The following is a 57131-nucleotide window of genomic DNA, read 5'->3' on the forward strand; positions in this document are numbered from 1 at the left end:
CCAGCACCCGGTCCGTGGCAGTGACCTCCCCTTCCAGCATGTGCAGCCGGCCGAAGGACTTGACCACCCGGACCGACACGAGCAGGCGATCGCCGGCAGCGGCCGGGGCAACGAATTCGGCATGGTCGATGGCGGCCAGGAATCCACCCTCACCCTCTTCGTGCCCGGCAGCAATCCCCCCCAGCTGGGCCATGGCCTCGACGAGCAGGACGTTCGGGAAATGGCGGGTGCCGGCGGTCACCTCGATGATGGCCGCTGCCCGCTGGCCGGCATGCAGCTCGACCAGCCGGTCCAGGAGCAGGAAGGGGCGCCGGTGGGGAAGGTATGCGGCGGGATCGGGGTTAAACAGGAGAGCCTCCGCGAACCTGGATGGCGACATAGGGGCCTTCCGGCGATGCGGCCAGGTGGAGCCCCTGCTCTCCCTCCCGGAGGGTGAGGAACAGGGCGACCAGGGCAAGCCCCCCCATGGCCAGCGAACGGCCGGTGATGCGGTGCAGCTCGATACGCCCGGACTCGGGCAGCCGCTGCACAAGGGGGGGACAGAGGTCTGCGGTCCCGGAGAGGGAGATCGGACAAGGGGTGATCTCCTGCGGGAGCAACCGGCCAAGCCCCTCTTCCTCCTCGCCCGGCAGGAGCAGCCCCAGAGACCTGACGTCGTCGATGCTCCCCTTCGTGCTTGCCCCCCGCAGGGCCGCTGCATCGCGCCGCTCCAGGACCAGCAGGCCACACCCTTCGCCGAAGCCCGAGGCAAAACGCTTTAGCTGCCCTGCGGCCCGGAAACCCTCGATCATCAAGGGGGTCAGCTCGTCCACGCCGCCGGTGATCATCACGTCGGCCCGCCCCTCTTGGAGGAAACGGCAGGCGATCTCCAGGGCTGTCTCGGCAGAGGAGAAGCGCTGGACAATGGTGATGTTGGGGCCTTTAAACCCCTGCTCGATGGAGGCGTTGCTGGCAGCGGCATTGGCCACCGTGTTGGGGAAGAGCATCGGTGCCAGCCCCTCGACGCCAGCAGAGAAATAGCCGGCCAGGAATTCCGCCGAATTGGCGATCCCGCCGAAACCGCAGCCGAGCACGATGCCGATCCGCTCCGCATTGTGGGTTTTGGGGTCGATACCGGCGTCGCGCAGCGCCATCCCTGCTGCGGCAACGGCCATCAGGCTGCAGCGGTCGAACTTGCGTGCCTTGAGGGGAGGCATGAAGTCGTTGGCCCGGAAACCGTCGGCAATGCCCCAGAGCAGGGAGGGATCGTCGACTGCCGGCAGCGGGCGGAGACAGCTTCTCCCCTCCTGCACCGCCAGGGCGAGCGGTTCGAGCCCGACCCCGGCCGCCGAGACGGCAGCGAGTCCGGTGACGACAATATCGAGGGAAGCTGTTCTCATCGGGAAAAGACCACCGAGGTGATGTTGCCGCCAAAGGCAAAGGAGTTGGACATGGCAATGGCCGACGACCCGGGGCGGGGGCCGTCGTGGCAGTAGTCGAGATCGCATTCCGGGTCGCGCCCCCGGAAATGGAGGGTCCGGGGGATGATCCCGCGGCCGAGGGCGATGACGGTTGACACCGCTTCGATGGCGCCGGCAGCCCCGAGGCAGTGGCCAGTGACCGCCTTGGTGGAGACCAGCGGCACCTCCCCCACCCGGTCGCCGAAGACCAGCTTCATCGCCTTGGATTCCACCACGTCGTTCAGCGGGGTGCCGGTGCCGTGGGCATTGACCCAGCCGATCTCCGCCGGGTCGACCCCGGCGGTCCGGAGGGCGCTGTTCATCACCCGTGCCGCTGCCATGCCGGAGGGTTCGGGAGCGGTCATGTGGTAGGCCTCACCCTCGGCGGCATACCCGAGCACATAACCATGAATTTGCGCCCCGCGCCGGCTGGCCGCCTCGGCATCCTCAAGGACCATGAATGCGGCCCCTTCGCCCAGCGATATCCCCTGGCGGCCCAGGCTGAACGGGGCACAGGGCTCGGGATCTACCACCTTGAGCGAATTGAAGCCGGCAAAGGTGAGGAGCGAAAGGGTGTCGGCACCCCCGCAGACCACCCCCTGCAGGCGGCCGGTGGCCACCAGGTCGGCGCCCCAGCCGATGGCGGTTGCCGACGACGAGCAGGCCGTGGTGATGGTCCCCTGGTAACCGCCCAGGCGATAGGTCTCGGCAATCACCGTGGTGGTTTTGTCGGGCAGGATGCCCCGCAGCAGGTTCGGATGCCCTTTTCTCCCCGCCAGATGCTCTTTCAGCCATTGCTCGCTCTGGAACATGCCGGCGGCACCGGCTCCCACCACCACCCCCAGGTCGTAGGGGCCGGCCTGGCCGAGGATGCCGCTCGACCGGAGCGCCTCTCCGGCGGCGATGACGCCGAACTGGTCGGCACGGGAGAGCCTGGCAGCGGTTTTGCGGGCGAAATGGTCGAGAGGGTCGAAGTCCTTCACCTGGGCGCCGATCTGCGCGGGAAACGGCGAGACGTCGAACAGGTCAAGCGGGGCAATGCCGCTCTTCCCGCCCAGCAGGGCATCGGCAAAGGCCGGGATATCCTTGCCGGCGCCACAGAAGATGCCGAGCCCGGTTATGGCGATCCGTTTTCCGGTCATAGGTCTCGCAGCCCGCAATCTCTCATGTTCAGAGGATCCCGCCATCCACGACCAGGCATTGCCCGGTGATGTAGGAGGCGCGGTCGGAGGCGAGGAACATGACGGCCCCGGCGACTTCCTCCACCGTGCCGAGCCTGCCCAGCGACGCGCCGGCCACGATCCGGTCGACCATCTCCTGCCTCATGCCGGCAATCATCTCGGTCCGGATGAGCCCCGGGACCACGGCATTGACGCGGATACCCATCGGTCCCACCTCGCGGGAAAGGGCCTTGGTGAAGCTGATGATCCCCCCCTTGCTGGCGGCGTAGTTGGCCTGTCCTGCCGTGCCGCTGATCCCGGAGATGGAGGAGATGTTGACGATGGCGCCGCTGCGGTTGGCCAGCATCTTGCGCACCCCCCACTTGCAGCAGTGGAACAGGGGGTAGAGGTTGCCGCGGATGACCGCGTCCCAGTCGTCGTCGGCCATCATGGCAAGGAAACCGTCGCGGATGATGCCGGCATTGTTGACCAGAATATGCAGCCCGCCTGCCGCTGCCGCGCTGTCGATCAGCCGGGTCGCCCCCTCCTGGGTGCTGACGTCGGCCTGCAGGGTGACGATGCTGCCTGCCATGCCGGCTGCCTCGGTCATCAGCTCCTGCGCAGCGGATTCGTCCTGGCGGTAGGCAGCGAAGACCGTTGCCCCGGCACGGGCGAACCCGAGGGAAACGGCACGGCCGATCCCCCTGGTTCCTCCGGTAACGGCAACGGTTTTACCCGCGAATTCCATGGTAGCTCCAGGTGATGGGGATGTGGAAGGCGCCCATTTTACCGTCGCAGGGGGGAAATGTCCAGCATGAAGCGGTAGACAACGGCGGGATCAGGAGGGGGAGGGCCTGCAGGGGTTAAAAGGCGCCGTGCGCCGACGGTTGAACCGTTTCAGCATCTTCCAGAGCGGTCCGGTAACGGCAAAGTGGCGCAGCGCTTCGAGCATGGCCTCGTTGGCCGTGATCTCCAGGCCGGGAACCACCCAGTTGGTCCGTTTCACCGCCTCGCTTCTCACCAGGTCGCACAGGATCGGGGCGACCTCCGGAGACAGGTAGAAGACCGGCTCCAGGAGGTTGGTCTCCGGGGTGATGATCCCCTCGGCCAGGGCCTGGCCATGGATGGCGGTGCCGGGAAAGATCCGGATGCCGGTCATGGCGATGACCGCGGTGGGGGCAAGCTCGTCCATCAGGATAAAGCTCTCCGTCACGGTCGCTGCCGTCTCTCCCGGCCCGCCGAAGAGGATGTAGTGGGCAAAATCGACCTCGCTCTCCCGGCAGAGCCGTGACGCCTCCCGCACCTGGTCGACATCGAACGATTTCGAGAGGTTCTTCAACATGGCCGGGGAGCCGGAATCGGTGCCGAACTCCAGGGCATCACAACCGGCCGCCAGCATGGCATCCAGGAGCCTGGGCGTGAAGAAGTCGGGATTGATGAAGGCTGACCAGGATACCGGCAGTTTTGCCCCGGCCATGGCCAGGCAAAGTTCATGGGCAAACTCCGGGGGGTAGTTGAAGATATCGTCCACGAAATAGAGGTAGCTCACCCCGCCATCGACCAGGCTCCTGATCTCGGCCACGATCTCCCCCACCGGCCGAAGCCGCATCCCTCTCCCCTCCAGCAGGGGATAGGTGCAGTAGATGCACGAGAACGGGCAGCCCCGCTTGGTCTGGAGATTGGCCATGCCGCCGTCCCGGTGGTAGCGGGCCACATCGAACAGGGACCGGTCGGGGGTGCCGATGCCAAGGACCGGCTGCGGCGGCAGGAAATCGCCGGCACCGCGCCGGACCACGCCGGGGAGGAGTGACGGGTCGCCATCCCCTGCAAGGGCTGCCAGCAGCAGGGGAAGGACCTCCTCACCCTCGCCGACCACGCCGTAGTCCACATCCAGAAAGTCGAGAATCTCCCGCGGCATGAGGGAAAAGCCGGACCCGCCGACAATGGTGACGCCGTGGCCGCTGGTTGCGCCGACCACGTCGCGGACCCCGTCCAGATAGGAGCGGGAGCCGGGATAGGTCACGTTGTCGATATTCCTGAGGGAGACGACCGTGGCATCGGGGGCGAATGCCGCCACCGCATGGCGGGTGGCTGCCACCGGGTCGGGGGTAAAGCAGAGATCGAGGACGGAAAGCTCGTGGCCGGCTTCCTTGAGCGACCCGGCCAGGTAGGCGAGCCCCAGGGGAAAGACCGGATAGGGCGCGTGCTCGCGGTTTGCCGACAGGAGCAGGACCTTCATTTCCCCTCCTGCCACGCCAGCATCCGCTCCATCCGCTGGGCAATGGCCGGCGGGAGCTGGTATTGCAGTACCCCGTCCAGGTCGGTCAGGACATGGAGCGTGCTCCCCTTTGCCCGGACCTTTCCGTCCGTGCCGACGATGGTGCAGCGGAATTCCAGGGTGGCGGCCTCCCCCCTGCGCAGGGTGGTCCGCACTGTCAGGACCTCGCCGAACCGCGCCGGCTGCAGATATTTGAGTTCCAGGCTCACCACCGGGCCGAGGTAGCCGGCAGCGGCCAGGCTCTCCACGTCCAGGCCGAAGCGGGCGGCCAGTTCGTTGCGACCGACCTCCATCCAGGCAACGTAGTGGCCGTGCCAGGCCACGCGGTAGGCGTCGATCTCGTTGAAACGTACCGTTATCTCTGTTTCGTGACAGCGCATGCCACCCCGCCCCGTTTGTCGATGAATGTCGAACCCGCAGCCATCCGGCTCACCGCAGTTCGCTGGAGATCCAGCGGTTGTATTTTTTCAGCGAATCCCCGACCCCGGCCTCGACGAAACGGGTCACGCCGGCTGCGCAGAGGGCCTGGTAGGTCCGTTCCCAGTAAACCGGCAGGGCCAGCTCCCGGACGAGGAAATCGGGAAGGTCGGCGGCCGCGAGAAAATCCTGGTCGATGTGGTTCATGAGCGGCAGGAGCGGCTCGGCCAGCCGGTAATCTCCGACGATCCGCCGCAATTCGGGGGCAACCTCCTCCATTAGCGGCGTATGGAGCGGCGCATCGCACGGAAAGCTGCGGGCCGTGAAGGCGCCGCACTGGAGCGCCTCGGCCACCGCCTCCTCCACCTCCCGGCGCGTGCCGGAGATGAGGAAATGGCGCGAGGTGTTGAAATTGGCGGGATAGACGTTGTTGTTCTCGGCCAGGGCCATCAGTGGCGCAGCGGGCAGGCCGGTGATGCAGCCGAGGGCATACTCTGCGCGCTTCCCCATAGCGGCAAGACAAGCACCGATCCGCAGGGTCATCTCCAGTGCGTCGCCGGCATCGATGGCACCCGCAACGGCCATGGCCGGATAGATCCCCATGCTGTGCTCGGCGACCATGGCGGGATTGATGCCGGCGGCGCGGCTCATACGGGCACGGTAAAGACTCATGGCCACGCCATAGACCTGCAACCGCACCTGGTCCGACTCAGCGGCACCCTGCCAGGCCAGGGTTGCCAGATCGAGGCCGGTCCGCTGCAGGGTCAGGGCGGCCACCTCCAGGAAATCCCGGTCCGCTGGGGGTGCAGTATCGAAACCCAGCGGCTGGCCGGGGAACATAAAACAGATCAAGAGTCCCTCCTCTTGCGACGAATGGCGCTGCGGAAGCCGAAGTTCATCGGGGCGAAGACCTGGACCGAGCGGTGCGCCTTGAAGATCCTCCGGTACATGGAGGGAAAGGAGTAGAAGGAACGGTTCAGCCAGTCATACCCCTGTTGCAGCTCCTCCACCGTCATGCCGGCGGGGCGGAAGGTGACATGCTCCATGTCGTAGTCGGCCCAGGCGTTGGAGATGATCCGCCCCTCCGCTTCCAGGCGGCGACGGACCTGGGTGCCGGGATAGGGGGTGAGGATCGGGAAGATGGCCGCCTCCAGGCGCGCCTCCTCGCAGAAGCGGAGCAGGGCGGGGAAGACGTCGGGGGTATCGCCATCGCAGCCGAGGACAAAGGAGCCGAGGATGCCGATCCCGTTGTCGCGAAACGCCTGGGCATCCCGGAGATAGGAACGGGCGGTATTGGTGACCTTGCCCATGGCGGCCAGGGCATCCTGGTTGAGCGACTCGAAACCGACGAACATGCCGACGCACCCTGCCTCGCCGGCCCGGCGCAGAAACTCGGTATCGTGGGCAAAGTCGATGGGGGCATGGGAGAGCCACTTGAACCCCATCCCCTTCATGCCGTCGAACAGGGAGAGGGCATACTCCCGGTCGGCCACCAGGTTGTCGTCGACGAAAAAGGCGAAGGAATTCCGCTTCCTGAGCGTCTCCAGCTCGGCCAGCACCCGGTCCACCGGGCGTTTCCGGTAGCGCCTGCCGTAGAAGGCGGTGACCGAACAGAATTCGCAGTCAAAGGGGCAGCCGCGGGTGGTCTGGAGGGTATTGGTGAAGAGATAGCGCTTGCCGCCGAAAATGTCGCGACGGGCCTGCGGGATGGCGGTCATGTCGAGGAGGGCGGACGAACGGTAGAGCCGCTGCAGGGTTCCGGCTGCAAGATCGGCCAGAAGCTGCGGCCAGACGACCTCCCCCTCCCCCACCACCACGCTGTCCACGTGGGCGAGTGCCTCGTCGGGGAGGTTGCTGGCATGGAAGCCCCCCATGACCACGCGCTGCCCCTGCTCCCTGAAGCGGGCGGCAATCTCGTAGGCCCGTGGAGCCTGGGGGGTCATGGCGGTGATGGCAACCACGTCGGCATCGGTGTCCGTGGCGAGCGGCTCGATGTTCTCGTCGCACAGCGCCACCTCCCATTCGGGAGGGGTGACCGCTGCCAGGGATGCCAGCGACAGGGACGGGAACTTGAAACCGAGTTCACCCCAGAGCCTCCCCCGCGGCCAGCCGGGAGAGACGAACAGAACCTTCATGCGCGGTGTTCCGCGATATAGGCAGCCATGGTGCGGACCGACTGGAAGACCTTGGTGCCGGTGGCGGCGTCGGGGACCACCACGCCATACTGTTTCTCCATGGCCACCACCAGCTGCAGCGCGTCGATGGAGTCGAGGCCGAGGCCGTCGCCGAAGAGGGGGGCGTCGGTCTCGATCTCGGCAGGGGCCATCCCTTCGATCCTGAGGGCGTCGATGATCAGCTGCTTGACCTGTTCAATCAGTTCTTCTGCCATGCGCTGTCCTTTTCTGTGTGCGAGGTGTCATCCCAGTACGGGAAAAAATTATACCATTGGTCAGGGTATTTCCTGATGTATTTTTCGAATACTGCCACCAGCTGTTCGATGCCAGCGCGGATGACGGCGGCATGGTCATGGTGGCCCCCCCGGAACCGGATCGGCTCCTCCATGATGGTGGCATACCGCCCCCCTTCCAGGGGGACGAAGACCGGGATCACCGGGGCGCCGCTGGCCAGGGAGAGATAGGCAGCCCCCAGGGGGATGCGCGCCGGACGGCCGAAAAACTCCACCTCCAGGGTATGGGACGACCCGTCCCGCTCCCCCAAAAGCGCCACCACCTCGTTGCGGCGCAGGGCGTTGACCGCTTCGATAATCGCCAGGGGGGAGGTGTCGTGGCGATCCACGTAGATGAAGCCGATCCCCCGCTCGGAGCGGACCTTTTCCCGCAGTTCGTTGACCTTTTCGTCCGGCTCCCGGAAGGTGAGGACATTGACCTTGTAGCCCAAGTCCGCAAGTCCGAGCCCTCCCAGCTCCCAGTTCCCCAGGTGGGGCGAGATGAGGATGGCGCCGGTGCCGGCGGCCAGCGCCTCGTCCAGGGGAGCGCTGCTGCTCTTCCGGCCGATGAGGGAAAAGAGCTTTTCCCCCTTGAGGCGCATCATCAGCATGACATCGGTCCAGTTGCGGCCGTACTTGTAGAAGGTGCTTAAGAGCAGCCCCTCCACCCCCCTCCGCCCGGTCACTACGCGCAGGTTGGCCCTGACGCCGCGCCGCTGCGCCCCTGCCAGAAGATAGATGATCGCTGCCGTCACCAGGGCGAAGGGGGGGAACAGCCACCGCGGCACCAGGCGGGTCAGCAGGTTGATCAGAAAGATATTGAGACTGCTGTAGTACGTCACCGCTTGCGGGAATTCACTTTCCCGGCGGCGCGGCCGGTATCAACGAACTCCCGCTCCCAGGAGGGATCGGCGAGCTCGGCATACTCGACGGCATAGTCGTCCACCTGGGGCGCAAGGCCGGTGAAGATGTCTGCCGCCCCCTCATGGGTCGGATAGGCCCCTTCCGAGCCGAACATCTCGCGGCCGACCTCCGGGTGATCGATGAGCATGCAGGGCCGGAGCAGGTTCTCGTGCTCCCCCTGCCGCTCCCTGATCCGCTGGAAGAGTGGCGACCTGAGCGCCTCCCGGATGGTGGTGTGGCGGATATTGTCCACAGCGAAGTGGCAGAAGACGCACGGTTCGATGTCGCCGTTGGCATTGACGTGGAAGTATTTCCGGCCGCCGGCGATGCAGCCGCTGATGATCGGGCCGTCGTTCCAGAAGTCGACGAAGAGCATCGGCTTGGTTTCGCGGAACTCGGCCACTTTCAGGCGGAGCTGTTCCCGCTGTTCGGGAGAGGCCATCAGCTCCAGGTTCGGCTCACGCCCCACCGGCACGTAGGTGAAGAGCCAGAGGGCGTAGACCCCCTTTGCCAGCAGCATGTCCATGTATCTGCCGTCGGTGATGATCTCGGTGTTTCGACTGGTCTGGGTGAAGGAGCCACAGAAGGTGAGGCCAGCTTCGCGCAACAGATCCATGGCCCGCATCACCCGCTGGTAGTGCCCGGCCCCGCGGCGTTCGTCAGTCTCCTGCTCGTACCCTTCCAGGGAGAAGGCGGGCATGACGTTGCCGACCTCGATCAGCCGCTCCACCATCGCCTCGTCGATCAGCCCGCCATGGGTAAAGACCAGGAAGGCCATATCCGAATGCTTGCGGAAGATCTCGAAGATATCCTGCTTGAAAAAGGGCTCTCCCCCGGAGATGACGGCAAAGTAGACCCCCATCTCCTTCATCTGCATGAGAACCGAGTCGATCTCCTCCAGGGAGAGTTCCAGGCTCTTGCCGTAATCGCCGGCATAACAGCCATAGCAGGAGAGGTTGCACTTCATGGTGGGGCTGATGACCACGGTGGAGGGGGGATAGTATCCCTCCCGGTCGGCCCACGCCTTCCGCTTGTTGGTCCCGGACAAAAGGTGGTTGATCGCCAGGTTGGTGATCCATTTTTCCCGCTGGTTGGGATGGATGTCGCGCAGGATCCGGCGGGGAAACTCGATGCTCGGATGGTTGTCGCGGATCAGCTGCCTGATCCACCTGATCCGTTCCTTGTAGTAATCCTTTTTCGGGATCAGTTCCATCAGGTGGGTCATCCGGGCCAGGGTCTCGTTGGAGGAGTTGGTGGCCAGTGACAACAGGAGCGAAACGATCTTTTCCGAGGAATAGTTTTTGATGCTCTGCAGCATAGGTGCGGTCTCTCTCCGTAATAGTCGAGGTTACCTGTCCGGGCGGTTACATGTGCCGCAGGAAGGTCATGCAGATGTTCCAGGTATCGCGCACCGGCCGGAAATGGCTGGTCGAGCGGCCATCGGCCACGCGAGCGGCAACCGGGACCGTTCCGATGACGAACCCGGAGTGCCAGGCCTTCATCAGCACCTCCATCTCCAGGTCATAGCCATCCTTTTCCAGGGTAACCGCTCGGAGCATCCGGGAGCTGTAGTAGCGAAACCCGGACTGGCTGTCGTCGATGGCAAAGCCGGTTCGCTTCTTCATACACCAGGCGCCGAACCGGTTCCAGTGCCGCCGCAGGCCCGCCATTTCCTGAAACTGGGCATAGCGTGACGCAACGAGGATATCATACCCTTCCCCGGCGCCCTTTTCCACCAGGAAATGGATCGCCGTCGGATCGTGCTGCCCATCGGAATCCAGGGTGACAACCCCGCTGAAGCCATGCCCGAGCGCCCAGGCGAATCCGGTCCGCAGTGCTGCCCCTTTCCCCCGGTTGGCGGGGTGACTGAGCATGTTCACCGGCAGGCCGGCACAGCGGGCAGCCGTGCCGTCGGTGGAACCGTCATCGACGACCAGGAGCGGATACCCTTGCTGCAGGGTCTCCCTGACCACGGATTCGATGGTTGCTGCGGCATTATATGCCGGTATGACTACGCAGAATCCCACTGTTCCACCAGATTGCCCAGGGTCGTGAAGCGGAAGCGCCCGAGCAGGGGGCGCAGGCGTTCCATGATATCGGTTCTCGGCCCATAGGCGACAAATTCCCTGAACAGCGACAATCGGAGCCGCGGCCCGGCCGGATCAAGTTCCCGCGGATGGAGAAAGAGCACTGCCGGAACCCCTTGTCCGTTGCAGATTCGCATGGTCCGCTCGATCAGGGCAAGAGGGAAAAAGCGGAAGCCCCAGCCACCGCCGGTCGGCAGGTTCCCCAGCAGGGAGGGGGTCACCAGGGGGGGCACCTCCCAGAGGCTCTTTCCCTTGATATCCATCCTGAACGGGCTGCGCGAGCCGGACCGCTCACCGATAAACGGCAGCGGCGTGCAGCTGGCATCGTAGCGGAACCCCTCCTCGACCAGGATCTCGAATGCCCAGGGGGTTCGTTGCCGGGAGAGCGACCACTGGGGGGCGCGAAAGCCGATCGGGCACCTGCCCGACTGCCGGGCCAGGGTCTCCCCGGTCCGGCACACCTCATCCCTGAATGCAGCCGGCCCCAGGGCAGTGACCAGCGTATGGGAAAAGCCGTGGGATGCGATCTCGTGACCGGCGCCCGCTATGGCGGGCACCAGCTCCGGCAGTTCCCGGGCAAGCGCACCGAGGACGAAAAAGGTGGCCTTGACCCCATGGGCATCGAGTTCCGCGAGTAGCCGGTCCAGGTTCTGCCGGACCCGCCATTCAGGGGGACCACTCGCCCCAACCTCGGCACCGCAGATGTGAAACCATTCCTCCAGATCCACAGTAAGGGCATTGTCGCAGCGTATGCATTCATCCTTGTCAATGTTCATTAACTTATGAAAAATAACAGCTCCTCAGCGATAATGTCAAGAACTGCATATGAAATCCGCAGGGATAGGTCAGAACGGCACTGTACGGTTAACCATTGACCAACCCTGAAAAATATTTATAATGAATGATATTTTATACACCTGATGTCATGGAGTTTTCTTTGCGTCTCAGCCTCATCACCAAGCTCGCCATCGTCACCTCTCTGGTGCTTCTCTCGTGCATGACCCTCTTTGCCTACGTCAATATCCAGACCATGGAACGGCTCATGATCGAGGAGGCAGTTGCCGACGCCGACAAGCTCTCGGAAACGATCATCAACACGACCCATTACCAGATGCTGGAAAACAACCAGCTCCGCGTCTACCAGATGATCCAGGAAGTCGGGCGGCAGACCGGCATCAAGCATATACGGATGGTCAACAAGAAGGGGCGGATCATCTTCTCCACCCAGGAGAGCGAGATCGGCCTGATGCTGGACAAGAAGGCAGAGGCATGCAACATGTGCCACGCCAGCAAGACACCGCAGGTCCATGCATCGAGCATGAACCGGAGCCGCATCTTCAAGGACCGAGAAGGCGAACAGGTGCTCGGCCTGGCCAAGGCGATCTACAACGAGGAGAGCTGCTACGTGGCGAGCTGCCACTTCCACCCCAAGGAATCCCGTATCGTCGGAGTGCTTGACGTCATCATCTCCCTCGATACGATGCGGACCCTGATCGCTTCCTACCGTTACAAGCTGGGCGCCATGACCTTCCTTATCCTGGTCCTGCTCTGCGCCAGCCTTACCCTCTTCATGCAGCTCATGGTGAACCGGCCGGTACGCCAGCTGGTCAAACATACCAAGCACCTGGCCATGGGGGAACTGGACAGCACGGTCCGCCCCTTTTCCAGTTATGAACTGGGCGAACTCTCGGATTCGTTCAACAGCATGACCCTGAATCTGAAAAAGGCCCGTGACGAACTGCAGGAGTGGGGACGCACCCTGGAACTGAAGGTGGAGGAGCGGACCAACGAGCTGAAACGGATCCAGAACCAGTTGGTCCGTTCGGAAAAGCTCGCATCCCTTGGTGAGTTGGTGGCGGGCATTGCGCATGAGATCAACAACCCTCTCACCGGCATCCTGATGTTTTCCTCAATGATGGGGCACGACAAACGGCTCGATCCCGTCTTCAAGAGCGATGTGGAAATGATCATCCACGAAACCGAGCGCTGTGCCCGCATCGTCCGGGGGCTGCTGGATTTCTCCCGCGAACGGAAGCCACAGAAGAAACCGTCGGCCATCAACGCCATCATGGACGCCACCCTCTCCCTGGTGAGCAACCAGTCGAGCTTCCACGATATCAGGATCATCCGCGAACTCGCGAGCGATCTCCCGGAGATCCTGGTGGACCCGAACCAGATCGAGCAGGTATTCGTCAACATCATCCTCAACGCAAGCCACGCCATGCCCAATGGCGGGGAATTGCGCCTCGTGACCGGCACGATCGGCGACAACAGCCAGATATTCATAGAAATCGCCGATACCGGCTGCGGCATTCCCGAAGAAAACCTGCAGCGGATCTTCGACCCGTTTTTCACCACCAAGGAGAGCAAAGGAACCGGACTGGGGCTATCGGTCTCCTACGGGATCATCGAAAGCCATGGAGGGACCATAGAGGTACAGAGCACAGTGGGAGAAGGAACGACCTTCACCATCCTCCTCCCCGTCGAAACCGACGACCGGGACGAAGACGAGGACACTCCGGAGGTCGTTGTCACGTCTTGTTGACGGGACAATGAAAAAAACCGGTTCAGGGGAGACCTGACCGGCACACGCACAAAAGACCGGCATGAATGGCAGATCACCGCCGCATGCATATAGTTGAATGAAGCTCAGTGGTCAGGAATTGCCGTTCATCTGGTTGCGGATGGATATCCCCAGCTTCTTGAGAAGAGCCTGGAAATTCGGGCGGAGCATGCCGGTCTCTTCGGCAGCCCGGGTGACGTTCCAGTTGTTCCGTTTCAGGGCGTGAAGGACAAAGGCCTTTTCCACCGGTTCGATGGCGCGTTCGCGGATCTGGCGCTTGGTTTCCTTGAGCTCCTCCACGTTCTGCGGCACATACCCTTCCGCGGACGACTGCTCCGAGGCATCGACAGACCCTCCCAGCTCGAAATCCTCTTTCTGCACAAGATCGCCTTCCGCCAGCACCACAGCCCGTTCGATCACATTCTCCAGCTCCCTGACGTTGCCCGGGAACTGGCACTGTTCAAGGAGCGCCAGGGCATCGGGAGCAATGCCACGAATATCCTTGCCCATCTCGTCGGCGAATTTCCGCAGGAAATGACTGATGAGCAACGGGAGATCGCCTTTGCGGTCCCGGAGCGGGGGGAGATCGATCGGGATTATATTGAGCCGGAAGAAAAGGTCCTCGCGAAACGCCCCCTCCTGGACCATGGTGCGCAGGTTGCGGTTGGTCGCGGCAACCAGGCGGATGTCGATGGGTATCGGCTGGGTTCCGCCGATGGGGGTAACCACGCGCTCCTGAAGGACTCGGAGCAGTTTGGCCTGGGTGGTGAGACTGATGTTCGAGACCTCGTCCAGAAACAGGGTCCCACCGTCAGCCACCTTGAAGAGACCGGTCTTGGTCTGGATCGCCCCGGTAAACGACCCTTTGACGTGTCCGAACAGCTCGCTTTCCAGAAGGTTCTCCGCCAGCGAGGTACAGTCGACCGCCACGAAGGGCTGGTCGCGACGCTTGCTGTTGTTGTGGATGGCCCGAGCCACCAGTTCCTTGCCGGTACCACTCTCGCCGGTAATGAGGACGGTACTGTCGGTCGGCGCCACCTGGATGATCCTGCGGTAGACCTTCTGCATTTCCCGGCTTTCGCCCAGGAAACGGTCAAATCCCTGATGGGCGTTCAGTTCCTTCTTGATACAGATGTTTTCCAGCAGCACTGCCCGCTGGTCCAATGCCTTCTGCACCTTTTCATTGATCTGCTCAGGGGTGAACGGCTTGGCGATATAATCGAAAGCGCCGTTTTTCATCGCCTCCACTGCCGTATCCACCGTGGAATAGCCGGTGATGATGATAACCGGGACTTCCGGCTGCAGCACCTTGATGGTTTTCAGAACGTCCATGCCGCTCATGCCGGGCATCTTCAGGTCGCTGATAACGAGGTCGAAGTCCTTATCCTGCAGGCGCTCCAGGGCAAGGGTGCCGCTGGACGAGGTTTCGACGGAAAATCCGTCCATTTCCAGGATTCTGCGCAAACCTTCCCGAATAACCGTTTCGTCGTCAACCACCAGAACATTCGTCTTATCCATCGGGATCCCTCAACCTTCTGCAATGCCCTACCCGGACCGGCGGCAATACGATGCCACCCTGCACCACGCCGGCGTTTCCGAGCGCCATTAATCCTTTCTTACTACATACTCCAACAGCCACATTAAGTCAAACCAATATTATTGTTTAACATGGTCTCACACACCCATGATTCATGTGTAAACCGTTGCTGGAAGCGGAGTTATAAGAATTTAACCACCTGCATATTTTTTTATACAGGCCGGCGCAAATCCATTTAACAAACAATTTCAACGGATTATCGGTCCTGACCCCAAACTGTATCCAGACACTGCCGCCACAACGGTGTATGTCATTCCGATACAACTGCGTAAAACCGCCACAGTATCCCTTGCACCAGATGTCCCATAACCATACGGTTTAAAAACACAAAAATTTCTTTAGTAAAATTTTTTAATTTGTGGCATAACAGGTGCAGTTTAAAGAGGCATCAACCGTGTCGCCTGTCGGTATTCTCAGACGCTGTAACAGAAAGGAGCGGGTATGCAAGGGTTGCTCATAGCCGATGAAAACCTGGAATCCCGCCGACAAATGGCCGATCTGTTCATTGAAGCGGGTTACAACGTTATGGTGACCAACTCGGCTGCGGCAGCCCTTCATGGGATCATCAAAAAATCCGCGCAGGTTATCCTGCTGGGGGACCAGCTGGAGGACCTGACCGCTGGAGAACTGGTGCCCCTGCTCAAGGAATGTAACCGCGACCTGACCATTATCCTGGTGGGAAGCGACATACCGCTCCCGCTTATCCGCCGGCTCCGGGAAGAAGGCATCTTCTATCACGCCTTCCGTCCCGAAGGGCCTGACTCATGCGAAGAGATCCGCCAGGTTGTCCAGTGCGCCTTTACCAACCTGGCCAAAGGTGACCGGAAAAACGCCCCTGTGACTGCATAGTCCAGCAACCAATAAGGAGGAACGCCATGAAAACGACAGTATTCGGATCAATCGCAGCAGTTCTGGCCAGCGCACTTCCAGCCATCGCCGCCTCGGGAGCTCGTGAGGATAACAGCGGCTTTTTCGTCTGGGGATTCCTCGGCATCTGCGCCCTCATCATCGTCGCACAGATGCTCCCCGCAGTCATGGTCATGCTTGGTTTCGCCAAGGGAGTCCGTAAACAGGAAGCTGCCAAACAGACAACTACACACTGAAAACCGAGGCAAGGGTCCAGAGGCCCGAAGACTTTCCACGGAGGGAGACCACGTCATGTCGATTCGAAGAACACTGTTGAGCAGCGGACTGCTGATAGTAGCCCTGGCATGGGCCGCCAGCGCCTTCGCCAACCCCAATGAGGCATGCCTCAAGTGCCATGGCGACAAGGCAATTATCAGCAAGGGGGGAGGGCACCTCTTTATCGATCCGGTCACATTTGCCGGCACCACCCATGAATTGATCGGATGCACGTCCTGTCATGACGCGATTTCCAGCCAGCATCCGCACGACGGCATCCGGCCGCCGCGGGCACAGTGCCGCGAATGCCACGCCGTGATCCAGCGCGAGTATGCACAGAGCCTGCATGGCGGGAACGCCTCATGTACCGACTGCCACAATCCGCACATGGTCCGGCAGCCGATGGCGGTATCGGGCGACTTCATCAACGCCCAGTGCAACAAATGCCACGACAAGGCAAAGACCGTTACTACCCATTCCAAATGGCTCACCCAGGCGGACCTGCACGTGGATGCAATGCCGTGCATAACCTGCCACACCAGCTCGAAGAATTACGTCATCATCATGTACATCGAAAAACGGCAGGCGAACAAGCCGCATAGCGATTTCCGCGAGGCAACCTATGCCGAACTGGCCGAAGCTGCAGGGGGCAAGGATATATCGCAGCTCATCGACGTAAATGGTGACGGCAAGATCGAAATGTCCGAACTGCGCCGCTTCAACACCAATGCCAAGTACAACGACATGCGGCTCTGGGGGATGATGATGCCCGAGCAGGTTACCCACAGCTACCAGATCCTCGATAACCGGTGGGACTGCACCTTCTGCCACGCAACCGGCACCAAGGCAATGCAGACCAGTTTCGTGGCCTTCCCCGGCAAAGACGGAAGATACACGCGGATGCAGGTGGAAAAAGGCGCTGTCCTCGACCTGCTCTTCGGCACCCCCGACTTCTACATGATGGGGACTACCCGCAGCACCGCGCTCAACATCATCGGAGCACTGATCCTGGTAGGAGGCATGATGATGCCGATCGGACACGGTTCCCTGCGCTACCTCACCAGAAAAAATAGAAAGGAGCATTGACATGAGCACCGCTGAATCGTCACACCACGAGGAGCAGATGATCTACCTTACCCCGACTCCGGTCAGGATCTGGCACTGGCTGAATGCCCTGGGGATAGTCACCCTCTGCATTACCGGCATCCAGATCCGGTTCCCCGATTATGTCAATCTCTTCGGGACCTACAAGGCAGCCATCAGCCTGCATAATACCGCCGGGATCATCGTTTCCATATCCTACTTTCTCTGGCTCTTCTACTACCTCTTCATCGCCGGGACCCTGATCAAGCTCTATGTCCCCACCATGGACGACATCAAGCGCGGCATCATCCGCCAGGCCCTGTTCTACTTCTTCCACTTCTTCCGCGGCGGCCCCAACCCGCACCACAGCATGCCCGACGACAAGTTCAACCCGATGCAGAAGTTCGCCTACCTGATGATCATGCTGGTCCTCCTGCCGCTGGTCATCGTCTCGGGCATCCTGATCATGAACGTGGCGCCCCTCAGGGAAGTAATCATGCTGGTGGGAGGGATCAAGATCCTGGTCTCCGCCCACTTCCTGATCGCCTGCTGTTTCTTCGCCTTCCTGTTCGTCCACGTCTACCTCGCCACCATGGGTCATACCCCGCTTGCCCACTTCAAGCCGATGTGGACCGGTTGGGAAAAGATCGAAGGACATGGGCACTAAGTTGTCGTATCCTCACTTCCAGCGGGGCGGTTCATGCCGCCCCGCAGTTTTTGTTCCAGGAATCCCCTTTTCCAAGCATATTTAAAATTGACTAACCTTGACGCATTCCCTATAATCGCGGCCTGTATACACGCTATTGCTGCATCAATTACCTGTTGAGGAGGACACCATGTTGTTCAGATCCCTGCTCTTCTGCCTGGTGGCACTGTTCGTCGGCACCAGCGCCCATGCAATCACCATCAAGAGCGTCACCTACACGACCAAGGACGCAGGCAAGATCGTCTTCGACCACAACTTCCATATCAAACAGAGCGGGATCAACAATAACTGCAAGGCGTGCCACAACGAAATCTTCGACATGAAGAAAAAGGTGCGTTACACCATGGCCGACATGGAGCAGGGCAAATCCTGCGGCGCCTGCCACGGAAAGACCGCTTTCAGCCTCAAGGACTGTGCCCGCTGCCACACGGTAAAAGACATCACCTTCAAGGTCAAGGAAACCGGCTCCCTGGCATTCAGCCATGGCAACCATGCCAAGAAATATGCCTGCGGCACCTGCCATCCCAGACTATACAATGCCGGCGGCGGCAACAAGCGTGTCAGCATGGCTGAGATGGAAAAGGGCAAATCGTGCGGCGCCTGCCATACCGGCAAGGAAGCCTTCCCGCTGGCGGCTTGCGGCAAGTGTCACCCCACCAAGGAAGTGACCTACAAGGTGAAAGGTGCCGGCAGGGTACTCTTCAGCCACAAGGTCCACACCGAAATCGCCCGGTGCAATGACTGCCATACCAAGGTCTTCGGCTACGGCAAAGCGAAGAAGGTGTTCTCCATGGATGATATGGAAAAGGGCAAATCGTGCGGCGCCTGCCACAACGGCAAGAAGGCGTTCACGGTCAAGGCCAACTGTGCTATCTGCCACAAAATGTAAAAAGGGAACACCATGTTCAAGTCTCTGACCGCTCGGGCCATCGTCCCGGTGGCCGTTGCAGTGACGGGCTTCGTCATTATCTGCTGTATCCTGCTCTACTCGCTGATGAAGTCCGATATCATCAGCGATACGGTGACGTATGCCACGGGCCTGGCGGATACGGTCGTCAAGTCGACCCGTTACGCAATGCTCAAGAGTGACCGGGAGACGCTGAAAAACATCATTGACAACGTGGGAGAACAGAAACGCCTGGAGCATGTCCGGATCTTCAACAAGAAGGGACTGATCATGTTCTCCAGCGTCCATGGCGAGATCAACCGCTTCGTGGACAAAAAGGCTGCCGGATGCGTCGAATGCCATTCCGGACCGGTCCCCAAGGAGACCCTGGCAGCCATGCAGAAGGCCAGGCGCTTCACCAACGAGCGTGGAGTCGAGGTTTTGGCGATCACCGCGCCGATCTACAATGAGCCCGAGTGTTCAGTCGCTCCGTGCCATATCCATCCTGCCGAGCAGAAGGTTCTCGGAACCCTGGATATCGGGCTTTCCCTGGCAGACCTGCTGCAGAATCTCAAGGTCATGCGGGAACGGATGATCGTCTTCAGCATCATGGTGCTGCTACTCACCGTTGGGGGGGTAGCAGCACTGCTCTGGAGAAACGTCTTCCTCCCCTTACGGCTTCTCACCGAATACACCGAGCGCACGGCCCAGGGCGATCTGACCGCCGAACTGCCCGACTGCGGTCCTGAACTTTCCCGGCTTGCCAATAACGTGCGCACCCTCAGTGAAGAGCTGAAGCAAACGGAGAACTCTGCTCCGCGGGGAGAAGGCACTGAATAGGCCGGGCATCGCGTCAGTATGACGGGGAGGGTGTTGACACGTCACGGTTCAAAGGATAGAGTTTGCAGCAACTTCACATAGGACCGGTGCGGCACGGCATCGTGGCACATCCGAGACATGAGGAACGGATCATCCCCCCAATCTGAGCAGAAACCGCCCCTCCAGGACTTTGAAGGCCTGCGCCAGGAGAGCGAGTCCCGCATCTCTCGATTGCATCTGAAGTCGGGCAACGGGCCACTCTCTTTAGCTCTTTTTATTGCGCTCAGCATTTTAGCCCAGAACGACTTCGCCATCCTCCCCTCGCTCCCGGACGAGGTTCTCGCCCTTCTCGGCCGGCCGCCGTCAACCAACATGATCAGCGCTGCCCTGGTACTCTACAGCTTTTCCGCGATCATCCTGATTCTCGGCAGGATGATGAGCGGTTCGGGGCGTTATGGCGGCGTTCTGCACGTGGGTTACCTCGCCGCCTTCTACACCTTTTACCACTTTGCCCATGCCCTTGCCGAGAATTTCTGGGCGGTATTCGCCGCAGGAGCAACGGTTCTCATCCTGGAAAGCTACCATCTCTGGACCTACTGCCGCGAGGAGATCCGTAAGGAACGCGAACTCCTAGCACAACTGGATCGGAAGGAAAAGAGCGGCTTCGCGCCATGAACCCGCGCCGGTTTCCGGCGAGTTGCAACTGCCCGACTGCCGTGACACCAAGGTGCGACATCCCAGAAAAGGGTTGACACTTCTCACGCTCTCCTGTTACGGTACAAACACTTCAGTGCCATGCCGACCGCGGCATGTCGCCGTACAAACCAATAGTCCAATCCCGCTGGGGGAGTTCGCAAGAACTGAGATGAAGCCTTGGGCTTCAAACCCTTTGAACCTGATCCGGTTAATCCCGGCGTAGGGAAGCGCGCCCCGTCCGTTCCATCCCATCCGGCCGCTTTCCGCGGCTTTTTTTGTTCCCTCCCGGCGAGTCTACAGGTGCCCCATGCATATCACCGTAAACGGCGAAACCGTTCAGACCGGCGAAACCACGCTGCTTGCCTATCTCGTCGCGACAGGCGTCAATCCCGCTGCGATCGCCGTCGAACTCAATCTCAACATCGTGGCAAAGAGCGATTATGCCCGGACCCCCCTGCAGGCCGGGGACAGGATCGAAATCGTCCATTTCGTCGGCGGCGGCTGACAGGCTCTCGCTGCCACGTTCCCTCCGCATGCGGAAAGTGCCGGCACCTCGTACCGGCGGATTGCCAGTTGCCGATACAGCACGGCAGCTTTGGTTGCTCATCGAACAAGGAGACTGATCATGCCTCATCACTCGGATACACTGGTCATTGCCGGTCGGACGTTCCGTTCGCGCCTTCTGGTCGGAACCGGCAAGTTTTCATCCAATGCCGCCATGGTCGAAGCCATGGAGCACTCCGGCAGCGAAATCGTCACCGTTGCCCTGCGCCGGGTCGATATCGACAACCCGCAGGACAGCATTCTCTCCCATATCGACCGGTCGAAATACCTGCTCCTGCCCAATACCAGCGGTGCACGGGATGCCGATGAAGCAGTGCGGCTGGCACGCCTTGCCCGTGCAGCAGGGTGCGAGCCATGGATAAAGCTGGAGGTCACTCCCGATCCCTACTACCTGCTCCCCGACCCGATCGAGACCCTCAAGGCTGCCCAGATCCTGGTCAAGGACGGGTTCGTGGTCCTCCCCTACATCAACGCCGACCCGGTGCTGGCAAAGCACCTCCAGGAGGCGGGCACGGCTACGGTCATGCCGCTGGGCGCCCCCATCGGCACCAACAAAGGGGTCCGGACCCGCGACCAGATCGCCATCATCATCGAGCAGGCCATCGTGCCGGTCATCGTCGATGCCGGTCTCGGTGCGCCCTCCCATGCTGCCGAAGCCATGGAAATGGGTGCCGATGCGGTCCTGGTGAATACCGCCCTCGCCGTCACCCCCAACCCGGGGCTCATGGCCGCTGCCTTCCGGATGGGGGTCGAGGCTGGCAGGGCAGCCTACCAGGCAGGCCTTGGCAGCCAGAAGGAGCGGGCCGAGGCATCGAGCCCCCTCACCGGCTTTCTGGGGGGAGTGAAATGAACTTTTTCGAGCTGATCCAGACCTATCATCCCGACGATGTGCTTGCCCGCATCGAGGCAAAGCGGTCCGAAGACGTGGAGCGGGCGCTCGGCGCCGACCGTTTGCGGGAAGAGGAGCTGATGGCCCTGCTCTCCCCTGCGGCAGAGCCGTTTCTGGAACAGATGGCCCAGAAGGCCCACCGCATCACCCGTCAGCGCTTCGGCAACACCATCCTGATGTATGCCCCGCTCTATATCTCCAACCTCTGCACCAACGGCTGTCTCTACTGCGGCTTCAACGCCACCAACCAGGTCCCCCGCCAGACCCTGACCCTGGACGAAGCCGAACGGGAAGCCAGGGTCCTGCATGATCGCGGCTTCCGCCACCTGTTACTGGTGACCGGCGAGGCGCCGAAGGCCGTGGACAACGACTATCTCGCCGCGGTGGTACGGCGCCTGCGGCCGCTCTTCAGCTCCATATCCATCGAAGTCTACCCCATGGACGAGGCAGGCTATGGCCAGATGGTCGAAGCAGGCGTCGATGGCCTGACTGTCTACCAGGAGACCTACGATCAGGCGCTCTATGCCCAGATGCACCCCTTTGGCAAAAAGCGCGACTACGCCTTCAGGCTGCTGGCCCCGGAGCGGGGAGGCGCAGCCGGTCTGCGCCGGATCGGGATCGGGGCACTGCTCGGCCTCGGGCAGTTCCGGGTGGAGAGCTTCTTCACCGGCCTCCATGCCCTCCACCTGTCGCGCCACTTCTGGCGTTCCCACTTAAGCGTCTCCTTCCCCCGCATGCGCCCGGCCGAAGGAGGGTTTGCTCCGCTCAACCCGGTTACGGACCGGCAGTTCGTCCAGCTCCTCTGCGCTTTGCGCCTTTTGATGCCCGACGCCGGGCTGGTCCTCTCCACCCGCGAAAGTGCAGAACTGCGCGACAACCTGCTGCCGCTCGGCATCACCCAGATGAGCGCCGGCTCCAGCACCGCTCCGGGCGGTTACGCCAGCCCGGAAGAGAGCACGCGCCAGTTCAACATCAGCGACGAGCGCTCGGCAGAGGCAGTGGAACAGATGATCAAAAGCCAGGGGTACGAGGTAGTCTGGAAGGATTGGGACAGGGCTTTTCTGGACCGGCCTGCCCCCCATGTCGCCCCTGACGGCACTTCATCGGCTCTGGCAGCGCACTGACCGGCAAATCTTCAGCGCATACCGATGTTGGCCGCATTTTGGGAGGATCGTTTCATGCCCGTCGATTTTGACCTCTACCTCATCACCGACCGTCACCAGACCGGCGGCAGAGACCTGCCAACCGTTGTCGGAGAGGCGCTCGCCGGAGGAGCGCGCGCCGTGCAGCTCCGCGAAAAGGATCTCTCCAGCCGGGAACTCTACGAGCTGGCCCTGGAGTTGCGCAAGCTGACCGAACGCCACGGCGCCAGGCTCATCATCAACGACCGGATCGATATCGCCCTGGCGGTAAATGCCGATGGTGTGCATCTGGGCAAGGAGAGCATCCCGATCCACCGTGCCCGCAAGCTCCTCGGCCCAACCAGGCTGATCGGAGTCTCCTGCCACAATCAGATCTGTGCCTTGACCGCCGAGGAAAACGGGGCAGACTTCATCACCTTCGGCCCAGTCTTCTTCACCCCGTCCAAGGCACAGTATGGCGAACCGGTCGGGACCGACAAACTCGAAACCGTGGCCCAGCAGCTCAAGATGCCGGTCTTCGGCCTCGGCGGGATCAATCTGCGCAATACCCCGCAGGTATTGAACGCCCATGCCCACGGCATCGCCCTGATCTCTGCCATCATCGCCGCACCAGAACCGGCACGGGCCGCACAGGATCTCCTGGCAGCCATCGCAGGAGTCAAAGCCCAATCCCCGGTCACCGATTGACCCGGACAGCCGCCGTCACACCCCATTTCCGCGAAGGAGCGCCCATGCCCGCACAAACCGCACGGTTCACGAACGGAGACTCCGTTCCCATCGGCAAGATACTCTGTATCGGCCGCAACTACGTCGACCATATTCACGAACTGGGCAATGAAGTACCTGCAGCCCCGGTGATTTTCATGAAACCGGCCAGCTCGGTCATCTACGATGGCGGCTGCATCGTGATCCCCCCCTATTCGAGGGATTGCCACCATGAGGCAGAGCTGGCGGTGCTGATCGGGGCACGGGGGAAGGATATCCCCGAAAACCGGGCACTGGCGCATGTGGCGGGATACGGCGTGGCAATAGACCTGACACTGCGGGACGTACAGGCGGAGCTGAAAAAAAAGGGGCTCCCCTGGGACATCGCCAAGGGGTTCGACACCGCCTGCCCGCTCTCGACCTTTGTGCCTGCACGCGAGGTGACAGACCCCCAGAAGCTGCAGATCCACCTCTCAGTCAACGATCAGGAACGGCAGAACGGCTCCACCGGTCTGATGATTCACCCGGTGGCACAGATCATCAGCCATCTCTCCACCATCTTTACCCTGGAACAGGGGGACCTGATACTGACCGGCACCCCGGCCGGGGTCGGCCCCATCGTCTCCGGTGACCGGGTAGTGGCCGAGATCCCCGGAGTGGGCAGGCTCGGCGTGACCGTCAGATAATATAAGTATTTATATATTTGACTCTCACATACCGACAGCAGTATAGTTGGGAAAAGAACTTCAGGGGGTTTACCGGTGGATTATCAGAAAGAATGTCCGACGTGCCAGGGGTTGATGGTCCTGCTTCCCGGCTGAGGCGGTCTCTTCTGGCGGTGCCAGAAGTGCGGAGTCAGACAGCCGCTCACAAAGGACGACCTGCAGCCCAGCTGCTGCGGCAGCGAATGACCAGGCGGGGGTGATAACTCACCCCCGTTTTTTCGTGACAAAAAAAAGGCCACGGGAAACCCGTGGCCTGAGTAGAATACATCGTTCGGGATTACTGTTTCACAACGTTAGCAGCCTGGAGTCCCTTGGCGCCCTGCACTATGTCGAACGATACCCGCTGCCCCTCGGCCAGGCTCTTGAAGCCGTCGCCCTGGATCGAGGAGAAATGAACGAATACATCCTCGCCGTTCTCCTGTTCAATGAACCCAAAACCTTTACTGTCGTTGAACCATTTTACCACGCCGTTCGCCATTCCAACTTCCTCCTGTCTGCATCCGCTGCAAGAATCGGGCGTTAGCTGTGCCCGCAGATTAGCGCGTATTTAACACCCTTTCCACAACGGGTGTCAAGCGCATTTTCATTTCGCGTCAAGGACCGCATGGGCAGCAGCCAGTCGGGCAATGGGAACCCTGAACGGCGAACAGGAGACGTAATCGAGCCCCACCTTGTGGCAGAATATGACCGAGGAGGGATCGCCGCCATGCTCGCCGCAGATGCCGAGCTTGATGTTCGGCCGGGTCGCCCGCCCCTTGTCGCACCCCATCTGCACCAGCAGGCCAACGCCGTTCTGGTCCAGGGAGACAAAGGGGTCTTCGGGAAGGAGGCCGCTCTCCACATAGAACGGCAGGAACTTGCCGGCGTCGTCGCGGGAAAGGCCGAAGGTGGTCTGGGTCAGATCGTTGGTGCCGAAGGAGAAGAACTCGGCTTCGGTGGCGATCTCGTCGGCGGTGAGCGCCGCCCGCGGCAGTTCTATCATGGTGCCGATCAGGTATTCCACCTTGACGCCGTACTTTGCCAGCACGTCTTCGCAGACCGCGATGGCATTGGCCCGCAGCCGCTTCAGCTCCTCCACGGCAGCCACCAGCGGGATCATGATCTCGGGGACGATGGTGTACCCTTCATTTTTTACCAGTTCGCAGGCAGCTTCCATGATCGCCTGGACCTGCATGTCGTAGATCTCGGGATAGGTCAGCCCCAGTCGGCAGCCGCGGTGGCCGAGCATCGGGTTGAACTCGTGGAGGAACTCCACCTTGTGCTTCAACTGCTGGTTCGTGACCCCCAGGGTCTTGGCCAGGGCCTCGATATCCTTCTCCTCTTGGGGGAGGAATTCGTGGAGCGGCGGATCGAGCAGGCGGATGGTGACCGGCAGCCCTTTCATCTCGCGGAAGATGCCGATGAAGTCACTCTTCTGCATGGGGAGGATCTTTGCCAGCGCCTTTTCGCGCCCTTCCAGGTCTTCGGCCAGGATCATCTCGCGCACCGCCATGATCCGGTCGGCCTCGAAGAACATGTGCTCGGTGCGGCAGAGGCCGATCCCCTCGGCGCCGAACTCGCGGGCAACCTTGGAATCGTGGGGGGTGTCGGCGTTGGTCCGTACCTTCAGTTTCCGGTGCTGGTCGACCCAGGTCATCAGGATGGCGAAATCGCCGGTCAGCTGTGGCGGCACCGTCGGGACCTCGCCGACCATCACCTCGCCGGTGGAGCCGTCAAGGGTGATCACGTCCCCCTTCTTGATCTGGACATTACCCTTGGCCATGAAGGACTCGCCGGCGTAATCGACCTTGATGTCGCTGCACCCGGCAACGCAGCACTTGCCCATGCCCCTGGCCACGACCGCCGCGTGGGAGGTCATGCCGCCGCGGGCAGTGAGGATCCCCTGGGCCGCGTGCATGCCGTGGATATCCTCTGGGCTCGTCTCCACCCGGACCAGGATCACCTTGAGGCCGATCTTGGCGGCTGCTTCCGCCTCATCGGCAGTAAAGACCACGGCACCGCTGGCAGCGCCGGGAGAGGCGGGCAACCCTTTGGCAACGACCTTCTTCGGCGCCTTCGGATCGAGGGACGGATGGAGCAGCTGATCCAGCTGAGACGGCTGCACCCTGAGCACTGCCGTCTTTTCGTCGATGAGCCCTTCCTTCACCATGTCCACGGCGATCTTGATGGCCGCCTTGGCGGTCCGCTTGCCGTTGCGGGTCTGCAGCATGAAGAGCTTGCCCTTTTCGATGGTGAATTCGATGTCCTGCATGTCCGTGTAGTGCTTCTCCAGGATGTCGCGGATTCTGGCCAGCTGCTGGTAGCACTCGGGAAGCACCTCTTCCATGGCAGGCAGATCGCCCGGCTTCTTCTGGTGCAGGTTGATCGGCTGCGGGGTTCGGATACCGGCCACCACGTCCTCACCCTGAGCATTGACGAGATATTCGCCGTAGAAATAGTTGTCGCCGGTTGAGGGGTCGCGGGTGAAGGCGACGCCGGTGGCGCAGTCGTCACCCATGTTGCCGTAGACCATGGACTGGACGTTGACCGCGGTCCCCCAGTCTGCCGGGATGTTGTTCAGTTTCCGGTAGGTAATGGCGCGCTGATTCATCCAGGAGCCGAATACGGCGCCGATGGCCCCCCAGAGCTGGTCCTGGGGATCTTCGGGGAAGGACTGGCCGAGGGTCTCCCTGATCTTTGCCTTGAACGCACCCACCAGCTCCTTCCAGTCGGCTGCGGTCAGGTCGGTGTCGAGATGGACCCCGCGCTCCTCCTTCTTCTGCTCCAGGAGGTGTTCCAGGATATCCTTCTCCATCCCCATCACCACGTCGGAATACATCTGCACGAAGCGGCGGTAGGCGTCGTAGGCAAAGCGCTCGTCACCGCTCTGGGCGATGATCCCCTGCACCGTGCTGTCGTTCAGCCCCAGGTTGAGGATGGTGTCCATCATCCCCGGCATGGATGCGCGGGCGCCGGAACGGACCGACACCAGGAGCGGATTGGCGGCATCGCCAAAGGTCCTTCCCATGAGCTCTTCCACCTGCTTCAGGTTGGCAGCGACCTCTTCCTTGAGCCCGGCCGGATACTGGCGCTCGTTCTTATAGAATTCGGTGCAGACCTCGGTGGTAATGGTAAAACCGGGGGGTACCGGAAGACCGATGCTGGTCATCTCCGCCAGGTTGGCTCCCTTTCCTCCCAACAGGTTTTTCATCTCGGACCGCCCTTCAGCCTGACCGTTGCCGAAGAAATAGACATACTTGCTTGCCATTGCTCTCCTCCTTGTTAATTGGCCGGAAACCGGCTTTTACTGAAAATCAATTCCGTTCAACAGGATTAAAAAACGTTTAGCCTTATTCAACGGGGGTTTAGCGATAATAAAACCCCCCAATAAAAAAGCCGCCCGGTGGGCGGCTTTCATCTATGCGGCGATTCTGGCGAAGTCTGCGACCCCTCCGAACAACCGGGCTATCCCGGTCAAAAGGGCCAATCGGTTGGTTCTTACCCGTTCATCCTCGGCCATGACCATGACCCGGTCAAAGAAGAGGTCCACGGGACCCCGCAGGGAAGCGATCTCTGCCAGTGCGGAAACATACTCGCGACTCGCGACAGCGGTCGAGACCTTTGCCTGCACCTCCAGGAATGCCGCGTGCAGCTCCTGTTCGGCACTGTCCTGGAACAGATGCGGATCGATGGCTGCCTCCACCCCTTCCTTGACGATGTTGCAGACCCGCTTGAAGGCAACTGCCAGCGGCTCGAAGTCGTCGCGCCCCTTGAACGCCGCCAGGGAGCCTATCCGTGCGGCCGCATCCACCAGGTCGTCGCAGCCTGCGGCCACTGCCGCATCCACGGCGTCTGCCGGGTAGCGGTCATTCATCAGGTTGACAAAGCGCCCCTTGAAGAACTCCAGGACATCGGCCTTTACCTCTGCTGCCGGCCGGGTCAGCTTGGCAGCGAGGAGCCCGAGTGCGCGGTCCACCAACTCGCTGACGGAGAGACGGTATTCGCGGTCGAGGACGATGTTGATGACGCCGAGTGCACAGCGGCGCAGGGCATACGGATCGGCAGAGCCGGTGGGGATCAGGCCGACGCCGAAGCAGCCGCAGATGGTATCGACCTTGTCAGCCATGGAGACGAAGGCGCCGATGTCGCTGGTCGGCAGGTCGCCGCCTGCCTGGGTCGGCAGGTAATGCTCGGCGATCGCCACGGCCACTTCCGGGTCCTCTCCCTGCAGGAGCGCGTATTCGCGCCCCATGATCCCCTGTACCTCGGGGAATTCCCCCACCATGCCGGTCACCAGGTCTGCCTTGCAGAGAAAGGCGGCACGGGAGGCCTTAGCCCTGACCGCCGGATTGAGGCTCTCGGCCAGCCCTTCGGCCAGCGCCTTGAACCGCTCCATCTTCTCAAACGAGGTGCCGAGCTTCTGCTGGTAGACCACCTGCTTCAGCGACTCAACCCGTGCCTCCAGGCTGATCTTCTTGTCTTCCTCGAAGAAGAAGCGGGCATCGGAGAGCCGGGCGCGGAGCACCCGCTCGTTCCCCTTGACCACCACCGACGGGTCTTCGGTGAGGGTGTTGTTGATGGTGATGAAGCCGGGCATCAGCCTGCCGTTGTCGTCGACGATGGAGAAGTAGCGCTGGTGGCTCCGCATGGAGGTGATCAGCACCTCCTTCGGCACATCGAGGAAGACGGTGGAGAAACCCCCTTTCACCACGCTGGGATACTCAACCAGGTAGGTCACCTCGTCCAGGAGCCCCTCGTCCGGCAGCAGGTGCCCGCCGGCAGCCTTGGCGACCCGGTGGATCTCCCGCCGGATGGTCTCCTTGCGCTGCGCCGGATCGGGGATCACGAAGTGCCGTTCGCACTCCTCCAGGTAGTGGGCGCAGTCGCGCACCGGAAACTGCTGGTTGGCCATGAAACGGTGGCCGCGGGAGATGTTGCCGCTCTGGACCGTGCCGAAGGAGAAGGGGACCACGACCCCGTCGAACAGCGCCACGATCCAGTGGATCGGCCGGGCGAAACGGACATCCAGGTCGGACCAGCGCATGGACTTCCTGAAGGGGATGTTGGCAATGAACCGGGGCAGGATCTCGGCCAGAAGGTCGGGAGAGGGACGTCCGCTCTCCTTTTTCACCGCGGCCACGTACTCCCCTTTTTCCGTCGAAACCAGCTGCAGCTCAGCGACACCGACCCCCTGGCCGCGGGCAAACCCTTCCGCTGCCTTGCTCGGCTTCCCATCATTGTCAAAGGCGATGTTCTTTGCCGGGCCGAGTGCGCAGGTCTCGGCATCGGGCTGCAGAGACGGCAGCCCCTGCACGCAGAGCACCAGGCGGCGGGGGGTTGCCAGGGTACGGATCTCGCCGAAGGAGAGCCGTGCATGCTCCAGCTCCTTACGGATCATGGCCTCCATGTCGGCCATCGCCTTGGGAAGGAAGCCGGCCGGGATCTCCTCGGTCCCGATTTCAAGGAAAAGTTCTTTGTTCATGGCTCAGCGACCTCCTTTCAGCAGCGGGTAGCCGAGACGCTCGCGCTGCCTGACATAGGCCTCTGCGCAGAGCCGCGCCACGTTCCGGACCCGGCCGATATAGGAGGCCCGCTCGGTGACCGAGATGGCGCCGCGGGCATCCAGGAGGTTGAAGGTATGGGAACACTTCATGACGAAGTCATAGGCGGGAAAGACCAGGTCTTTTGCCACCAGCCTGATGCACTCCTTCTCGAAGTTGTTGAAGGATTCGAGCAGGAGCGGCACATTGGCTTCCTCGAAGTTGTAGGTGGAAAACTCGACCTCGGTGATGTGATGGATGTCGCCGTACTTGACGCCGTCGATCCACTCCAGGTCGTAGACGTTGTCCACCCCCTGGAGATACATGGCGATCCGCTCGCAGCCATAGGTGATCTCACCGGCTACCGGCTTCAGGTCGATGCCGCCGGCCTGCTGGAAATAGGTGAACTGGGTGATCTCCATGCCATCGAGCCAGACCTCCCAGCCCAAGCCCCAGGCGCCCAGGGTCGGCGACTCCCAGTCGTCCTCCACGAAGCGGATGTCGTGCTTGTTGGGGTCGATGCCGAAGGCCCTCAGCGAATCCAGGTAGAGATCCAGGATATTGGTGGGATTCGGCTTCAGGATGACCTGGAACTGGTAGTAGTGCTGCAGGCGGTTGGGGTTCTCGCCATAGCGGCCGTCGGTCGGGCGGCGGGAAGGCTCCACATAGGCCACCTTCCACGGCTCGGGGCCGAGAACGCGCAGGAAGGTCGCGGGGTTGAAGGTACCGGCACCCTTCTCCGTATCGTAGGGCTGCTGGATGACACACCCCTGCTTGGCCCAGTAGCCCTGCAGTGAGAGGATCAGGTCCTGAAAGGTCACGTAGGTACCCTCCTTGTACGGCTGTGCAACATGCATCCCACGGTGCGCTGCCGACTGTCGCGCCCGTCCTCTGGAGGGCGCGGGTTCCGCAACGGTCCGTGCCGGAATGGTGCACTCTGCCGCGAATTAACCGAAGATAAAGCGGATTTGATCAAACTGAAAAAACGGAATGCAAACCGATGGTTAGCCGCGAAAGAGTAGCGTGTCTGCACGTCTCTGTCAAGGAGAGATTTCGGGCAAATGCCCAACCGTGCCAGTTTGCCTCAACAATCCGCTCCACCACCGCGGATGGACGGCATTTCGCAGGCATACAGGGGGCGCGGGGCAACATGTTCGGGAAAGCGGAGGATCGTGGTCCCCTCCGGCGGCTTCAGCTGTGCGAACAGCTCCGGGCTTCGTCCCAGGTAGATCTTTGAGAGGTGCATGGGGAGATAGCGGGCCGGCCGGACCCTGGCGAGCAGGTCGTTCACGTCGCAGGTGGCAAGATGCCGTGAGGTACGCGCCCGGTGCAGGTCCTCGGCCAGAAACGAGCATTCGCTCACCAGAAGGCGCACCCCGTCCAGGAAGGCAGCCATCCGCTCCCGGTTCTCCGGGGAGTAGCCCACGTCGGTCAGGTAGCCGATACTGGCCACGTCATGTGCACCGGCAAGCTGCCGGTAGAGGTCTGCCGCATCCGCCACCGGCTCGGTACGGACGGCATCACCCACCAGACGCAGGACCTGCAGCGGCCCCGCTTCCGGCCACTCGGCAAAGAAGCGCCGCTTCAGCTCCCGCAGCCAGTCGCCCTGTGCATACCCGAGACCGGCCAGCTTCTCCTCGTCGACCGCAAAGACCTTCCGCTCGTTGACGCGAAAGGCAAGGACCGGTATACCGTGGTCCAGCTGCTCGGCCTCCACCTCCAGGTGGTTGTGGCAATAGATGACCCGGCCACTCCGGGGACGCTCGCCGGCCGGGCAACGGGGAAACCCTTCCGGGCCCGGGAAAACGGTCTCCTCCAGCCGGTCCCGGTACACCTCCACCACCCGGATGGTGCACCAGTAGGGTTCGGTCAGGTTCCAGTCATAGGCGCAAAGCTTGGCAGCGACCCGGTCTGCGATGCCGGGCGGGCCGTAAAGCTCGACCTGCCGGGGGCTGGCATGGGTCTGGCGAAGGAAGGTGTCGAACCCCATGAAGTGGTCCATGTGGGCATGGGAGACGAAGATGGCGCGGACCGGCTTCATCTCCCGCTTGGCCAGGTGGGACAGGGAGCCGCAGTCGAGCATGATGCTGGCATGGATGGGGCGGTCGCGGACGATCAGGCAGGGGTCGTCGATCAGCCCGGCGAAAAAGGTCGGCTCAAGGTATCGGAAAAGACGGCGCATGATGGCTCCCAAGGTGCCGGGTGTTGCGTCCCGCTGTCAGACATGATACACCGTGAGCGCCAAAGCGCAATTGGAGCGAACCGATGCCCGAACTCCCCGAAGTCGAAACGACCCGCCTCGCCATCATGCCCCATATTGTGGGGAAAAAGATCCTGCTGGTCGTCGTCAGGACCTCGCGCCTGCGGCAGCCGATCCCCGACCTGGCACGCCTGCTGCCGGGCCGGACCGTGCAGGGCGTGGAGCGGCGCGGCAAATACCTGCTGATCGCCTGCGACCGGGGGTGGCTGATCATCCACTTGGGGATGTCGGGCAACCTCCGGGTCGTCCCGGCCGGCTCCATGCCGGGCAGGCACGATCATCTCGATATCCTGCTTGAACAAGATACGCTCCTGCGCTTCAACGACCCGCGCCGCTTCGGCCTCGTGCTCTGGACCGGGGAAGACCCGCTGCAACACCCACTCCTCGCCGCCATCGGGCCTGAGCCGCTCGGCAACGCGTTTTCCGGCGACTACCTGATCCGCGTCAGCAGGGGGAGGAAGACCGCCATCAAGCAGTTGATCATGGAGAGCGGGATCGTGGCCGGTGTGGGGAACATCTATGCCAGCGAGGCCCTGTTTCGGGCAGCCATCCACCCTGCCCTGCCGGCGGGGGAGCTCGACACGGAGCGCGCGGCACAGCTGGTGGCGGCCATCAGGGAGGTGCTGCAGGATTCCATCGAGCAGGGGGAGACGACCATCCGTGATTTCAGGGCGGGCGAGGAGACGAGCGGCTACCATGCCGTGCGGCTGGCGGTCTACGGCAGGGAGGGAGAGCCGTGCCCCCGCTGCGGCGCACGGATCGGCCGGATGCGGCTGGGGGGGAGATCGACCTATTTCTGTGCCGACTGCCAGCGCTGAACGGGTAACCGGATGGAGGCGGACGAAAAAAGGGCGGCCAGGTTACCCTGACCGCCCTTTTCATGGTCTGCAGCCGATCTTCTACTCTGACTTGGTCACGCTCACCTTGAGGGTGGCGGTCACATCGGGGTGGATCTTGACGGCAGCGGTCGACTCGCCGAGATGCTTGATCGGCTCGGCAACGATCTTCTTCCGATCGATCTCGATCCCCTGCTCCTTCAGCTTTTCGGCCAGTTCCATGTTGGTCACGGAGCCGAACAGCTTCCCCTCTTCCCCAGCCTGATGGCTGATGACGAGAGTAATGGCCTCGATCTTGGCGGCAAGACCCTTGGCCTGCTCCAGGACCTTGTTCTTCTTGTACTCCAGCTGGCGCTTGGCGTGCTCAAGGGCCTTGGCGTTGCGCACGGTCGCCTCGACGGCCAGGCCGCGGGGAAGGAGGTAGTTCCGGGCATAGCCGGGGGCTACCTTGACGATGTCGCCGATGTGCCCCAGGGTATCGATGTTTTCCTGCAGAATCACTTTCATGGTCTTCCTCCTAGCCTGTATGCACAGGTTTGTTGCGGCGCACGGAAGATGCGCCGGTTTCCCTCTCCGCGACCTGCGGGCAGGGGGGTTACGGTTCCTTTGTCACATTCCTGGGGGCACGGAAATTCCCCCAGAGGTCGAACAGCCCCAGGGCCGCCACCACCACCGCCAGGTAGGGCTGCAGCGCCAGGAAAAAGTAGAGCAGGTAGCGTCCCAGCGCCGGGACGCTGAAACGGTCGAAAAAGTGGGCAATCACCGCCATCCCCTGGATGAAATAGGCAAACAGCCCCACCAGCAGGAGATTGAGCGCTCCCCGTGCCACGATGTCGTTATCGATCAGCAGGGAGAAGCCGGCAACAATGACGATCCAGACCAGCTGTTCCGGGTTGCGGAACTGGCGGAAATCGTCGATGGCGACCGGCAGCTGCCAGCGCCGGCTGAATCCGTTCAGCGCCAGCACGTTGAGCATGACGATGAAGAGCTGGCTGATCACCACCAGCGCCGGATAGGCACGGCCCAGGAACACGCCACCCTGCTGCATGGCCTGCTGGATGGCCTCCAGGTCTTCACCCTTGAGCCCGCTCTTGGCATAGATCGCGGCGGTCTGGCTGATACTGGCATTGAGCCACTTCACGACCTGGGCATCCAGGTTGACGCCACGGATGGCGGCAAAGCCGATACCCAGGGCGAGCATGGTCGCCAGGCTGCCGGAGGCCGTATAGACGATGGCCCTGGAGGTGGTCCGTCCGGTCAGGAAAATCGGCAGGAGCAGGGAAACGGTTGCGCACTGCACCAGGTAGAGGGCCGTGACCGACAGATCCCCCACCAGCGTCAGGGTAACCGAGGTCACCAGGACGATGGCGGCACCGACGACCCTCCCACCCCGCAGGGTGATGAGGATGCCGGGAAGGGGTGCAAACATGCCGCCGATCACTCCGAACAGCGGCACGGTTGCATAGGCCAGAAAAAGGGCAATCGTTGCGACGCTTCCCTTGAGGATATCCAACAGGACTCCCGAACCGGGAAAAGTCATTGGGCATCCACCCTAGGGCATGACGTGCGTGCCGGCCAGCGGCAGCAGGGCGAGGTTGCGTGCCCGCTTCACTGCCTCGGTGATCTCGCGCTGATGCTTGGAGCAGTTACCGGAGATCCGGCGCGGGATGATCTTGCCCCGTTCGGTGATGAAGTAGCGGAGGGTGCGGGGGTCCTTGTAATCGATGGTGATCTGCTTGTCTGCGCAGAACCGGCATACCTTGCGACGCTGAAACGGCCGCTTCTTGCGCGGGCCGGAACTTCTCTGTTGTGGTGCTCTCTCTTCGCTCATCTATCTCAATCCTCCCGTTCGTTGATTATTCGGCTGCTGCCGGCTCTTCGGCAGCTGCTGCCTCGGGGGCTGCCGGCTGGGCTGCAGCCGGGGCCACGGTTTCCTTCTCCAGCTTGACGGTCTGGTAACGGATCACCTTGTCGTCAAGACGGAGACGGCGCTCCAGTTCGGCGATCATTGCGGCATCGCCGTCGGTGCGGAGATAGAAGTAGCGGCCGCGGTTGAACTTGTCGATGGGGTAGGCCAGTTTCCTGAGCCCCCAGTCGTCAAGCTTCCTCAGGTCACCCTTCATGGTGGCTACAACGTCCTGAACCTTGGTAGTGAGCCCTTTGAGCTCATCATCTACCAGTTCAGGCTGGACGATGAAAATCGTCTCGTACATCCTAATCATACTGCCTCCTCACGGTTTGGTCAGCCCCGGTCCCACCCGGAGCAAGGAGTGTGGCGGCCCCATGCCGCCGTCGAAAGTGGTAATAAGTAGCACAGAGCAGAAGGATATTCAAGAACTTTTTGGCGGAGCAGGCGAACACCACCACGAAAAACGGGGCAGGAGCCGCGCTTTTTTGCGCGCCGCCCCTGCCCCGCATCTTCGCCTGAATAAAAACAGGAGCTAGGGCCTGAACACCTTCAATTCCAACTCCTTGACTGCCTTGAAATGCTTGGCATTGCCGGTCGCCAGCGGCATGGAATTTTCCGAAGCGGTGGCGGCAATGATGGCATCGCCCGCCCTCATGCCGGACGACAGGCCATATTCCTCGATGTAAACCAGCGCCCTGTGGCCTATGTTCTCCGTCAGCGGCAGTACGGAAAAACGGAAATCCGAGATAAAGCGTTTCACCAGGCGTTGCTGCTGTTTGTCCTTAGCGCACTGAAGCAGCTCCATATAGGTCTGGACGGAGAGAAACCGGTCCTTTGCTCCGTCGATCAATGCGGCTGCCCTGGTATTGCCTCGCTGAACCCAGATGAAGATGTCGGTATCAAAGATCATGACGGCCGCCGCGCAGACGCGCCATAACGTCTTCCACCGGCTCGGTGTCCCTGGCGTACATGTTGAAGAACTCGTGATCGCAAACCTTGCCTGCGGTGGAATCATCCAACGGAATGATGGTCCCCTTCGGCTTGCCGTGGTAAAGAATGGTGATCTGCTCCCGGTTGTCCAGGGCGGCCAGAATATCACTTGTCCTGTAACGCAGATCGAGAATAGAAGCGTTCATGGATGCCTCCCAAATGTCTATTTTACTATAGACATTTTATAGTGCGGATATCGGGCTGTCAACTAGGGAAACGGCATACCATTCAGGTAGCCGGTCAGCATAACCTTTTCCCCTCCGACAGATGTTCCGGGGACAGGGGATGTGATATCCACGCCACTTCTCGCGAAAGCAGATAGGTATTAATGAGGTAAAAATCAAGCAAATGTAAATATATAAAGGGCGTCCCTCTATCCCCCCCAAGCTGTTATAATATTTCAGGGACAACTACTTATCGTAAGGAGAGTGAGAAAGAAAATGGTAATACGGTGGACAAGACGACCGTTACGGCAGTTGTGCATGACCTGCTCAAATCTTTTAATGAGATACAGTTTTACTTATTCTCTCACCAACCATACCAGTCAAGATTCCAATAGGAATAAGAGGCAGGAGAGGAATTAAAATATCTTTGTCCAATATACCTGCAATTGGTATTGAACCATGCCTTCCAATAATTAACAAAACTGCAATCAAGATGACCATAAACTCAACACTTATAGTTAATCCGTGAATAGCACCACTTTTAAAAAATATTCCTATGAATAAGCACGCTAGTCCTACTAATACATAATCTAGACCAGGACGTGGGATGTGCATCTGTAATAACATTCCTAACACAATTATAATTGCCACAGTAAAAATATCAACTGATATATATTTCAATGTATTCATAATAGACTCTACCAGTTGGGATAATTTGTATTTGGATTTCCACGACCAGGCGGTGAAGGGTATCTATCGGTGCCAGGCGGTGGTTTCAACGGCTCTCTATCTTTAGACGGCTTAATATTCTGCACACATGAACTAAACTCATTATAACAGTCTTTAATTTTTCCTTCTAACCCTGGATCTTGCGGGTCAATATCTGACATACAACAATCTAGATCTGCTTTACAACAGTATTTTTTTGCACCTTCTGAGTAATTACACGCCCAGTCAGTTAATTTCTTGCATCCAGGCTTTTTACCACACCAAGAATATCTATCTGTTAATCCAGATGGATCGGTTCTATTGATTGGATTATTTGACGTGTATACATAGACGTTGATGCCTCCATTGAAGCCAATTGGGTCTTTTTGGATAAACCTCCCCTCCATCGGATCGTAGTACCTTGCGCGGTAGTAGTAGAGCCTAGTCTCCTTATCCCACTCCCTGGCGGTATAAGTGAAAGGCTGCTCGATACGGTTTTTCTGAGATTGCATATTCCCGAACGAATCATACTCATACGTCTGGATAACCCTGCCCGCTGAATCGGACAGGGCAAAGACGCTCCCCACCCCATCGGCGTGGTAATAATAGATTTTCCCATCCCGTTCCATCGCCAGTGGTTGGTCGATATTTGGGCCATGGACGTATTTCGTGGGCTCAGTTATTCGATTGCGCCCGTCGCCCGTGGTTTCGGTTTCGAGGATGATCGCCTGTCCGTCGTAGACGTAGGTGTGGATTACCTCATCATTACTCCGGCAATTTTCGCCCTCACGAATCCGTTTTTCAATCCTTCTGCCAAAGGGATCGTATTTGAAGGTGACAATTGTCGCTTCGTGCCCGTGCTTCTTCTCCGCCTTGATCAACCGGTTTTCAAAGTCGAAGCTATACGACCATTTTCCGTTGCCATAACGATTGCCATCATGGTCGTGCTGCTCGCCTTTGTTGTGCCCTTCTTGATGCAGCCGGGCTTTTTCAATCCGGTTGCCGTTTTTGTCGTAGCCAAATTGCAGATACCGCGTCGTGAGCAGTTCATTGCCCGGCCCGTAGGCGTAAGTCTCTTGGTCGTGTGGACCGGTTAAACGGTTACCAACCGGGTCGTAGCTGTAGTTTTCTGCTTTGTGCCCCTGCAGACCACCTCTACCGTGCGGCTTTGTCGGCAAGGCGCTCAACAACCGGTAGACCGGATCATAGCCATAGTTGAACGTTATATCCGGCTCTGCTTTTGTCAAGCGATTACCCACCTTGTCATGGGTATAGCTGAAGCTGTTGATGACCTTGCCGGTGGAGGTTTTGTGGATCAGGCTGGTGAGGTTGCTTTTAGCGTCATAGGTGTAGCTCGCTGTTGTGCCATTGGGATAGGTAAGTTTTGTCCGCCTGCCGAGCTTGTCGTAGCTGTAGCTGTATTGCCGTCCCCCGCCGTTGGTGATGCTTGCCAGTCTGCCGGTGTCATCATAGACATAGCTGACTACCGAGCCTTCGGGATAAATGGTCTTGGTCTTTCTGCCAGCGGTGTCGTAGGAATACTGAAGGGCTTTGCCGTTCGAATCGGCACTGCTCTGCATCCTGCCGGCCGCATCATAGCTGAATACATAGGAGATGTCCTTATTGGCAGCAGAGAGAACATTCCCCCTGGCATCATAAGTATAGGTCTCCTCGCTTCCGTCGGGATATGTCTTTTTCAGCAGCCTGTCATTGGCGTCGTAGCTGAGACTGATCGTGTTGCCGTTGGCATCGGTCTTGGCTGTCAGGTTCCCTTTTAGGTCGTAGGAGTAGCTGGTCGCGTTGCCCAAGGGATCGGTTTCCGTGACGAGCCTCCCGAGTTGATCATAGGTGTAGCGAGTGACATTGCTGTTGGCATCCGTGACACTCGTAAGTTTGTCGGTACTGCCACCGCAGGATGGACAGGCGCTGCCTCCATAAGCATAGATGGTGACATTACCCATTGTGTCGACGATCTTGATGAGTTGGTTCTGGCTGTTGTACTCGTACTTGGTGACGTTGCCGTTGGCGTCGGTGCCGGAGAGTTTGTTGCCGTTGGCGTCGTAACTGATCATCCAGCTGTTGCCATTGGGATCTATTGTCTTGATCAGACTGTTCCTGGCATTGTAGACGAATCGCGTTACCGCTCCTTCAGGATCGGCGATGGAAGCGACATTGCCCGCGTTGTCATAGTCGTAGCGGGTAATTGCACCACCGTTATCCGTAACGGCAACCAGATTGCCATTCAAGTCATATGTGTAGCCGGTTATCACCCCTGAGGAATCAGTGATCTTGATAATGTTTCCCTTGGCATCGTATTCGTATTTCGTCGTCGCACCGCCAGGATCAGCCAGAGCAATCATGTTTCCTTTGTCATCATAGGTGTATGTAGTGACTCCCCCCAACGGGTCCGTAATGCCGGTTACCTGACCAAAATTGTTGTATGTGTACCGAGTTGTCTGATTGAGGGCATCGGTACTCGTGAGCATATTTCCCCTGGCATCATAAGTTGCTGTGGTGGTCGAGCTGTCCGGGTAGGCAGTGGATGTCCGGTTCCCGGCGACATCGTAAGTGTAGTTCGTCACGCCCCCCTGCGGATCGGTCTTGCTGCTGAGGGTGCCTTTCAGAGTATCGTAGGTGTACATCCAGACTCCGCCATCCTTTTCAGTGAATGTGCTTGATCTCACCGCATCGGTTGTCAGGGGATAGGCGATGTCCCTGGTTCTCCCCTCGGAATCAACGGACGAGATCACCCGCTGTCTGTCGTCGTAAGCGTAGCTGGTAACAGTACCCACCGGATCAGTCTTGGTGAGCATGTAGGCGTTGTCGTCATAGGTGTACTGCCAGGTGGCACTATCAGGCAGTGTAATGCCGGACAAGGTCGCCCCGACAGTAAAGGAGTAGACATTACCGGCTTGATCGGTAACCGAAACCAGATGGTGTGCTGAATCGTAGGTGAAGTTGGCGGTTCGACCAAAAGGATCGGTTACAGCTGTGAGGTCGTCACTGCCATAGGTGAAGGTTAAGGTATTGCCATTGCGATCGATGGTGGTGACGAGTTTTCCATCGTCGGAGAAGGCCAATGCCTGGCCGTCCTTTTCAGTCAGGGTAAAAGTGCCATCTCCATTCTTTGCCAACGTCGCATAATTGCCAGCCTGGGGGGCATATGCACCATTTGTCAGCGTGAAATAGTCGTATTTCATGTCCCCCTTGGAGATCAGCACCGAACCGTCGGGATTCTCTTTGAGAGAGATGTCATAGTTGTGGCTCCAACCGCGACCGAGAGTGCCGTCATGGGGATCGAGGCTGTTGTAATAGAGGGTAAGCCCCAAGGGGAGACTGCCACCTTGAGTGCTGAAAAGGTTCTGGGAGTGGTTCAGGTTGCCGCTGGGCATATGAGCAGAAGATCCAAACTGCACATAAAGACCGCACTGGCCGTCAGGGGGAGGGATCACCGCGAAGTTGATGGTTTTGCTGTCACTGCATTGGCCGTCGGCAGTTGTAGCGGTAAGGGTTGCTGAATAAGACCCGGGCAACACAACCGTTCCATCGCCCTTTTTACCATCCCATGTTGCGTTTACGGAATTACCACTGCCGTTAAAGGTCTGATCAAGCACGGAAAGGGTCCAATATATGGCTTGGTCTGAAGTATCATTGATTGTGCTGCTGAAGTTGATAGAACCTCCACTAGAGGGAGTAAATGTTGAACTTGGAGATATCCTGAATGACTCAATACCCAAACTGCATGCATCAAATACTGCTGATATTTTATCCATCTTAAAATTCACATATTCAGCACTTGCAGCAGGGAGCAACGTGAAATAATCTCCACTGCCTTCGTCAATGGTGAACTCACATTTTACTTGTCCCTGCCAAAAATAATAGCCTGCCGAATCCTGACGGCCTGAATAATCAACCGAAATCACCTGCGGAATCGCCTCATTGATAGTAAAATTATTAAATGAAGCATTAGTTTTGGATTTTACTACAAGCTCCCCTTCTATTGTAAGTTTTCCTTTACCGTCTCCCTGCCTATTTAGCTTCAGCATCATAGGACTATTGTAATATGATTGTGTTATAGTATACGTCCCAGGTGTTGTATCAAGAGAGCAATGCGCGCACATAGTTGTTTCGTTATTGGTAAGATCATCAGGAGTAGCCATTGTTAAGATTCCCAATGTTATTGACATGTACGTCGATCTTCATCGCCATACCGGATGCCAGACCGTAATGGGCATACACCCGTGTCGGAATCAGATCGTAAAATGGGGCCAGCACCGGGCCTTCCGGCAGGAGCAGGAGCGATATGTTTTTGGCATGGGCATCGGAGTTGCCGATCAGATAGTTGAAGATCACCCAGTTCAACAGCGACAGCAGATCCTTCCCGGACGTCCTGCTGGTGTGCCGGACCAGGTCGAAACAGGCAGCCAGAGCCGGCCCTCCCTCGGTCTCGTACTTGAACTCGGGGTGAATGCGGAGCGCCTGACAGAAGTCTTCCTGATGCAGCCTCCTGATACCATCTCCGGATGCAACGCGATCGTACCGTTTGACGATGAATACGCGGGAGTCGCCGTGTTAGTGGATGAATGAACGCGGCACATCGAGGCCGATTGCCTGAGCCAGTGCCATGCAGATTTATGTTAAATTACCAGCATAAAGTACATGATCGTATACATTCGTCCATAAACTGATGCACTGGGGGCGAAATATATACGATCACATATTATTTAATAACCGGACAGGGAGCGAGACAACGTAGCGGCGGGTGAACTACCTGAAGAAACAATCCGTGAAAAACACTCTCAAAGAAAAACGGGGCAAAGGTCGCATAATCCGCTTGCGTACCCTGCCCCATTTCATGGACGACCCTCGACGTCGCTTGCGTCTTACGTGCAGATCCGTTTGAGCAACCAGGCCATGTTCTGCCCCAGGACCTGCATGGTCCTGACCCCTTCCTCGTCGGATTCGACCTGGCCGACCTCACGGCCGATGCCGATGTTCCAGTAGCTGGAACCGGGAATGATCATCTGGCCGATGGTGAAGAAGTGGTTGATGGTGTCGAAGGCGTGAATCGCCCCGCCCCGGCGGACGGCGACGACGGCCGCGCCGGCCTTGCGCCGGTAGAGGTCGCCGTTGGCCCGGCCGACCATGCCGCAGCGGTCGATGAGCGCCTTGGTCTCGGACGTGACCCCGGCAAAGTAGGTGGGGGAACCGATGATGATCCCGTCCGCTTCGGCCATCTTGGCGATGTGGCTGTTCATATCGTCGTCGACCAGGGCGCAGCGGCAGTCCTTGGTGGCAAAGCAGCGATAGCAGGCGGTGCAACCCCGAAGCGGCTTGCCGGCCAGTTGGACCAGCTCGGTGGTGATCCCTTCCCCTTCCAGGGCGCTAAAAACATGCCTGATCAGGAGCGAGGTGTTGCCGTCCCTGCGAGCGCTTCCATTGAATGCGACTACCTTCATTGTCTTACCCCATGTAAACCATGACGCGGAATGAAATGGTCCCGTCCAGGGAACGGAACGGGATGGTGACGCCCTTGCACTGCACGTTCATGCTCGGCGCTTCGGCAGCGGGCTCGGGCGGCTCGCTGAGCGGCCTGATCTTGCCGGATACCACCAGCGGCAGCCCCAGGGCAACATGCCCGTACTGCTCGTGATACTTGGACTTGAAGACCCCGGCGATGTTGTTGGTGAGCTCGCCGACGGAGTCGCGGATCGACTCCTCATCCGGCTCGTCCATCATCAGGAGCTCCTTGGCGACCAGCAGCGCGGTCCCCTTCTCGGCGGTAAAGATGATATAGCCGACCCGGTCCCCGGCGATGCCGACGATGCCGACAACGTCCGAGTCCAGAGGCTCCACCTTCTTCTCCACCTTGCCGGCAAAGATCTCCATGTTCAGGTAGCTTTTGAAGGTGTCCTGGGTAGCGGACATGATGGTGAACATGATCTCTTCAAAACTGATCGAACTCACTATCCGGCTCCTCCCCTGCAGAAATGGATTTGTACTGACAGAAACGATACTACCAGATTATTCGGCAACCGCCAGCCAGGCGGGGCAAGCGATCGCCGTCGCCGGCCGTCACTCGATCAGGCGGCTGGACCACTTGATCGCCTCCACCTCGGCGGCCAGCAGCCGTTCGTTGCTGATCCCGAGCTTTTGCACCAGGTCCGAGGCCGAGGAAAAATCGTACTGTTCCAGCCGCTCCACAAGCGCCAGCAGGGTTCCCAGCTCCCCCTTCCGGTCGAGCAGCGCCAGATGGATCTCGTCGGAGAGGTTGAGCCCCTCTGCCAGCTCGGTCATCGGCACCCGGAAGAGGACGTCGAGGAGGGAGAGGACCCCGGCCATGAACGCGGAATCGGCCTGGAGCCCGGGTGTGTTCCCTGCCCTCCCCTGCTCCAGGAGTTCCATCAGCCTGCCGCGCATGGCAGCGATCTCCAGCAGCGGGTTCTGCGATCCCCGTACGTCGCGACTGGCATAGATCGCCAGCTGCAGCCAGCGGAGCAGCTGCTCGCGCCCCAGGACCGTGATGGCATGCCGGACCGAGCTGATCTTCTGGCGCACGCCAACCCCGACGGAATTCACCAACCGCAGGAGGTTATAGGTCAGGTTGGGATGCCGGCGGAAGGTCTCCTCGATATGCGAGATATCGTCATCGGCAAGCACCTGCTTGATCAGCTTGAGGATGATCGCTTCGCCGGGTTCGAGGCTGTTCTTGCGCAGCACCACGGGCCGGGCGAAATAATAGCCCTGGAACAGGTCGAACCCCAGGTCCCGGCAGGTCTGGAACTGCTCTTCGGTCTCCACCTTTTCCGCCACCAGGGTCACTGACCAGCGACTGAAACTCTCCACGACCTGCCTGAGATCGTCTCTCCCCTTATTGAGCACGTCGATCTTGATGACATCCACCAGGGGGTAGAACGATTCCAGCCCCGCATCGAAGCAGTGATCGTCCAGAGCGAGGGTGAACCCCTTGGCCTTGAGTTCCTGGCAGCGCTGGACCACATCCTGGTCGTACAGCGGCACCGATTCGATCAGCTCGATCACCACCTGTTCACGGGGGAGCAGTTCCACGCTCTCGGACATCAACAGGGGAGTGACCATGTTGATGTACCCCTTGTGACGCCCCAGAAGCCCCTGCATGCCGAATTCGGTCAGGGCCTCGTTGATGACGCTGGCGCAGGCCTGGAGATAATCGGTGATGTCGGCATGCTGGTGATCGCCGGCCCGGAACAGGAGCTCGAACCCGACGATCCGCTGCTTCCGGTCGAGGATCGGCTGACGGCCTATGAACAGTTCCCGCTCACCCATATGTATCTCTCTATCGGCAGGGGTATGCCGATCCTTTACGACCGGTCAACGTACCAGGTCGGACAGCACCAGAACGGTCCAGTAGGGGGAAGCCATCAGGATGACGATGGAGATGATATAGGAGGGGAAATAGTAGAGCCCGCTCCTGAAAACCGTACCGAGGGGTATCCCCGACATGCCGGATACCACATAGCAGCAGATGCCGATGGGGGGCATGATGGAACCCATGGTGGTAACGATGGTGATCACCTGGCCGAACCAGATCGGATCATACCCCAACTGCGTGACCAGGGGGTAGAAGATGGGGAGTGACACCAGCAGGAATGCCAGGGCATCCATGATGCAGCCGCCGATGATGTAGCAGATGAGGATCATCCAGAGCACCATCCAGTTGGGGAGCTGCAGGGTGCCGATCCACTCTGCCGTCTCGGCCGGCAGTCGGGTGACGGTGAGAAACTTGGCAAAGATGAGCGCCCCGGCCACGATCATGAAAACCATGCAGGAGATCCGCAGGGTGTCGATGAAGGCGCCCCCCAGCTTCTTCCAGGTCAGCTTGCGCCGCAGGGTGCAGATGACCAGGGCCAGGAAGCAGGAGACCGCCGCAGCCTCGGTGGCGGTGACCACGCCGGTAAAAAGGGCGTACATGATGATGCCGAACAGCACCAGGATGTCGATCGCCTCGGGCAGGGCCTGGAAACGCTCGCGCCAGCCGCTCTTCGGCCCGGCCGGACCCCATTCGGGGTGCAGCCGGCAGATGACGACGACGGTGGCAAGGATCAGGGTCGTCAGCACCGCGCTCGGGATGACGTTGCCGAAGAAGAGCTTGCCGATGGACTGGCCGGTATAGAGCCCGTAGACGACCAGGACGATGCTCGGCGGGATCAATACCCCCAGGGTGGCGCCGGCAGCCACCGACCCGGCGTTCAGGAGCGGATGGTACTTGTATTCCTTCATCGCCGGGATCGCCACGGCGCTCATGGTGGCGGCGGTGGCGGTGTTGGAGCCACTGATGGCGGAAAAGGCGGCCGAGGCCATGATGGTGGTCATGGCCAGCCCTCCCCGATAGTGGCCGAACCACTTGTACGTGGCAAAGTAGAGGCCGTTGTTGTAGCCGGCATAGTGAACAATCTCGCCCACCAGGATGAAGAGCGGGATGACCGTCAGGCCGTAATTGGAAAAACTGGACCAGAGCTCGCTCCCGAGCATGGAACAGGCCGCGTCAAAGGAGGTGGCAGCGGCAAAACCGAAGAATCCCACCAGCATCATGACGAACGCCGCGGGTATCCGGAGGAAAAAGAGCATCAGGAGCATGACGCCAATGCCGGTTAAGCCCATCATCGGACCGGTCACAACAGATATCCTCTCTTTTCGGGCAGTATGGGGCAGAACAGGGCCGTCATTCCTCACCTTCCGCTTTGCGCAGGATGGCCCCGCACATCTGGATGACCAGCACCAGGGTCAGCAGGGCAAAACCCGCGCTAACCCCGTAGACAAAGGGATAGTACTTAAGCTGCAGGGTTTCCGACAACTCGCCGCTCATGCGCAGGTTTTCCCCCCACCGGTAGACCTGCCACGAGGCGATGCCGAAGAGGAGAGCCGCCAGGCCGTCGCTCACAGCGTCGAGGAGCCGCTTGATCAACGGCGGGAACCGGTCGGTCAGGATATCCACCATGATATGGTCCTTTCGCCGCTGGGTGTGGGCAAGGGCGCCGGCCGTCACCAGCGCCCCGAGAAAGGAGACGATCTCGTAGGTCCCGGCAAAGGGGATGTGGAAAAGGCGGAGCGCCACATTGCCGGTGGCGAGCAGCACCAGCAGCAGCAGGGCGCTGCCGCCGACAACCATGAAGAAGCGGGAACAATAGCTGATCAGTCGGTCCATGAAAAACCTTGCGCCGGAACTATTTCTTTTTCTTCGCCGGTTTTGCCAACTTGGCCGGCTTCTCGTACTTCGCCTTCAGCGCCCGCACGTCGGTGACAATCTGCCTGCCGTTCAAACCCTTGGCGTCCACCTTTCGGATGTATTCATCGGTCATGGGGGCCAGAAGCCGGCCGATCTGCTGCTGCTCTGCCGGCGACAGGGCGAACTGCTGCAGCTTGTACTCCCTGGCCGACCAGGCCAGGGCTTCCCTGACGTGCTGGTCCACATACTCGCCGGTCCAGACCGCCTGCTCGCGGGAGAGCCCGTCGATCGCCTTCTTGACGTCAGCCGGAAGCGCATCCCACCGGGACTTGTTCATGACCACGGCAAAAGAGACCACCGGCAGGTTGGCTATGGTGACATTGGGGGTATAGGCGGCGAATTTGAAGTCCTGGAGGATCTCCAGCGACGAGATCATCCCCTTCACCACCCCTTTCTGGATCGCCTCCGGAGTCTCGGACTGGGGCATGGCCACCGGAACGCCGCCCAGACGCTTCAGCACCTCGGCGCTGGTCCCTGCCACCCGCAGCTCGACCCCCTTCAGGTCGGCGAGCTTTCTGACCGGGTTCCTGGTCATGATGTTGGTGGGAGGGCAGGTAAAGAGGGTAATCACCTTGACCTTCTCGAACTCCTTGGGCTGGTACTTCTGCACCAGGTCGAACAGCACCTGGCTGGCGACCGTGGCGCTGGTGAAGCCGTGGTAGAGGTCCACTGCCTCGGATACCGGGAAGCGGCCGGGCTGGTAGCTCATGGCAAAGTTGCCGATGTCGGCGGAGCCCGAAGTGACCCCTTCCAGCATGTTCTTGGCATTCAGCAGGGTGCCGCCGGGGAAGGTCTTCACCTTCACCTTGCCTCCGGTCCGTTTCTCGAGCTCCTTGGCCCAGCGCTCCATCTGGACGCTCGGGAAGGTCGCTGCCGGCGGGAAGTTGGCATAGGTCAGGGTGATGGTCTCGGCAGAGGCCCCCCCGACCAGGGCGGCCAGCAGGGTGACGAGGGCGAGTAACAGGGTGCGTGCTTTCATTTGCAACCTCCTTGCATGATTCATTCATAATCCGTGACAGATGCCGGGTCGACGAAGCGACTGTGCCCGAGAGCCAGCCGCTGTAGGCGAAATCGAGCGTCAACCGGCCTGCCTGTTTGAGCCCGAACGGGTGAGTTGCCGGCCGGTAGCGGAATGAGCCGTACAGCGGCGGTTCGAGCGGCACGCGGAGCGTAGCGGCCCGGCAGTCGTCATGGATTCACGTTCATGGTAACGGCGTCATTCGAATCGCCGATTGTCGAAAATCCTTTTCGTCTTCCGCTCGGACCGGGGCAGGACGCCGTTGTCCAGCAGCTCTACCTGGCAGGTTACCAGCAGGGTGTGCTTGACACCTGAGACGATCTGCTTCACCACCTGTTCGTCGGGAAGGGCCTCGCCGTTTCTGGCACGCTCGATCCGGATCAGCATGTAGTCGCGACCGTCCGCACCATGGTCGAACAGGGCCTGGTATTCGCTGCCGACCCCCTGGACCCTGTTGAGGATCTCGTCCACCTGGCCGGGATAGATATTGACCCCGCGGAAGATGACCACGTCGTCGGAGCGGCCGAGTATCCGGTCATGACGGGGCAGCGTACAGCCGCAGGGGCACTCCCCGGCGATCAGCCGGGTCAGGTCGCGGGAACGGTAGCGGATGAGCGGTGCCCCTTCCTTGCCCAGCGTGGTGTAGACCATCTCCCCCACCTCGCCGGGTGCCGCCGGCTCAAGGGTCTCGGGATCGAGCACCTCCAGGAGGTAGTAATCGGCCCAGTAGTGGATGCCATGGTTCGCGCTGCAGGAGAGTCCGGTGCCGGGGCCGTAGACCTCGGTGAGGCCGGTAATGTCGTAGATCTCCTCCACCCCCAGGAACTCCCGCATGGTATCGAGCATGGCAGAACTGGAACGTTCGGCCCCGAGAATGATCTTCTTCAGGTTGAGTCGATCCTTCAGCCCCTTGCGGTGCACCTCCTCGGCCAAAAGGAGCCCCATGGAGGCGGTGCAGCAGAAGACCGTCGCCTGCAGGTCGATCAGGAAGGTGGTCTGCATCTCCAGGTTGCCCGGCCCCACCGGAACGGCCAGGGCGCCGAAGCGCTCGCAGGCGAGCTGGAAACCGATGCCGGCGGTCCAGAGCCCGTAGCCGACGGCGATCTGGACCCGGTCCTCCCGGCTCAGCCCGGCCAGCTCGTAACAGCGGGCAAACATGTTCTGCCAGTCGTCGATGTCCTTCTGGGTGTAGCAGAGGATCTTCCGCTTGCCGGTGGTCCCGGAGGAAGCGTGAATCCGCACCAGGCTCTCAAAGGGGACGGAGCGGAGCGCAAAGGGGTAGCCGTCGGCAAGGTCCTGGGCAGTGATGAAGGGGAGACGGCGCAGGTCGTCCAGCGAACGGATGTCGTCGGGGACGATCCCGGCGGCGGTCAGCTTGTCGCGATAAAACGGCGAATTTTCAAAGGCGTGCCTGACCGTCCATTGCAATCCCCGCAGCTGGTGAGCCGCAAGGCCCGCAGCATCGGTCGCGGCAGGGGGAAATCGTTTCAGCATGAAGATATGACTCCTTGTAGAACCCACCACGGAGGCACGGAGAAAACCGGGGGTAAAACTTCGGAAGAAGACGTTTCCACAACCGGGGAACAGGGCGGGTTACGCCCCCCTCGCAGGTTCAAGGATTGTGTCGTTCTCCGTGTCTCCGTGTCTCAGTGGTGGATGTTAATCCGGCCCGAAGGGCGGTCAGCGCCCCTTCCAGCAGAGAGGGCCTTGCGGCCAGCTTGCGGCGGATCGTCTCCTCGACCTCCGCTGCCGTGCAGAACAGTCGTCCCGGCTCTGCCAGGGCGCGGCCCAGCACGATCAGGTTCACCGCCTGGGGGTTGCCCAGGGAGAGCGCCGCGGTATCAGCATCCACCGTTGCCACCGGATGCTCGGTCTCCACGATCTGGATCGGCAGGGCATTTGCCGCGATCCATCCGCCGGGCCGCAGGAAATGCCGGTGCAGGGGAACCGTCTCGGACTTGAGCGAGAGGAGGCCGTCAGCCCGGCCCGGCCTGACCAACGGGCTTGTGAACGGACCGATCTTGAGGTGGGAGATGACGATCCCGCCGCGCTGGGCCATGCCGTGGGTCTCCGAGGTCAGGACCGGCAAGCCCTGGGCAATGGCCGTCTCGGCCAGAAGGCGGGTGACGAACAGGATACCCTGACCGCCAACGCCGCTGATGATCAGTTGCTGGCTCTTCACGCCCCCTCCCCCCCCTTGATGGAGCGCGACGGGCAGACGTCGATACAAACCGCGCAGCCGTTGCAGACCATCTGGTCCACGGTCACCTTGCCGCTCGCTTCGTCAAAGACGAGCGCCGGGCACTCGAACTGGCTCGTGCAGACCTTGCAGCCGGTGCAGGTGTCGTCGACGCGTGCCTGCGGCCGTCTGGCCGGGAGCCGGTTCCGGTCGACCAGGCAGGGGCTCTTGGCGATGACCACCGCCACGCTGTCGCTGCGGGCGAACGCCACCGCCTCCTTGACCAGCCGGGTAAAGCCGGGGAGGTCGAGGGGATCGCCGGTCCTGCAGAAACGAACCCCGCACCCCTCCACCACTGCCGCGATATCCACCGGCCGGCCGGCTTCGGTGCCGTGGGCCGGCGTCGGCTGGTTGCCGGTCATGGCGGTGGTGGCATTATCGAGGATCACCAGGACAAAGCGGCTCCCCTGCACCACGGCGTCGATCAGCGGCGGGATGCAGGCATGGAAAAAGGTGGAATCCCCTACGGTGGCAACGATGTCCTGCTCCATGCCGGAGATCCGGTAGGCATGATAGAACCCGGCCGCCTGTCCAAGGGCGGCCCCCATGCAGAGCACGGTATCGACCCCGCCCAGGTTGAGCCCGAGGGTATAGCAGCCGATGTCCGACGGATAGATCCCCTTGGGAGCTGCCCGCTTGATGGCATAGAAACTGGCGCGATGGGGGCAACCGGGACAGAGGGTGGGCCGGCGTCCGCCACCGGTCGGGGCCTGGGGCTGGGGCGGCAGCTGCACGCCGGAGCAGTCGGCAATGATCCGCTCCACCACGTCGGGGAGCAGTTCGCCGGCAGCCGGAACGGTGCCGCTCTCCTTCCCCAGCACCTTGTAGCGGTCCCGCAGTTGCAGCTCGATGACGCCGACGGTCTCTTCGAGACAGAGGATCTCGTCATAGGCGGCCAGCACCTGGTAGATGAAGGTGGTATGCAGCGGAAAGGGCTGGAGGACCTGGTAGAGCGGCAGGTCGTCCCACAGGTCGAGCGACTTGAGGATCTCCTCGGCATGGGCAGCGGCAACGCCGGATGCGACAATCGCCGTGCGGCCGACTGCCTGCGGGTTCAGGCGGCGCGGTGCCGTCGGCTCCCACGCCGCAATCCGGGCCAGCTTGTCGTTCAGTTCCAGGTGGAGTTTATAGCGAAATACCGGGGTGGCGGCCCAACGGGCAGGGTCCTTGCGGAAGTCGGCCGTGCGGCCCAACTGTTCCACCGGCCCGAGGGAGATGTCCTGGCAGGCATGGCAGACCCTGGTGGTGGGGCGGATCATGACCGGCAGGCGGAAGGCCTCGGAGAGCTCGAAGGCGACGGCGGTCAGCTCCTTCGCCTCCAGGGGGGAGGCGGGATCGAGGACCGGGATCTTGGCCATCATGGCCATCAGCCGCGAATCCTGTTCCGTCTGTGAGGAATGGGGGCCGGGATCGTCGGCCGAGACCACCACGAAGCCGCCGACCGTGCCGAGATAGGCGGCGCTCATGAGGGGATCGGCAGCCACGTTGAGCCCCACCTGCTTCATGGCGGTGGCAGCACGCAGGCCGCTCTGGCTGGCGGCATAGGCAATTTCGAAGGCGACCTTTTCGTTGACCGCCCATTCGACATGCATGACCGCGCCTGTGGCCTTCTGCCAGGTCTGCACCGCCGTCAGGATTTCCGATGCCGGTGTGCCGGGATAGGAAGCCGCAACAGCGCAGCCATGCTCCACCAGACCGCGGGCCAGGGCCTCGTTACCCTGCATCAGCATCTTGGCGGTCTTGTCCACGCCTCCTCCGCTCATAAAACGACTCGGGTTTGTCCGTATTGCCTGAAGAAGCACGTATATTGCGGAGCAGAAGGCCGTTTTGTCAACAAAAAAGGAACCGCCCAGCCGTCCGTTCCTCTGCCCTGCCGAGCCATGCAACCGTGCTGCCCTGCCCCAACATTGGTGTCAAATAATCCGAATATCTGTCGGATTGCCTTACATAATTTTGACGGCAACGAGCCGAACTTCCGTGGAAAAGCCGGCCGACTCAACGACAACCGTATCATTTCCCCGTAAATAACCAGCAAGTACAGATAAAACCGGGAGAATCAACACGGGCAGCCAGAATAACGGCATCAAAATTGCTGCACGAAATAGAGCAACGAATGCTTCGCCTCTTTGTTGCTGTGGGTTTGTTGGCCGATGCTCTGCACCGACACGAGGGGAGAACTTCAATGGGTGAAACGAGAAGATTTACCAGGATACCGTTCCAACGGGAGGTGCTGATCAGCGCCAAGGGGCAATGGTATCGCGGGATGTCGGAAAATCTTTCACTCTATGGTATCTACGTGAAGGCTTCTCCAAAGTTCGAGCCCGACACCGTCGTGGAGCTCACCATTCCCCTCAGCCAGGACGTGGCTCCGGACAATGAGGAATACATCGACGTCTGCGGCGTTATCGTCAGGCAGGATGAGACCGGCATCGGTTGCGAATTCCAGCAGGTGGACGTGGACGCCTTTCTCCACCTGAAGAACATCATCAGCGCCCAGTGCGAAAACAAGAACCGGGTCATGGACGAGTTTTACAACTACCTCTCCCGCAAAGAACTGCAGCTGAGCTGACCCCCCCTACCGCATCACGTAATCCGCATCTTCCTTGTGCAGGGATTCTGCCGTTGCCTCGCTCAGTTGCGGGATCACGATCCGCATCTCGACTCGCGCCAATTCGGCGAATTCTTCCGGCACCCCCCACCGCAAGGCATGTCCCACCCCGGTCACCACGATCATCTGCCGTGCCGGCTCCTTCATGAGATAGGCATTGAGCCGGTCTGCCATCACCTTGTTACGCAGAAGCTGGGCCTCGCAGAAATACCGGAGCATCGCATCGTCGGCGCTGTGCCAGACAAAGCTGCGCCGCACGAAGTCCATGTAGGGCTTGTCCACCCGGCAGGTAACGTCAGGCGGCAGGTTGCGCAGCTCTTCCGGGGTAAGCGAGCCGAATCCCTGGCGATAGACCTTCTGCATGATCTCGCGGGGCGCATTGAGCGCCACCAGGGGAATCCGGTTGTTGCGGGCATAGAGCAGGATCTCGTTGTACGCCTCCCAGGGGATGGTCCAATTGTCGCGATAGACCGCCATGAACTCCAAGAGGTCCATGCTACCGGCGACCCAGCGGTCCAGGGCCGGCTGGCTTTCGGCGCGGAACATCTCCAGGCCGATGGCCAGCCTGCTCCCCGAGGCCTGCAGCGCCTTGATCATCTCCAGCTGCAGGCGGTGGTGCTCCTGGTTGTCGTGAAGCTCGCCGACAAAGATCAGGCGGGCTCTGCGTACATCCCCCATCATCTCGGCAAAACCGACCCGTCGGCCGCTCCGCATCTCTTCAAAGGGGGGCTGGAAGCTTCTCGCCGGCGGCGTCGCACACCCTGCCAGCAGCGACGTTACCAGCAGGATTGCCCACCACCATCCCGTCAAGCGCATTTTTACGGTCATGCAATCTCCTCCATCCGCCCCCCCTGGTGCACCAGATAGCGATGCCCCCGCCAGGTCACGCGGTTGCCGGCAAACGCCAGTGCCCAGGTGGCAAAGGCCAGGCAGTCGCGCGGCAGCAGAAGCCAGAGATACCGGGGCAACAGGCTGTCCCGCACATAGCGTTGGCTGAACAGCGAAACAATAACGGCGCGCACTCCGTAGAGAAGGCCTGCCGCGCCCCATCCCCAAGCGGCTGACCCGGCCAGCAGACCTGCCCCCACGGCTGCCAGGGCAGCGGGAAAGGGCTGGGTGATGCCGGAGGCGAAATAGCCACCCGGCCGCGAAACCCGCATGGTGCGGCACCACCTGAGCTGCCGGGAGAGGACCGTACTCAGCCGCTCCCGGTGCATGACGCTCTCGACGAAACAATCCGAGAGCTCCAGCCGGTAGCCGGCGCCATGGACCTTGTTCCCTAGCTGGTAGTCGTCGGCCAGGTAGTCCACCAGGGCGGCAAAGCCGCCGATCCGTTCCAGCGCCTCCCGCCTGACCGCCATGGATGCGCCCAGGGCAAAGGAGAGCCCTTCCAGTTGCATGGCCACCATGACATTGGGGATCATCTCCGCCGTGAAGCCGAGCGCCTCCAGGGCTGGTGCAGCTCCATGGACCCCGGTGGTGCGATAGAGCGAGGTGACCAGGCCGACCTGCGGGTCGCCGAACAGGGCGCAGACCTCCTGCAGATAGCGCGGCCCCACCCGGATGTCGCTGTCGCAGACGATGATCAGGTCGTAGCGGGCATGCGGGTAGGCGTTCATCAGGTTGCAGACCTTGTAGTTGGGGCCGTAGATCCGGTCGTCCACCACCAGGTCGATGTCGACGGCGGGGAATTCAGCCATCAGCCGCCGGATGACCGGCAGAGCCGGGTCATCGGCCGCGGCAACGGCAAAGACGATCTGGAAGGCGGGATATTCCTGACGGCAGAAGGAGGCGAAGTTCTCGAAGCTGTCGGCATCCATCCCCTTGACCGGCTTGAGGATGGTAACCGGCGGCAGTTCCCCGGCAACCGGCCTGGGCCTGGAGAAATAGCGCCCCGCGCACCAGAGGGAGATGAAGGCATAGGCCAGGGGAGGGAGCACGAACAGGAATGGCAGCAGCTTGGAGACAAGGGTCATGGGATGGGATTCTGCCGACAAAGGGGACCGGGTGTCAAGGGGCAAAACATGCCGGCCTCACGTAGACCGGGGCCTCGTTCTTTTTTCCGCCAGCAGCAGATAGGGGGCCGTGTCCGGACGGTTGAGCTGGCGATGCAGCCAGACATTGAAGAGGTGCGGCATGAGCTCCGCCCCCCATCCCTCCACCGCGGCGCATTCCTCTGCTCCGCCCGGATGCCCCGGATAGAGGGCTACCAGGATCACCCCTCCCGGAGCGACCAGCTGGCAGGCCGCTTCCAGGGCGGCCACGGTGGTTACGGGCCGGGTGACGCACGCCTTGTCACCGCCCGGCAGATATCCCAGGTTAAAGACCACGGCCTTGAGCGGCTCGGCAACAACATCGGCCATCCGCTCGTGCCCCATGGCAAAGAGTTTCACCTGCTGCCGGCAGCCCGCCTCGTCGAGCAGCTCTGCAGTGGCGTGCAGCGCCTCCTCCTGGATGTCGAAGGCCCAGACCCTCCCTTGCTCCCCCACCAGGCGGGCCAGCAGCAGGGTATCGTTGCCGTTGCCGCAGGTAGCGTCCACCACCCGGTCTCCCGGCCTGACCCGTTCGAGAAGGTACGAGTGGGCCAGGGCAACCGCACCGCGCAGGTCCGCATGGGATTCGAGGCTCATCGATCCGCTCCGTTCTTCAGGTTGGCGAAAAACTCAGGTTGTTCAAAAACAGTCAGATCGTCGCACCCGCAGAAAGCCCCGCACAAGGCGGCTTTCGAGGACGGCGGCGAGATGGCTGTGTTTCAACAACCTGCTAGCGCCCGCAGGCGAGCTTCAGCACCGCCGGCAAGACAATGACAAAAGCGACCTGGCAGGCGAGCATCCCCAGCGACATCACCGCGCCGATGCTGAAGACCCCCTGGTGGTGCGCCACCATCAGAGCGCCGAAGCTGACCATGATGGTCAGGGTATTGAGGATCACCCCGACGCCGGTACTGCTGGTCACGACCGCCTCGGCGCTCTCCCCCTCGCGGCGATAGCGGTTGATCAGGTAGATCCCCGAATCGACGGCAATCCCCAGCACCAGCGGCATGACGATGATATTGGCCGAATTGAAGCTGATCCCCAGGAGCCACATGCCGGAGACCATGAAGAGAAGCCCCACCACCAGCGGTACCAGGCCGATGATTGCATACCTGACGCTGCGGAAGGCGACCAGCAGGATGACCACGATGGCGACAAAGGCGTAGACAAAGGCGCCGCGATAGGCATCGCGCATGATGGTCATCGATTCGTAGACCATCACCGGCTCCCCCGTGGCGTGGGGGTCCACGGAACGGACATCGTCCAGGAAGGCCTTGAGCGGCTCCCGGTCGAAGATCTCATGCTTCGGCGCCACCTGCAACAGGTATGTGCCGTTCTTCCCCCGGAACCGGTCGACCAGTTCCTTCGGGACATCGGCCGGGGTCACCCGGGTCGGCTCAAGGCTCGCCATCATCAAGCCGAGCTTGTCCGGCAGCTCGGCCAGCATCCCTCCCTGGAAATCCCGCAACATGCCGGTGGCATTGGTGGAACGGTTTTTCTCCAGTTTGGCGAAAAAGGCATCCAAGGTCTTCAGGAATTCCCCCACCGGTTTGGCCTCCGGGCTTTTCTCCCGGTCCAGCGCCACCTTCAGCTTCTCCACGGTGTTCCTGAAGCGCTCGAACACCTCGGGCAGCTCCATCAGCTGCAGGTCCTCGCTGTAGGGCACCGGCCGGATATCGGCCAGATCATTGCGCAGGCCGCGCAGCAGAGCGATCTTCTCGTCCTGCCGGTCGGGGATGAACGAATTGAGGCTCACCACATGGTCAACGGTCGGCAGCGCCTCCAGCCGGGCGGTCCTGGCGGCGGCATCGGCTGCCGAATCGGCGATCGACACGGCAAAGTAGCCGGAGTTCTCCTTGCTCTTCATCAGCTTGTAAGCGTAGTTCACCGACTCCAGCCCCTTGGCCTGCAGGTTCATGAGGTTGTAATCGAAGCCGATCCGGCTCAAGGGGTAGAGCGAGGCAACACAGAGGACGACGGCAAGGGCCACCACCACCCGCGGGTGGCCGAAGAGGAACCTCCTGGCGCCGCTGTTCCCTGTCCCGCCGCTGCGGGCGGGGCTCTTGGCTGCAAGAGCGCTCCGTTTCCTCCGGTACGGCGCGAGCAGGACCATCAGCGCCGGCAGGACCGTGAAGGTGACCAGCACGCAGATGACCACCCCACCGCCGGCAATGATCCCCAGTTCGGCAATCCCCTTGAAATCGGTGAAGACAAAGGTCAGAAATGCCGCAGCCACGGTGGCCGCTGCCATGACGATCCCCCAGATGTTCCGGTTGAGCCCCGCGGCAATCGCCGCCAGTTCGTCGCTGCCGTTGTTCAGCTCCTCCTGACTCCGGAGCACCACCTGGATGCCGTACTCGATGCCGATGCCGATCAGCATGACGGCAAAGACCATGGAGAGGATGTTAAGCCTGCCGACCGCCAGGGTGGCGAAGCCGAAGGAAAGACAGATGGCGACGATCAGGGAGATCATGGCCGCCACCACGTTCAACACCCCCCGGAAGGAGACCAGGAGCAGCACCACGGTCAGCGCCAGGGAGAGGGCCGTGGCGATCTTGATGTCACGGTCGCTGGTCGCCATCTCCTCGTGCTCCAGCACCGGCACGCCGGTGAGCCCGGCGGTCACACCCTTGAATTCCGGCCGCTTGGCCAGTTCAGCCAGCGTGGTGCGAATCAGGGAGATGGTCTGTTCAGCCGGGACGAAACTCCCCTGTTCCTTTACCGGCAGGATGGTCATGATCTGCATCTGCCCTGCCTTGGCAATGGCCGACTCCTTGCCGTCCCTGCCGCGGAAGAAGAACTCCTGGAGGGAGAACTCGGCCGTGCCGCTGGCGGCAAAGGCGCCGATACCCCGCCCCAGGCTGGTCAGCATGAACGACAGACCAGCAAGCTCCCGGTCGCGGCCTGAGGTACCGGGAGCAGCGGCAAGGTAGCTGTCCATCTGCCTGGTCAGGGTGGTGAAGAGGGTCTGTACCGATGGCGCTGCGGCCAGCTCCTTCAATACCGGTTTGGCCAAAAGCAGGTTGTCGCGCAGCGACTGCAGGTCTTCCAGCGGCATGAAGAGGAGACCGTTCTTCTTGAAAAAGGGCATGTCAAAGGGGAAGAAGATCTCCTGCACCAGGTCCTTCCGCTTCGAGAGCCGCTCCTGCAGCTCCTCGCCGAAGCGCCCTGCCTTTTCCTGGTCGTTCGACTCGATGACGACGACGATCTCCTCCATGTCGCCGAACTCCTCGCGCCAAGCGCGGTAGTCGCGGTGGAACTGGGTGTTCTTCGGCATCAGGTCGTCGCGGCCGGTGAGGAACTCCATCTTTTGCCAGGTATAGACCACCGACAAGAGCGACAGGAGCAGGGCGCA

The 57131-nt window shown here is 60.8% G+C and carries 56 protein-coding genes and 1 riboswitch (2 of these 57 running past the window's edge); of the genes, 15 read left to right on the top strand and 41 right to left on the bottom strand.

What is annotated here, in order from left to right; all coding sequences use genetic code 11:
* The 13 genes from GJT30_15375 to GJT30_15435 all read right to left on the bottom strand — a co-directional run.
* Positions 1-349 carry the 5' portion of a hydroxymyristoyl-ACP dehydratase gene (locus tag GJT30_15375; GenBank protein ID MSM40996.1) on the bottom strand. It extends 38 nt beyond the left edge of the window, so the window shows 349 of its 387 coding nt (coding positions 1-349); it begins with the start codon at positions 347-349; its stop codon lies off the left edge, out of view.
* A complete protein-coding gene (locus tag GJT30_15380) occupies positions 342-1379 on the bottom strand; it encodes a beta-ketoacyl synthase (GenBank protein MSM40997.1) in 1038 nt (345 codons plus the stop codon). Before GJT30_15380 ends, GJT30_15375 begins: the two co-directional genes overlap by 8 nt.
* On the bottom strand, positions 1376-2581 hold the full coding sequence (locus tag GJT30_15385; protein ID MSM40998.1) for a beta-ketoacyl-[acyl-carrier-protein] synthase family protein: 1206 nt from the start codon (positions 2579-2581) through the stop codon (positions 1376-1378). The genes GJT30_15380 and GJT30_15385 overlap by 4 nt, the downstream gene beginning before the upstream one ends.
* Positions 2582-2609: 28 nt before the next feature.
* Complete coding sequence (locus GJT30_15390) at positions 2610-3347, bottom strand: SDR family oxidoreductase (protein ID MSM40999.1); 738 nt, start codon at positions 3345-3347, stop codon at positions 2610-2612.
* A 90-nt stretch (positions 3348-3437) separates the two neighbouring features.
* On the bottom strand, positions 3438-4838 hold the full coding sequence (locus tag GJT30_15395; GenBank protein ID MSM41000.1) for a radical SAM protein: 1401 nt from the start codon (positions 4836-4838) through the stop codon (positions 3438-3440).
* Positions 4835-5257, bottom strand: coding sequence for an acyl-CoA thioesterase (locus GJT30_15400; protein MSM41001.1), 423 nt, complete (start codon positions 5255-5257; stop codon positions 4835-4837). Before GJT30_15400 ends, GJT30_15395 begins: the two co-directional genes overlap by 4 nt.
* 49 nt (positions 5258-5306) lie before the next feature.
* Positions 5307-6146, bottom strand: a complete 840-nt coding sequence (locus GJT30_15405; protein MSM41002.1) for an acyltransferase domain-containing protein — start codon at positions 6144-6146, stop codon at positions 5307-5309.
* Positions 6143-7429: a radical SAM protein gene (locus GJT30_15410; GenBank protein MSM41003.1), complete on the bottom strand. Its 1287-nt coding sequence runs from the start codon at positions 7427-7429 to the stop codon at positions 6143-6145. The genes GJT30_15405 and GJT30_15410 overlap by 4 nt, the downstream gene beginning before the upstream one ends.
* Positions 7426-7683 carry an acyl carrier protein gene (locus tag GJT30_15415; GenBank protein ID MSM41004.1) on the bottom strand — a complete coding sequence of 86 codons (258 nt, stop codon included), beginning with the start codon at positions 7681-7683 and terminating at the stop codon, positions 7426-7428. Before GJT30_15415 ends, GJT30_15410 begins: the two co-directional genes overlap by 4 nt.
* Positions 7668-8582, bottom strand: a complete 915-nt coding sequence (locus tag GJT30_15420; GenBank protein ID MSM41005.1) for an acyltransferase — start codon at positions 8580-8582, stop codon at positions 7668-7670. Before GJT30_15420 ends, GJT30_15415 begins: the two co-directional genes overlap by 16 nt.
* A complete protein-coding gene (locus tag GJT30_15425) occupies positions 8579-9961 on the bottom strand; it encodes a radical SAM protein (protein MSM41006.1) in 1383 nt (460 codons plus the stop codon). Before GJT30_15425 ends, GJT30_15420 begins: the two co-directional genes overlap by 4 nt.
* Before the next feature lie 46 nt (positions 9962-10007).
* On the bottom strand, positions 10008-10670 hold the full coding sequence (locus GJT30_15430) for a glycosyltransferase (GenBank protein ID MSM41007.1): 663 nt from the start codon (positions 10668-10670) through the stop codon (positions 10008-10010).
* The gene (locus GJT30_15435; protein MSM41008.1) at positions 10655-11506 is read right to left on the bottom strand and encodes a DUF3473 domain-containing protein; all 852 of its coding nucleotides are present in this window, start codon (positions 11504-11506) and stop codon (positions 10655-10657) included. Before GJT30_15435 ends, GJT30_15430 begins: the two co-directional genes overlap by 16 nt.
* Positions 11507-11667: 161 nt before the next feature.
* Here GJT30_15435 and GJT30_15440 point away from each other — a divergent pair, with 161 nt between their 5' ends.
* Positions 11668-13275 carry a HAMP domain-containing protein gene (locus GJT30_15440; GenBank protein ID MSM41009.1) on the top strand — a complete coding sequence of 536 codons (1608 nt, stop codon included), beginning with the start codon at positions 11668-11670 and terminating at the stop codon, positions 13273-13275.
* Between the two features lie 111 nt (positions 13276-13386).
* Here GJT30_15440 and GJT30_15445 read toward each other — a convergent pair whose 3' ends face one another.
* A complete protein-coding gene (locus GJT30_15445; GenBank protein MSM41010.1) occupies positions 13387-14811 on the bottom strand; it encodes a response regulator in 1425 nt (474 codons plus the stop codon).
* A 520-nt stretch (positions 14812-15331) separates the two neighbouring features.
* On the opposite strand from GJT30_15445, the gene GJT30_15450 reads away from it, so the two are divergent.
* The 12 genes from GJT30_15450 (at position 15332) to GJT30_15505 (ending at position 24188) form a co-directional block, all read left to right on the top strand.
* Positions 15332-15739 carry a response regulator gene (locus tag GJT30_15450; GenBank protein MSM41011.1) on the top strand — a complete coding sequence of 136 codons (408 nt, stop codon included), beginning with the start codon at positions 15332-15334 and terminating at the stop codon, positions 15737-15739.
* A 26-nt stretch (positions 15740-15765) separates the two neighbouring features.
* On the top strand, positions 15766-15993 hold the full coding sequence (locus tag GJT30_15455; GenBank protein ID MSM41012.1) for a hypothetical protein: 228 nt from the start codon (positions 15766-15768) through the stop codon (positions 15991-15993).
* 55 nt (positions 15994-16048) lie between these two features.
* Positions 16049-17098, top strand: a complete 1050-nt coding sequence (locus tag GJT30_15460; protein MSM41013.1) for a cytochrome C — start codon at positions 16049-16051, stop codon at positions 17096-17098.
* 1 nt (position 17099) lies between these two features.
* Positions 17100-17762 carry a cytochrome b gene (locus GJT30_15465; protein ID MSM41014.1) on the top strand — a complete coding sequence of 221 codons (663 nt, stop codon included), beginning with the start codon at positions 17100-17102 and terminating at the stop codon, positions 17760-17762.
* Positions 17763-17931: 169 nt separating this feature from the next.
* Positions 17932-18690: a cytochrome C gene (locus GJT30_15470; GenBank protein MSM41015.1), complete on the top strand. Its 759-nt coding sequence runs from the start codon at positions 17932-17934 to the stop codon at positions 18688-18690.
* A gap of 12 nt (positions 18691-18702) precedes the next feature.
* On the top strand, positions 18703-19527 hold the full coding sequence (locus GJT30_15475) for a HAMP domain-containing protein (protein ID MSM41016.1): 825 nt from the start codon (positions 18703-18705) through the stop codon (positions 19525-19527).
* A gap of 117 nt (positions 19528-19644) precedes the next feature.
* Positions 19645-20181, top strand: coding sequence for a menaquinol oxidoreductase (locus tag GJT30_15480; protein ID MSM41017.1), 537 nt, complete (start codon positions 19645-19647; stop codon positions 20179-20181).
* 158 nt (positions 20182-20339) lie between these two features.
* A riboswitch (TPP riboswitch) is annotated at positions 20340-20445 on the top strand.
* Between the two features lie 64 nt (positions 20446-20509).
* Positions 20510-20707: a sulfur carrier protein ThiS gene (thiS, locus tag GJT30_15485; protein MSM41018.1), complete on the top strand. Its 198-nt coding sequence runs from the start codon at positions 20510-20512 to the stop codon at positions 20705-20707.
* A gap of 120 nt (positions 20708-20827) precedes the next feature.
* Positions 20828-21616, top strand: coding sequence for a thiazole synthase (locus GJT30_15490; protein ID MSM41019.1), 789 nt, complete (start codon positions 20828-20830; stop codon positions 21614-21616).
* Positions 21613-22779: a 2-iminoacetate synthase ThiH gene (gene thiH / locus GJT30_15495; protein MSM41020.1), complete on the top strand. Its 1167-nt coding sequence runs from the start codon at positions 21613-21615 to the stop codon at positions 22777-22779. The genes GJT30_15490 and thiH overlap by 4 nt, the downstream gene beginning before the upstream one ends.
* Positions 22780-22833: 54 nt before the next feature.
* A complete protein-coding gene (thiE, locus tag GJT30_15500) occupies positions 22834-23484 on the top strand; it encodes a thiamine phosphate synthase (protein ID MSM41021.1) in 651 nt (216 codons plus the stop codon).
* Positions 23485-23528: 44 nt separating this feature from the next.
* Positions 23529-24188: a fumarylacetoacetate hydrolase family protein gene (locus GJT30_15505; protein ID MSM41022.1), complete on the top strand. Its 660-nt coding sequence runs from the start codon at positions 23529-23531 to the stop codon at positions 24186-24188.
* Between the two features lie 316 nt (positions 24189-24504).
* Here the strand turns inward: GJT30_15505 and GJT30_15510 are convergent, their stop codons facing one another.
* The 5 genes from GJT30_15510 to GJT30_15530 form a co-directional block, all read right to left on the bottom strand.
* Positions 24505-24705, bottom strand: coding sequence for a cold-shock protein (locus tag GJT30_15510; GenBank protein MSM41023.1), 201 nt, complete (start codon positions 24703-24705; stop codon positions 24505-24507).
* 105 nt (positions 24706-24810) lie between these two features.
* Positions 24811-27474 (bottom strand): pyruvate, phosphate dikinase, encoded by a 2664-nt coding sequence (locus GJT30_15515; GenBank protein MSM41024.1) that lies wholly within the window; start codon positions 27472-27474, stop codon positions 24811-24813.
* 150 nt (positions 27475-27624) lie between these two features.
* Positions 27625-29688 (bottom strand): glycine--tRNA ligase subunit beta, encoded by a 2064-nt coding sequence (locus tag GJT30_15520; protein MSM41025.1) that lies wholly within the window; start codon positions 29686-29688, stop codon positions 27625-27627.
* Between the two features lie 3 nt (positions 29689-29691).
* On the bottom strand, positions 29692-30567 hold the full coding sequence (gene glyQ / locus GJT30_15525) for a glycine--tRNA ligase subunit alpha (GenBank protein MSM41026.1): 876 nt from the start codon (positions 30565-30567) through the stop codon (positions 29692-29694).
* A 263-nt stretch (positions 30568-30830) separates the two neighbouring features.
* The gene (locus GJT30_15530) at positions 30831-31931 is read right to left on the bottom strand and encodes an MBL fold metallo-hydrolase (protein ID MSM41027.1); all 1101 of its coding nucleotides are present in this window, start codon (positions 31929-31931) and stop codon (positions 30831-30833) included.
* Between the two features lie 80 nt (positions 31932-32011).
* Here GJT30_15530 and mutM point away from each other — a divergent pair, with 80 nt between their 5' ends.
* Positions 32012-32824, top strand: a complete 813-nt coding sequence (gene mutM, locus GJT30_15535; protein ID MSM41028.1) for a bifunctional DNA-formamidopyrimidine glycosylase/DNA-(apurinic or apyrimidinic site) lyase — start codon at positions 32012-32014, stop codon at positions 32822-32824.
* A gap of 81 nt (positions 32825-32905) precedes the next feature.
* On the opposite strand, the gene GJT30_15540 is transcribed toward mutM, so the two are convergent.
* The 18 genes from GJT30_15540 to GJT30_15625 form a co-directional block, all read right to left on the bottom strand.
* Complete coding sequence (locus tag GJT30_15540) at positions 32906-33349, bottom strand: 50S ribosomal protein L9 (GenBank protein MSM41029.1); 444 nt, start codon at positions 33347-33349, stop codon at positions 32906-32908.
* Between the two features lie 88 nt (positions 33350-33437).
* The gene (locus GJT30_15545) at positions 33438-34382 is read right to left on the bottom strand and encodes a DUF2232 domain-containing protein (protein ID MSM41030.1); all 945 of its coding nucleotides are present in this window, start codon (positions 34380-34382) and stop codon (positions 33438-33440) included.
* A 12-nt stretch (positions 34383-34394) separates the two neighbouring features.
* On the bottom strand, positions 34395-34673 hold the full coding sequence (gene rpsR, locus GJT30_15550) for a 30S ribosomal protein S18 (protein MSM41031.1): 279 nt from the start codon (positions 34671-34673) through the stop codon (positions 34395-34397).
* A gap of 25 nt (positions 34674-34698) precedes the next feature.
* Complete coding sequence (gene rpsF / locus GJT30_15555; GenBank protein ID MSM41032.1) at positions 34699-35064, bottom strand: 30S ribosomal protein S6; 366 nt, start codon at positions 35062-35064, stop codon at positions 34699-34701.
* A gap of 219 nt (positions 35065-35283) precedes the next feature.
* A complete protein-coding gene (locus GJT30_15560) occupies positions 35284-35661 on the bottom strand; it encodes a PIN domain-containing protein (GenBank protein MSM41033.1) in 378 nt (125 codons plus the stop codon).
* Positions 35651-35887 carry a type II toxin-antitoxin system Phd/YefM family antitoxin gene (locus tag GJT30_15565; GenBank protein MSM41034.1) on the bottom strand — a complete coding sequence of 79 codons (237 nt, stop codon included), beginning with the start codon at positions 35885-35887 and terminating at the stop codon, positions 35651-35653. Before GJT30_15565 ends, GJT30_15560 begins: the two co-directional genes overlap by 11 nt.
* 354 nt (positions 35888-36241) lie before the next feature.
* Entirely contained in the window at positions 36242-36595 is a 354-nt protein-coding gene (locus GJT30_15570) for a hypothetical protein (GenBank protein MSM41035.1), read from the bottom strand.
* Between the two features lie 8 nt (positions 36596-36603).
* Positions 36604-40800 carry a hypothetical protein gene (locus tag GJT30_15575; GenBank protein ID MSM41036.1) on the bottom strand — a complete coding sequence of 1399 codons (4197 nt, stop codon included), beginning with the start codon at positions 40798-40800 and terminating at the stop codon, positions 36604-36606.
* Positions 40760-41164 (bottom strand): hypothetical protein, encoded by a 405-nt coding sequence (locus GJT30_15580; GenBank protein ID MSM41037.1) that lies wholly within the window; start codon positions 41162-41164, stop codon positions 40760-40762. Before GJT30_15580 ends, GJT30_15575 begins: the two co-directional genes overlap by 41 nt.
* A gap of 332 nt (positions 41165-41496) precedes the next feature.
* Entirely contained in the window at positions 41497-42072 is a 576-nt protein-coding gene (locus GJT30_15585) for a flavodoxin family protein (GenBank protein MSM41038.1), read from the bottom strand.
* Between the two features lie 4 nt (positions 42073-42076).
* Positions 42077-42580, bottom strand: coding sequence for a chemotaxis protein CheX (locus GJT30_15590; GenBank protein MSM41039.1), 504 nt, complete (start codon positions 42578-42580; stop codon positions 42077-42079).
* Between the two features lie 108 nt (positions 42581-42688).
* Positions 42689-43918, bottom strand: a complete 1230-nt coding sequence (locus GJT30_15595; GenBank protein MSM41040.1) for an EAL domain-containing protein — start codon at positions 43916-43918, stop codon at positions 42689-42691.
* Positions 43919-43963: 45 nt separating this feature from the next.
* The gene (locus tag GJT30_15600; protein ID MSM41041.1) at positions 43964-45268 is read right to left on the bottom strand and encodes a TRAP transporter large permease subunit; all 1305 of its coding nucleotides are present in this window, start codon (positions 45266-45268) and stop codon (positions 43964-43966) included.
* Between the two features lie 46 nt (positions 45269-45314).
* Positions 45315-45797: a TRAP transporter small permease subunit gene (locus GJT30_15605; protein MSM41042.1), complete on the bottom strand. Its 483-nt coding sequence runs from the start codon at positions 45795-45797 to the stop codon at positions 45315-45317.
* 19 nt (positions 45798-45816) lie between these two features.
* Positions 45817-46857, bottom strand: coding sequence for a C4-dicarboxylate ABC transporter substrate-binding protein (locus tag GJT30_15610; protein MSM41043.1), 1041 nt, complete (start codon positions 46855-46857; stop codon positions 45817-45819).
* Positions 46858-47094: 237 nt separating this feature from the next.
* Positions 47095-48390, bottom strand: coding sequence for an AMP-binding protein (locus GJT30_15615; protein ID MSM41044.1), 1296 nt, complete (start codon positions 48388-48390; stop codon positions 47095-47097).
* A 118-nt stretch (positions 48391-48508) separates the two neighbouring features.
* The gene (locus GJT30_15620; protein MSM41045.1) at positions 48509-49078 is read right to left on the bottom strand and encodes an indolepyruvate oxidoreductase subunit beta; all 570 of its coding nucleotides are present in this window, start codon (positions 49076-49078) and stop codon (positions 48509-48511) included.
* The gene (locus GJT30_15625; GenBank protein MSM41046.1) at positions 49075-50865 is read right to left on the bottom strand and encodes an indolepyruvate oxidoreductase; all 1791 of its coding nucleotides are present in this window, start codon (positions 50863-50865) and stop codon (positions 49075-49077) included. The genes GJT30_15620 and GJT30_15625 overlap by 4 nt, the downstream gene beginning before the upstream one ends.
* 383 nt (positions 50866-51248) lie before the next feature.
* Here GJT30_15625 and GJT30_15630 point away from each other — a divergent pair, with 383 nt between their 5' ends.
* Entirely contained in the window at positions 51249-51704 is a 456-nt protein-coding gene (locus GJT30_15630; GenBank protein MSM41047.1) for a hypothetical protein, read from the top strand.
* Between the two features lie 6 nt (positions 51705-51710).
* Here the strand turns inward: GJT30_15630 and GJT30_15635 are convergent, their stop codons facing one another.
* From GJT30_15635 to GJT30_15650, 4 genes are all read right to left on the bottom strand, one after another.
* A complete protein-coding gene (locus GJT30_15635; GenBank protein ID MSM41048.1) occupies positions 51711-52571 on the bottom strand; it encodes a hypothetical protein in 861 nt (286 codons plus the stop codon).
* Positions 52568-53719, bottom strand: a complete 1152-nt coding sequence (locus GJT30_15640) for a glycosyltransferase (GenBank protein MSM41049.1) — start codon at positions 53717-53719, stop codon at positions 52568-52570. Before GJT30_15640 ends, GJT30_15635 begins: the two co-directional genes overlap by 4 nt.
* A gap of 57 nt (positions 53720-53776) precedes the next feature.
* Positions 53777-54373 carry a methyltransferase domain-containing protein gene (locus GJT30_15645; protein ID MSM41050.1) on the bottom strand — a complete coding sequence of 199 codons (597 nt, stop codon included), beginning with the start codon at positions 54371-54373 and terminating at the stop codon, positions 53777-53779.
* Between the two features lie 133 nt (positions 54374-54506).
* Positions 54507-57131, bottom strand: partial view of an MMPL family transporter gene (locus tag GJT30_15650; protein MSM41051.1) — the 3' portion only. It continues 72 nt past the right edge of the window; 2625 of the gene's 2697 nt are visible here — the last part of the coding sequence; the start codon falls outside the window, past its right edge — the gene reads right to left on this strand; it ends in the stop codon at positions 54507-54509.

Origin of the sequence: Geobacter sp., assembly GCA_009684525.1 — a bacterium.
Taxonomy (GTDB): domain Bacteria; phylum Desulfobacterota; class Desulfuromonadia; order Geobacterales; family DSM-12255; genus Geoanaerobacter.

What these genes read in the sequence shown, in the direction of transcription:
- GJT30_15635 (MSM41048.1), bottom strand. Translation starts at nt 52,571, where the DNA reads ATGACCGTAAAAATGCGCTTGACGGGATGGTGGTGGGCAATCCTGCTG.
- GJT30_15640 (MSM41049.1), bottom strand. Translation starts at nt 53,719, where the DNA reads ATGACCCTTGTCTCCAAGCTGCTGCCATTCCTGTTCGTGCTCCCTCCC.
- thiS (MSM41018.1), top strand. Translation starts at nt 20,510, where the DNA reads ATGCATATCACCGTAAACGGCGAAACCGTTCAGACCGGCGAAACCACG.
- GJT30_15615 (MSM41044.1), bottom strand. Translation starts at nt 48,390, where the DNA reads ATGCTGAAACGATTTCCCCCTGCCGCGACCGATGCTGCGGGCCTTGCG.
- GJT30_15455 (MSM41012.1), top strand. Translation starts at nt 15,766, where the DNA reads ATGAAAACGACAGTATTCGGATCAATCGCAGCAGTTCTGGCCAGCGCA.
- GJT30_15385 (MSM40998.1), bottom strand. Translation starts at nt 2,581, where the DNA reads ATGACCGGAAAACGGATCGCCATAACCGGGCTCGGCATCTTCTGTGGC.
- GJT30_15645 (MSM41050.1), bottom strand. Translation starts at nt 54,373, where the DNA reads ATGAGCCTCGAATCCCATGCGGACCTGCGCGGTGCGGTTGCCCTGGCC.
- GJT30_15630 (MSM41047.1), top strand. Translation starts at nt 51,249, where the DNA reads ATGCTTCGCCTCTTTGTTGCTGTGGGTTTGTTGGCCGATGCTCTGCAC.
- GJT30_15570 (MSM41035.1), bottom strand. Translation starts at nt 36,595, where the DNA reads ATGAATACATTGAAATATATATCAGTTGATATTTTTACTGTGGCAATT.
- GJT30_15465 (MSM41014.1), top strand. Translation starts at nt 17,100, where the DNA reads ATGAGCACCGCTGAATCGTCACACCACGAGGAGCAGATGATCTACCTT.
- GJT30_15400 (MSM41001.1), bottom strand. Translation starts at nt 5,257, where the DNA reads ATGCGCTGTCACGAAACAGAGATAACGGTACGTTTCAACGAGATCGAC.
- GJT30_15505 (MSM41022.1), top strand. Translation starts at nt 23,529, where the DNA reads ATGCCCGCACAAACCGCACGGTTCACGAACGGAGACTCCGTTCCCATC.
- GJT30_15480 (MSM41017.1), top strand. Translation starts at nt 19,645, where the DNA reads ATGAGGAACGGATCATCCCCCCAATCTGAGCAGAAACCGCCCCTCCAG.
- GJT30_15585 (MSM41038.1), bottom strand. Translation starts at nt 42,072, where the DNA reads ATGAAGGTAGTCGCATTCAATGGAAGCGCTCGCAGGGACGGCAACACC.
- GJT30_15380 (MSM40997.1), bottom strand. Translation starts at nt 1,379, where the DNA reads ATGAGAACAGCTTCCCTCGATATTGTCGTCACCGGACTCGCTGCCGTC.
- GJT30_15540 (MSM41029.1), bottom strand. Translation starts at nt 33,349, where the DNA reads ATGAAAGTGATTCTGCAGGAAAACATCGATACCCTGGGGCACATCGGC.
- GJT30_15545 (MSM41030.1), bottom strand. Translation starts at nt 34,382, where the DNA reads ATGACTTTTCCCGGTTCGGGAGTCCTGTTGGATATCCTCAAGGGAAGC.
- GJT30_15595 (MSM41040.1), bottom strand. Translation starts at nt 43,918, where the DNA reads ATGGGTGAGCGGGAACTGTTCATAGGCCGTCAGCCGATCCTCGACCGG.
- GJT30_15565 (MSM41034.1), bottom strand. Translation starts at nt 35,887, where the DNA reads ATGAACGCTTCTATTCTCGATCTGCGTTACAGGACAAGTGATATTCTG.
- GJT30_15395 (MSM41000.1), bottom strand. Translation starts at nt 4,838, where the DNA reads ATGAAGGTCCTGCTCCTGTCGGCAAACCGCGAGCACGCGCCCTATCCG.
- thiE (MSM41021.1), top strand. Translation starts at nt 22,834, where the DNA reads ATGCCCGTCGATTTTGACCTCTACCTCATCACCGACCGTCACCAGACC.
- GJT30_15605 (MSM41042.1), bottom strand. Translation starts at nt 45,797, where the DNA reads ATGGACCGACTGATCAGCTATTGTTCCCGCTTCTTCATGGTTGTCGGC.
- GJT30_15490 (MSM41019.1), top strand. Translation starts at nt 20,828, where the DNA reads ATGCCTCATCACTCGGATACACTGGTCATTGCCGGTCGGACGTTCCGT.
- mutM (MSM41028.1), top strand. Translation starts at nt 32,012, where the DNA reads ATGCCCGAACTCCCCGAAGTCGAAACGACCCGCCTCGCCATCATGCCC.
- GJT30_15450 (MSM41011.1), top strand. Translation starts at nt 15,332, where the DNA reads ATGCAAGGGTTGCTCATAGCCGATGAAAACCTGGAATCCCGCCGACAA.
- GJT30_15610 (MSM41043.1), bottom strand. Translation starts at nt 46,857, where the DNA reads ATGAAAGCACGCACCCTGTTACTCGCCCTCGTCACCCTGCTGGCCGCC.
- rpsR (MSM41031.1), bottom strand. Translation starts at nt 34,673, where the DNA reads ATGAGCGAAGAGAGAGCACCACAACAGAGAAGTTCCGGCCCGCGCAAG.
- GJT30_15470 (MSM41015.1), top strand. Translation starts at nt 17,932, where the DNA reads ATGTTGTTCAGATCCCTGCTCTTCTGCCTGGTGGCACTGTTCGTCGGC.
- GJT30_15390 (MSM40999.1), bottom strand. Translation starts at nt 3,347, where the DNA reads ATGGAATTCGCGGGTAAAACCGTTGCCGTTACCGGAGGAACCAGGGGG.
- GJT30_15435 (MSM41008.1), bottom strand. Translation starts at nt 11,506, where the DNA reads ATGAACATTGACAAGGATGAATGCATACGCTGCGACAATGCCCTTACT.
- GJT30_15415 (MSM41004.1), bottom strand. Translation starts at nt 7,683, where the DNA reads ATGGCAGAAGAACTGATTGAACAGGTCAAGCAGCTGATCATCGACGCC.
- thiH (MSM41020.1), top strand. Translation starts at nt 21,613, where the DNA reads ATGAACTTTTTCGAGCTGATCCAGACCTATCATCCCGACGATGTGCTT.
- GJT30_15510 (MSM41023.1), bottom strand. Translation starts at nt 24,705, where the DNA reads ATGGCGAACGGCGTGGTAAAATGGTTCAACGACAGTAAAGGTTTTGGG.
- GJT30_15575 (MSM41036.1), bottom strand. Translation starts at nt 40,800, where the DNA reads ATGTCAATAACATTGGGAATCTTAACAATGGCTACTCCTGATGATCTT.
- GJT30_15515 (MSM41024.1), bottom strand. Translation starts at nt 27,474, where the DNA reads ATGGCAAGCAAGTATGTCTATTTCTTCGGCAACGGTCAGGCTGAAGGG.
- GJT30_15410 (MSM41003.1), bottom strand. Translation starts at nt 7,429, where the DNA reads ATGAAGGTTCTGTTCGTCTCTCCCGGCTGGCCGCGGGGGAGGCTCTGG.
- GJT30_15520 (MSM41025.1), bottom strand. Translation starts at nt 29,688, where the DNA reads ATGAACAAAGAACTTTTCCTTGAAATCGGGACCGAGGAGATCCCGGCC.
- GJT30_15625 (MSM41046.1), bottom strand. Translation starts at nt 50,865, where the DNA reads ATGCTGATGCAGGGTAACGAGGCCCTGGCCCGCGGTCTGGTGGAGCAT.
- rpsF (MSM41032.1), bottom strand. Translation starts at nt 35,064, where the DNA reads ATGATTAGGATGTACGAGACGATTTTCATCGTCCAGCCTGAACTGGTA.
- GJT30_15560 (MSM41033.1), bottom strand. Translation starts at nt 35,661, where the DNA reads ATGATCTTTGATACCGACATCTTCATCTGGGTTCAGCGAGGCAATACC.
- GJT30_15425 (MSM41006.1), bottom strand. Translation starts at nt 9,961, where the DNA reads ATGCTGCAGAGCATCAAAAACTATTCCTCGGAAAAGATCGTTTCGCTC.
- GJT30_15445 (MSM41010.1), bottom strand. Translation starts at nt 14,811, where the DNA reads ATGGATAAGACGAATGTTCTGGTGGTTGACGACGAAACGGTTATTCGG.
- GJT30_15460 (MSM41013.1), top strand. Translation starts at nt 16,049, where the DNA reads ATGTCGATTCGAAGAACACTGTTGAGCAGCGGACTGCTGATAGTAGCC.
- GJT30_15475 (MSM41016.1), top strand. Translation starts at nt 18,703, where the DNA reads ATGTTCAAGTCTCTGACCGCTCGGGCCATCGTCCCGGTGGCCGTTGCA.